General features: G+C 71.2%; 54 protein-coding genes and 2 pseudogenes (1 of these 56 running past the window's edge). 22 read left to right on the forward strand and 34 right to left on the reverse strand.

The window, feature by feature from the left end:
- Positions 1-216 precede the first annotated feature (216 nt).
- The 5 genes from tatC to QQG74_RS17885 form a co-directional block, all read right to left on the reverse strand.
- Positions 217-1149 carry a twin-arginine translocase subunit TatC gene (tatC, locus tag QQG74_RS17865; RefSeq protein ID WP_341715908.1) on the reverse strand — a complete coding sequence of 311 codons (933 nt, stop codon included), beginning with the start codon at positions 1147-1149 and terminating at the stop codon, positions 217-219.
- 18 nt (positions 1150-1167) lie between these two features.
- Positions 1168-1509, reverse strand: coding sequence for a Sec-independent protein translocase subunit TatA (gene tatA / locus QQG74_RS17870; protein WP_341715909.1), 342 nt, complete (start codon positions 1507-1509; stop codon positions 1168-1170).
- 184 nt (positions 1510-1693) lie between these two features.
- The gene (locus tag QQG74_RS17875; RefSeq protein ID WP_341715910.1) at positions 1694-1942 is read right to left on the reverse strand and encodes a hypothetical protein; all 249 of its coding nucleotides are present in this window, start codon (positions 1940-1942) and stop codon (positions 1694-1696) included.
- A 10-nt stretch (positions 1943-1952) separates the two neighbouring features.
- Positions 1953-2951 carry a YafY family protein gene (locus QQG74_RS17880; RefSeq protein ID WP_341715911.1) on the reverse strand — a complete coding sequence of 333 codons (999 nt, stop codon included), beginning with the start codon at positions 2949-2951 and terminating at the stop codon, positions 1953-1955.
- Between the two features lie 43 nt (positions 2952-2994).
- The gene (locus QQG74_RS17885) at positions 2995-3984 is read right to left on the reverse strand and encodes a WYL domain-containing protein (protein WP_341715912.1); all 990 of its coding nucleotides are present in this window, start codon (positions 3982-3984) and stop codon (positions 2995-2997) included.
- Positions 3985-4172: 188 nt separating this feature from the next.
- Between QQG74_RS17885 and QQG74_RS17890 the strand changes: the two genes are divergently transcribed.
- The gene (locus QQG74_RS17890; RefSeq protein WP_341715913.1) at positions 4173-5276 is read left to right on the forward strand and encodes a DUF3866 family protein; all 1104 of its coding nucleotides are present in this window, start codon (positions 4173-4175) and stop codon (positions 5274-5276) included.
- A 77-nt stretch (positions 5277-5353) separates the two neighbouring features.
- On the opposite strand, the gene QQG74_RS17895 is transcribed toward QQG74_RS17890, so the two are convergent.
- The 4 genes from QQG74_RS17895 to rfbA form a co-directional block, all read right to left on the reverse strand.
- Positions 5354-5551, reverse strand: coding sequence for a hypothetical protein (locus QQG74_RS17895; protein ID WP_341715914.1), 198 nt, complete (start codon positions 5549-5551; stop codon positions 5354-5356).
- Between the two features lie 50 nt (positions 5552-5601).
- The gene (gene pafA / locus QQG74_RS17900; RefSeq protein ID WP_341715915.1) at positions 5602-6960 is read right to left on the reverse strand and encodes a Pup--protein ligase; all 1359 of its coding nucleotides are present in this window, start codon (positions 6958-6960) and stop codon (positions 5602-5604) included.
- Positions 6961-7062: 102 nt separating this feature from the next.
- Positions 7063-7680, reverse strand: a complete 618-nt coding sequence (rfbC, locus tag QQG74_RS17905; RefSeq protein WP_341715916.1) for a dTDP-4-dehydrorhamnose 3,5-epimerase — start codon at positions 7678-7680, stop codon at positions 7063-7065.
- Entirely contained in the window at positions 7677-8684 is a 1008-nt protein-coding gene (gene rfbA, locus QQG74_RS17910; RefSeq protein ID WP_341715917.1) for a glucose-1-phosphate thymidylyltransferase RfbA, read from the reverse strand. The genes rfbC and rfbA overlap by 4 nt, the downstream gene beginning before the upstream one ends.
- Positions 8685-8766: 82 nt before the next feature.
- Here rfbA and rfbB point away from each other — a divergent pair, with 82 nt between their 5' ends.
- Both rfbB and rfbD read left to right on the forward strand, forming a co-directional pair.
- A complete protein-coding gene (gene rfbB / locus QQG74_RS17915) occupies positions 8767-9768 on the forward strand; it encodes a dTDP-glucose 4,6-dehydratase (RefSeq protein ID WP_341715918.1) in 1002 nt (333 codons plus the stop codon).
- Complete coding sequence (rfbD, locus tag QQG74_RS17920; protein ID WP_341715919.1) at positions 9765-10640, forward strand: dTDP-4-dehydrorhamnose reductase; 876 nt, start codon at positions 9765-9767, stop codon at positions 10638-10640. Before rfbB ends, rfbD begins: the two co-directional genes overlap by 4 nt.
- A gap of 12 nt (positions 10641-10652) precedes the next feature.
- Here the strand turns inward: rfbD and prcA are convergent, their stop codons facing one another.
- From prcA to dop, 5 genes are all read right to left on the reverse strand, one after another.
- Positions 10653-11525, reverse strand: coding sequence for a proteasome subunit alpha (prcA, locus tag QQG74_RS17925; protein ID WP_341715920.1), 873 nt, complete (start codon positions 11523-11525; stop codon positions 10653-10655).
- A gap of 62 nt (positions 11526-11587) precedes the next feature.
- A complete protein-coding gene (prcB, locus tag QQG74_RS17930; protein ID WP_341715921.1) occupies positions 11588-12427 on the reverse strand; it encodes a proteasome subunit beta in 840 nt (279 codons plus the stop codon).
- On the reverse strand, positions 12346-12825 hold the full coding sequence (locus QQG74_RS17935) for an endonuclease VII domain-containing protein (RefSeq protein WP_341715922.1): 480 nt from the start codon (positions 12823-12825) through the stop codon (positions 12346-12348). Before QQG74_RS17935 ends, prcB begins: the two co-directional genes overlap by 82 nt.
- A 197-nt stretch (positions 12826-13022) precedes the next feature.
- Positions 13023-13238, reverse strand: coding sequence for a ubiquitin-like protein Pup (locus tag QQG74_RS17940; RefSeq protein ID WP_092380345.1), 216 nt, complete (start codon positions 13236-13238; stop codon positions 13023-13025).
- A gap of 114 nt (positions 13239-13352) precedes the next feature.
- Positions 13353-14870, reverse strand: coding sequence for a depupylase/deamidase Dop (gene dop / locus QQG74_RS17945; protein WP_341715923.1), 1518 nt, complete (start codon positions 14868-14870; stop codon positions 13353-13355).
- Positions 14871-14907: 37 nt separating this feature from the next.
- Between dop and QQG74_RS17950 the strand changes: the two genes are divergently transcribed.
- Positions 14908-15045, forward strand: a complete 138-nt coding sequence (locus QQG74_RS17950; RefSeq protein ID WP_341715924.1) for a hypothetical protein — start codon at positions 14908-14910, stop codon at positions 15043-15045.
- 33 nt (positions 15046-15078) lie between these two features.
- On the opposite strand, the gene arc is transcribed toward QQG74_RS17950, so the two are convergent.
- The gene (gene arc / locus QQG74_RS17955; RefSeq protein WP_341715925.1) at positions 15079-16860 is read right to left on the reverse strand and encodes a proteasome ATPase; all 1782 of its coding nucleotides are present in this window, start codon (positions 16858-16860) and stop codon (positions 15079-15081) included.
- A gap of 178 nt (positions 16861-17038) precedes the next feature.
- Here arc and QQG74_RS17960 point away from each other — a divergent pair, with 178 nt between their 5' ends.
- Positions 17039-17332, forward strand: a complete 294-nt coding sequence (locus QQG74_RS17960) for a ferredoxin (protein ID WP_341721270.1) — start codon at positions 17039-17041, stop codon at positions 17330-17332.
- A 121-nt stretch (positions 17333-17453) separates the two neighbouring features.
- Here QQG74_RS17960 and QQG74_RS17965 read toward each other — a convergent pair whose 3' ends face one another.
- The 3 genes from QQG74_RS17965 to QQG74_RS17975 all read right to left on the reverse strand — a co-directional run bounded on the left by QQG74_RS17965 (position 17454) and on the right by QQG74_RS17975 (position 20266).
- Positions 17454-18026 (reverse strand): hypothetical protein, encoded by a 573-nt coding sequence (locus QQG74_RS17965; protein WP_341715926.1) that lies wholly within the window; start codon positions 18024-18026, stop codon positions 17454-17456.
- A gap of 78 nt (positions 18027-18104) precedes the next feature.
- A complete protein-coding gene (locus QQG74_RS17970; RefSeq protein ID WP_341721271.1) occupies positions 18105-19070 on the reverse strand; it encodes a tRNA (adenine-N1)-methyltransferase in 966 nt (321 codons plus the stop codon).
- Between the two features lie 38 nt (positions 19071-19108).
- Positions 19109-20266 carry a M50 family metallopeptidase gene (locus QQG74_RS17975; RefSeq protein ID WP_341715927.1) on the reverse strand — a complete coding sequence of 386 codons (1158 nt, stop codon included), beginning with the start codon at positions 20264-20266 and terminating at the stop codon, positions 19109-19111.
- Positions 20267-20348: 82 nt separating this feature from the next.
- Between QQG74_RS17975 and QQG74_RS17980 the strand changes: the two genes are divergently transcribed.
- The 5 genes from QQG74_RS17980 (at position 20349) to QQG74_RS18000 (ending at position 26847) form a co-directional block, all read left to right on the forward strand.
- Complete coding sequence (locus tag QQG74_RS17980) at positions 20349-21254, forward strand: RecB family exonuclease (protein ID WP_341715928.1); 906 nt, start codon at positions 20349-20351, stop codon at positions 21252-21254.
- Positions 21255-21330: 76 nt separating this feature from the next.
- A complete protein-coding gene (locus QQG74_RS17985) occupies positions 21331-22536 on the forward strand; it encodes a sensor histidine kinase (protein WP_341715929.1) in 1206 nt (401 codons plus the stop codon).
- Positions 22537-23223 (forward strand): response regulator transcription factor, encoded by a 687-nt coding sequence (locus QQG74_RS17990; protein ID WP_341715930.1) that lies wholly within the window; start codon positions 22537-22539, stop codon positions 23221-23223.
- A gap of 301 nt (positions 23224-23524) precedes the next feature.
- Entirely contained in the window at positions 23525-24292 is a 768-nt protein-coding gene (locus QQG74_RS17995; protein ID WP_341715931.1) for an ABC transporter ATP-binding protein, read from the forward strand.
- Entirely contained in the window at positions 24292-26847 is a 2556-nt protein-coding gene (locus QQG74_RS18000) for an FtsX-like permease family protein (protein WP_341715932.1), read from the forward strand. The genes QQG74_RS17995 and QQG74_RS18000 overlap by 1 nt, the downstream gene beginning before the upstream one ends.
- Positions 26848-26930: 83 nt before the next feature.
- Here the strand turns inward: QQG74_RS18000 and QQG74_RS18005 are convergent, their stop codons facing one another.
- From QQG74_RS18005 to QQG74_RS18020, 4 genes are all read right to left on the reverse strand, one after another.
- Positions 26931-27578 carry an HAD family phosphatase gene (locus tag QQG74_RS18005; protein WP_341721272.1) on the reverse strand — a complete coding sequence of 216 codons (648 nt, stop codon included), beginning with the start codon at positions 27576-27578 and terminating at the stop codon, positions 26931-26933.
- 143 nt (positions 27579-27721) lie between these two features.
- Entirely contained in the window at positions 27722-28483 is a 762-nt protein-coding gene (locus tag QQG74_RS18010; protein ID WP_341721273.1) for a neutral zinc metallopeptidase, read from the reverse strand.
- A 346-nt stretch (positions 28484-28829) separates the two neighbouring features.
- On the reverse strand, positions 28830-29927 hold the full coding sequence (locus QQG74_RS18015; protein WP_341721274.1) for an ionic transporter y4hA: 1098 nt from the start codon (positions 29925-29927) through the stop codon (positions 28830-28832).
- Between the two features lie 136 nt (positions 29928-30063).
- Positions 30064-30648 (reverse strand): hypothetical protein, encoded by a 585-nt coding sequence (locus tag QQG74_RS18020; RefSeq protein ID WP_341715933.1) that lies wholly within the window; start codon positions 30646-30648, stop codon positions 30064-30066.
- Between the two features lie 129 nt (positions 30649-30777).
- On the opposite strand from QQG74_RS18020, the gene QQG74_RS18025 reads away from it, so the two are divergent.
- Entirely contained in the window at positions 30778-31518 is a 741-nt protein-coding gene (locus QQG74_RS18025) for a methyltransferase domain-containing protein (RefSeq protein ID WP_341715934.1), read from the forward strand.
- A 159-nt stretch (positions 31519-31677) separates the two neighbouring features.
- Here QQG74_RS18025 and metH read toward each other — a convergent pair whose 3' ends face one another.
- Positions 31678-35193 (reverse strand): methionine synthase, encoded by a 3516-nt coding sequence (gene metH, locus QQG74_RS18030; protein WP_341715935.1) that lies wholly within the window; start codon positions 35191-35193, stop codon positions 31678-31680.
- A gap of 304 nt (positions 35194-35497) precedes the next feature.
- Here metH and QQG74_RS18035 point away from each other — a divergent pair, with 304 nt between their 5' ends.
- Positions 35498-36367, forward strand: a complete 870-nt coding sequence (locus QQG74_RS18035) for a PAC2 family protein (RefSeq protein ID WP_341715936.1) — start codon at positions 35498-35500, stop codon at positions 36365-36367.
- 237 nt (positions 36368-36604) lie between these two features.
- Positions 36605-37396, forward strand: a complete 792-nt coding sequence (locus QQG74_RS18040; protein ID WP_341715937.1) for a GntR family transcriptional regulator — start codon at positions 36605-36607, stop codon at positions 37394-37396.
- A 112-nt stretch (positions 37397-37508) separates the two neighbouring features.
- Here QQG74_RS18040 and mshC read toward each other — a convergent pair whose 3' ends face one another.
- The 6 genes from mshC to QQG74_RS18070 all read right to left on the reverse strand — a co-directional run bounded on the left by mshC (position 37509) and on the right by QQG74_RS18070 (position 43736).
- Positions 37509-38756: a cysteine--1-D-myo-inosityl 2-amino-2-deoxy-alpha-D-glucopyranoside ligase gene (mshC, locus tag QQG74_RS18045; RefSeq protein WP_341715938.1), complete on the reverse strand. Its 1248-nt coding sequence runs from the start codon at positions 38754-38756 to the stop codon at positions 37509-37511.
- A gap of 70 nt (positions 38757-38826) precedes the next feature.
- Positions 38827-39645 (reverse strand): SCO1664 family protein, encoded by an 819-nt coding sequence (locus QQG74_RS18050; protein ID WP_341715939.1) that lies wholly within the window; start codon positions 39643-39645, stop codon positions 38827-38829.
- Complete coding sequence (locus QQG74_RS18055; protein WP_341715940.1) at positions 39642-40217, reverse strand: DUF3090 domain-containing protein; 576 nt, start codon at positions 40215-40217, stop codon at positions 39642-39644. Before QQG74_RS18055 ends, QQG74_RS18050 begins: the two co-directional genes overlap by 4 nt.
- Positions 40218-40328: 111 nt before the next feature.
- Positions 40329-41042 (reverse strand): histidine phosphatase family protein, encoded by a 714-nt coding sequence (locus QQG74_RS18060; protein WP_341715941.1) that lies wholly within the window; start codon positions 41040-41042, stop codon positions 40329-40331.
- A gap of 808 nt (positions 41043-41850) precedes the next feature.
- Positions 41851-42687: an undecaprenyl-diphosphate phosphatase gene (locus QQG74_RS18065; protein ID WP_341715942.1), complete on the reverse strand. Its 837-nt coding sequence runs from the start codon at positions 42685-42687 to the stop codon at positions 41851-41853.
- Positions 42684-43736 carry an LLM class F420-dependent oxidoreductase gene (locus QQG74_RS18070; RefSeq protein ID WP_341715943.1) on the reverse strand — a complete coding sequence of 351 codons (1053 nt, stop codon included), beginning with the start codon at positions 43734-43736 and terminating at the stop codon, positions 42684-42686. Before QQG74_RS18070 ends, QQG74_RS18065 begins: the two co-directional genes overlap by 4 nt.
- A 138-nt stretch (positions 43737-43874) precedes the next feature.
- On the opposite strand from QQG74_RS18070, the gene QQG74_RS18075 reads away from it, so the two are divergent.
- The 3 genes and pseudogenes from QQG74_RS18075 to QQG74_RS18085 all read left to right on the forward strand — a co-directional run bounded on the left by QQG74_RS18075 (position 43875) and on the right by QQG74_RS18085 (position 46536).
- Positions 43875-44846 carry an aldo/keto reductase gene (locus tag QQG74_RS18075; RefSeq protein WP_341715944.1) on the forward strand — a complete coding sequence of 324 codons (972 nt, stop codon included), beginning with the start codon at positions 43875-43877 and terminating at the stop codon, positions 44844-44846.
- Between the two features lie 78 nt (positions 44847-44924).
- Positions 44925-45116, forward strand: coding sequence for a DUF5703 family protein (locus QQG74_RS18080; protein ID WP_091265978.1), 192 nt, complete (start codon positions 44925-44927; stop codon positions 45114-45116).
- Between the two features lie 147 nt (positions 45117-45263).
- Positions 45264-46536 (forward strand): annotated as a pseudogene (locus tag QQG74_RS18085) (IS701 family transposase).
- A gap of 175 nt (positions 46537-46711) precedes the next feature.
- On the opposite strand, the gene QQG74_RS18090 reads toward QQG74_RS18085, so the two are convergent.
- A complete protein-coding gene (locus QQG74_RS18090) occupies positions 46712-47437 on the reverse strand; it encodes a YoaK family protein (RefSeq protein WP_341715945.1) in 726 nt (241 codons plus the stop codon).
- 302 nt (positions 47438-47739) lie between these two features.
- Between QQG74_RS18090 and QQG74_RS18095 the strand changes: the two genes are divergently transcribed.
- Positions 47740-49758, forward strand: coding sequence for a helix-turn-helix transcriptional regulator (locus tag QQG74_RS18095; RefSeq protein WP_341715946.1), 2019 nt, complete (start codon positions 47740-47742; stop codon positions 49756-49758).
- Between the two features lie 219 nt (positions 49759-49977).
- Here QQG74_RS18095 and QQG74_RS18100 read toward each other — a convergent pair whose 3' ends face one another.
- Positions 49978-51126, reverse strand: a complete 1149-nt coding sequence (locus tag QQG74_RS18100; RefSeq protein WP_341715947.1) for a cupin domain-containing protein — start codon at positions 51124-51126, stop codon at positions 49978-49980.
- Positions 51110-51355, reverse strand: a complete 246-nt coding sequence (locus tag QQG74_RS18105; protein ID WP_341715948.1) for a hypothetical protein — start codon at positions 51353-51355, stop codon at positions 51110-51112. The genes QQG74_RS18100 and QQG74_RS18105 overlap by 17 nt, the downstream gene beginning before the upstream one ends.
- 277 nt (positions 51356-51632) lie before the next feature.
- Here QQG74_RS18105 and QQG74_RS18110 point away from each other — a divergent pair.
- Both QQG74_RS18110 and QQG74_RS18115 read left to right on the forward strand, forming a co-directional pair.
- A pseudogene (locus tag QQG74_RS18110) lies at positions 51633-51932 on the forward strand (DUF1275 family protein); the annotation flags it as partial.
- Positions 51933-52018: 86 nt separating this feature from the next.
- Positions 52019-52285 (forward strand): hypothetical protein, encoded by a 267-nt coding sequence (locus QQG74_RS18115; protein WP_341721481.1) that lies wholly within the window; start codon positions 52019-52021, stop codon positions 52283-52285.
- A gap of 116 nt (positions 52286-52401) precedes the next feature.
- Here QQG74_RS18115 and QQG74_RS18120 read toward each other — a convergent pair whose 3' ends face one another.
- Positions 52402-53055: a hypothetical protein gene (locus QQG74_RS18120; RefSeq protein WP_341715949.1), complete on the reverse strand. Its 654-nt coding sequence runs from the start codon at positions 53053-53055 to the stop codon at positions 52402-52404.
- 52 nt (positions 53056-53107) lie between these two features.
- Positions 53108-54436 carry a M20/M25/M40 family metallo-hydrolase gene (locus QQG74_RS18125; protein ID WP_341715950.1) on the reverse strand — a complete coding sequence of 443 codons (1329 nt, stop codon included), beginning with the start codon at positions 54434-54436 and terminating at the stop codon, positions 53108-53110.
- Positions 54437-54594: 158 nt separating this feature from the next.
- Here QQG74_RS18125 and QQG74_RS18130 point away from each other — a divergent pair, with 158 nt between their 5' ends.
- The 3 genes from QQG74_RS18130 to QQG74_RS18140 form a co-directional block, all read left to right on the forward strand.
- Positions 54595-55203 carry a hemerythrin domain-containing protein gene (locus QQG74_RS18130; protein WP_341715951.1) on the forward strand — a complete coding sequence of 203 codons (609 nt, stop codon included), beginning with the start codon at positions 54595-54597 and terminating at the stop codon, positions 55201-55203.
- Between the two features lie 75 nt (positions 55204-55278).
- Complete coding sequence (locus tag QQG74_RS18135) at positions 55279-56277, forward strand: LysR family transcriptional regulator (RefSeq protein WP_341715952.1); 999 nt, start codon at positions 55279-55281, stop codon at positions 56275-56277.
- 19 nt (positions 56278-56296) lie between these two features.
- Positions 56297-56420 carry the 5' portion of a hypothetical protein gene (locus tag QQG74_RS18140; protein ID WP_341715953.1) on the forward strand. The gene runs 113 nt beyond the window's last position, so 124 of the gene's 237 nt are visible here — the first part of the coding sequence; the start codon lies at positions 56297-56299; the stop codon falls past the right edge of the window.

A 56420-nucleotide genomic window follows, 5' to 3' on the forward strand; every position in this document is an offset into this window, starting at 1 on the left:
AGCCCGATGACGGATTACCGACTGCACCGCTGACAGTGGGTGGGCTGTGCGCTAACAGGCCAGCACGTACGACGCCGACACGACGGTGCGGCGATGCATCGCGCATCGCCGCACCGTCAACTGCCCGAACCAGGCGACCAGACCCTGGACCGGGTGCCGGGTGCCGGGTGCCGGGTGCCGGGTGCCGGGTGCCGGGTGCCGGGTGCCGGGTGCCGGTCAGGTTATGTCGTCGTAGCGGCGCTCGATCGGGGCGGGCGCCGCGACCGGCTCCGGGGCCTCGACCGGGGTCGGCGCGTCGACCGACGCCGCGGCCCCGACCGGCTCGTTGTCGAACTCCAGCGGAGACACCTCGTCGTCGTCGATACCGGCGTAGATCTCCTTGCCGCGGCCCCGACGCTTGTCGTTGAGGAACGCCACCCCCACCGCAGCGAAGTAGAGCGCGCACAGGCAGAGCGCCAGGGCCGTCATGCCGAACGGGTCCGGCGTGGGGGTGACCACCGCGGAGAAGGCGAAGAAGATGAAGACCGCCACCCGCCACCAGCTGAGCAGCCGCTTCGCACTGGCGATGCCGACGAAGTTGAGCATCAGCACGACCAGCGGGAACTCGAACGCCACCCCGAAGATCAAGATCATGTTGGTCACGAAGGAGATGTACCGGGTGACCTCCAGGGAGGTGTCGATCCCGGTCACGCCCGCTTCCAACAGGAACGTCAGACCCTTGTCCACGACGAAGTACGCAAGCGCCGCGCCGGCCATGAACAGTGGCGCGGCAATCGCCACGAAGATGTAGGCGTACTTGCGCTCGTGCCGGTGCAGACCCGGCGCGATGAACGCCCAGAGCTGGTAGAACCACACCGGTGAGGCGGCGATCAGCCCGATCCAGAGCGCGAGCTTGAGCTTCAACAGAAAGGCGTCGGCCGGCCCGAGCTGGATGAACCGCTGGTCCGGAAGCAGCCGGTAGTACGGGCCAGCGAGCAGGTCGAAGACCAGGTCCGCCAGAGCGAAACCGACGAAGAAGCCGATGACGATCGCCAGCGAGGCACGGAACAGCCGGTTACGCAGCTCGCGGAAGTGCTCGACGAGGGTCATCGAGCCGTCGGCGGCCCGTTCGAAGTTGCTCGGACCGCGCTTGCGGAGTCCGAAGGCCACGGTGATCGGCCCCCGTGATCAGTTGTCGCGGACGCGCTGCACCGGGTCGACCACCGGCGGCTGGACCGTGCCCTGGTACGGCTGCTGCCCCGCCGTGCCCGGGTACGCCTGCTGCTGCGGCGCCCCGCCCGGGTACGCCTGCTGGGTGGGCTGCTGCGGCGGGTACGGCTGGTAGCCGGCCTGCGCATCGGCCTTGCTGGCCAGGTCGCGGTCGTCGTCGGAGAGGCTCTTGGTCTCGGCCTTGATGATGCGCAGCGAGCGGCCCAGGGAACGGGCCGCGTCGGGGAGGCGCTTCGCGCCGAAGAGCAAGATCAGCACGACCACGAGTACGGCGATGTGCCAGGGCTTGAGGGCATGCATGGAAGGCTCCAGTCGCACTGTGTTGATGAGAGTGTGCCGCAGCCCATCGTACGTGCGTCCAGGGCTGCTGCCACCCACCGGGACGGTGGTGGTTGGCCCCGGTGGGTGAAGTTTCGACCACCTACGAGTGTCCCGTCAACCACCAATTGATCATCAACTGCGCGAGCGGGACAGGTCGGTACGCTCAGTCGCCGCGTCGGGAGCGGATCAGGGTGAGCCGCTGCTCGGTGGTGGCCAGCCGGCCCTGCAACCCTTCGGCCCGCTGCTGGAGGCTCTCCGCCGCCTCCCGCAGCGCCATTGCCTCATCGGCGCGGCGTTGCAGCTTGAGCACGGCCCGGCGCAGCTGGGGCAGCCGCGCGAGCACGGGTCGGATCGCCAGCACGAGCACGACCAACGGCACCAGCACCAGCGCGAGCACGATCCACTTCAGCACGGCCGCCAGCCTACTGCCTGACCGCGGTCGCCGCCGGGTCCGCACCGGCCGGCACCGGCGTCGCGTACGCGTCCAGCGCCGCCACCGCCGCGTGCCGGATCTGGTCGGCCAGCTCGGGTGGGGCGACGACGGTCACGTCCGGGCCGAGGCCGAGCACGAACCGGCGAGCCCAGCTGAGATCCGTGACGCGCAGCGAGACCACCCACCGCTCACCGTCGGACTCCACCCGCTCGCACGGGTAGTACTCGGTGATCCAGCGCTCCCCCCGGCCGATCCGCAGCGTGATCAGCGGCAGGTCCGGCGACGGCCGGAACACCCCCTCGCTCAGGTCCTGCGGACGGGCCTGCGGCGGCACCACGGCCGGTTCGGCAAGCTCGGCGACGGCGTCGATCCGGTCGGCGCGGAACAACCGCACCGCCTCGGCCCGCCGGCACCACGCCTCCACGTACGTCCGGCCGCCGACCATCAGCACCCGCAGCGGATCGATCACGCGCTCGGTGGTCTCGTCCCGGGCCACCGTGTAGTAGGTGATCCGCAGCGCCCGGCCGCTCTCCACCGCCGCGCGCAGCTCCGCCGCCCGCCGGGTGTCGCCGGGCAGCCGTACCTCCACCGGAGCGGCCACCAGGTCGCCGCCCGCGTCCTCGATCTTGGCCAGGGCCCGCTCGACGGCGTCCCGGTTGGCCACGCCGGGCGTCTCGGCAAGCATCCGCAGCGCCACCACCAGGGCCAGTGCCTCGTCCGGCGTGAGCCGCAGCGGCCGGTCGATGCCGGCGTCGTAGGTGATGGTCACCCGGTCGCCGTCGAAGGCCATGTCGATCAGGTCACCCGGGCCATAACCGGGCAGCCCGCACACCCACAGCAGCTCCAGATCCTCCCGCAGCTGCCGCTCGGTGACGCCCAGATCGCCGGCCGCCTCGGCGATCTCGATCCCGGGCCGGGCGAGCAGGTAAGGCACCAAATTGAGCAGCCGGGCCAGCCGGTCGGCGGAGGTACGCGAACCAGCCTTCACCGAACCTCCCTCCCGGGACGGACCACTGCCTTCGCAAACGCGCTCACCGGACCGCCGCCAGCGACTCGTGGCGGGCGGCGATCTCCTTGAGTCGTTGGATGACCGCCTCGCGCAGCTCGGGCGGGTCGAGCACCCGCACGTCCGGGCCGTAGCCGACGAGCTGGCCGGCGAGGACGTCCACGTCGGCGTACGGCAGCAGAAGCCGGTCCGCCGCCGCCCCGGCGGTGACCTCCACCGCCCACCGGCGCAACCCGGCGGCGCGGCCGGGGGTGACCAGCACGGTCGCCCGGCCGGCGTGCTCGGCCGGACCGGACCAGCGGGCCACGTGGCTGATCAGATCGACCCCGGACGGCGGTTGGTAGGCGCCCGCGTCGCCGGTGGCCCGGACCGGGCCGACCACCCGAGACAACCGGAAGCAGCGGGTGGCGTCGCGGTCCAGGTCGTGACCGACCACATACCAGCGGCCACGCCAGCAGACCACGCCCCACGGTTGCAGCCGACGCCGGTCGGGCGCGTCCCGGTCCGGCACCCGGTAGTCGAAGCGCACCTCGCGCCGATCCCGGGCGGCGGCGGTGAGCGGCGCGAACGCCGGGTCGACCGTGACCATCGGTTCCAGACCGAGGGTGGCCTGCGGGTCCACGTCCACCCCGGCGGCACGCAGCTTCGCCAGCCCGGACGACGCGGCAGCGGCGAGCCCGGCGTGCTGCCACAACCGCGCGGCGATCCCCACGGCGGCGGCCTCGTCCGGCTTGAGCGGAATATCGGGTAGCGCGTACTCCCGGCGGGCGATCCGGTAACCGGGCTCGGCGTCGAAGGCGCTGGCCGTTCCGGTCTCCAGCGGCACGCCCAGTTCCCGCAGCTCGGCCTTGTCCCGTTCGAACTTACGCTGGAACGCCTCATGCTCGCGGGCATCGTCCGGGTCGTGCTCGTAACCGGGCACGGTCGCGGCGATCTGCGCGGCGGTCAGGAACCGCCGCGTGGAGAGCAGGCAGATCACCAGGTTGACCAGGCGTTCGGTGCGGCTGCGCGACACCCCGTAGACGCTAGCAGCCCACCCACCCCACGCACGCACCCACACGGTCGTAAGGAAGGGCCCCTTATTAACGCCTGGTGTATAGGAAGGGCCCCTTCTTAACATCACGCCTTCGGCGTACATGATCGACATCGCCGCGCGCACCCCGCCGCGCCCGGCGCGGTGGCGGGGAAGCTAGCGTGCGGGGCATGGTGCGATGGCGGGCGGGTACGGTGGCGACGCTGCGGCGGCAATGGACCGGAGCGATCGAGCTCGACGTCGAACTCGCCGACGGTGGCACGATGCGCGCCCTGGCGTACCCGTCGCTGGTCGGCATGCCCGAGCCCGGCGACCGGGTGCTGCTCAACGCCGGTGCGCTGCTGATGGGGCTGGGCACCGGCGGGTACGCCCTGGTGGTCGCGCTGCCGGACCGGCTGCCGCCGGACCCGCCGCAGGCCCTCGACTCGCGTGACGCCGGCCACCTGGTCAAGGCCCGTTACACCCCGCTGCAACCGATCCTGCTCGGCGTCGACGAACCGGCCTCACCACACCACGAGGTGCTAGCCGCCGCCGAGGATCTCGCCGGCCTGCCGGTGGTCACCGCCGACCTGCACTCGGCGTTGCCGGCGATCCTGGCCGGGATCCGCGCCGACGCCCCGCAGCGGCGGGTGGCGTACCTGCTCACCGACGGTGGGGCGTTGCCCGCCTGGTTCTCCCGGACCCTCGCCGGACTGCGCGACGAGTTGGTCGGCACGATCAGCGTCGGGCAGGCGTTCGGCGGCGATCTGGAAGCGTCGACGCTGCACAGCGGCCTGCTCGCGGCCCGGCACGTACTGCGGGCCGAGGTCGCAGTGGTGGCGCAGGGCCCGGGCAATCTCGGCACCGGCACCCGTTGGGGCTTCTCCGGGGTGGCGGTCGGCGAGGCGGTCAACGCCGTCGCCGCGCTGGGTGGGCGGCCGGTCGGCTCGCTGCGGATCTCCGCCGCCGACCCGCGCCCGCGACACCGTGGGGTTTCCCACCACAGCATCACCGCGTACGGCCGGGTGGCGCTGGCCCGCGCGGAGCTGGTGGTGCCCGATGGCCTGGATTCGGCGCTGGACGCCGAGGTCGCCGCGGCGGTGGCGCCGCTCGCAGAGCGGCACGACGTGCTGCGGGTGGACACCGCCGGCCTGGACGCGGCGCTGCGCCACAGCCCGGTGCCGCTGTCGACGATGGGCCGTGGGCTGGATGCCGACCACGCCTATTTCCTGGCCGCCGCGGCGGCCGGCCGGCACGCCGCCCGACTGGCCGCCACCGGTACGCCGCACGCCTGAACGCGACCCGCGAAAGCGGTGTTAAGAAGGGGCCCTTCCTCTACACCAGGCGTTAAAAAGGGGCCCTTCCTTACACCTCAGGCGAAGATGATTAAGGCGATCCAGGCGCCGACCATCAATGCCAGCGCCAACGCCAACACCCAGGTGGGGACGGTGTACTCGCCGCGCCGGTTGCGCTCGATCTCGGCGCGGACCTTCTCGCGGCGGCGGTCGAGCCAGGTCTGTGGCTCGGTGTTGTGGCCGGGACGGCGCGGAGGCTGCTCGGGAGGAATCATGACGCGGCCAGCCTACCCGGCCCGCCCGCTCCGGACGGGCCGGGTCACGCTCACATGCTGGCGATCAACCGCTCCACCCGCTCGTCGTACGCCCGGAACGGGTCCTTGCACAGCACGGTGCGCTGCGCCTGGTCGTTGAGCTTCAGGTGCACCCAGTCGACGGTGAAGTCGCGCCGCTTCTCCTGGGCGTGCCGGATGAACTCGCCGCGCAGCCGGGCCCGGGTGGTCTGCGGCGGCGTCTCCTTGGCCTCGAAGATCTCCGGGTCGGTGGCCACCCGGTCCACGTCGCCACGCCGCTCCAGCAGCGCGTACAGCCCGCGCCCCCGGCGCAGGTCGTGGTACGCGAGGTCCATCTGCGCCACCCGGGGATGCGACAGCGGCAGGTCGTGCTTGCGCTGGTAACGCTCGATCAACCGGAGCTTCGTCACCCAGTCGATCTCCCGCGAGACCGGTTCCAGGTCGCCGGTCTCCACCGCCCGCAGCACCCGCCCCCAGAGCTCGACCACCCGCTTGGCGGTCTGGTCGCCGCCCCGACGCTCCACGAACTCGGATGCCTTGGCGAGGTACTCCTGCTGGATCTCCAGCGCGCTGACCTCCTTACCGGAGGCCAACCGCACCTTGCGCCGACCGGTGATGTCGTGGGACACCTCCCGGATGGCCCGGATCGGGTTCTCCAGGGTGAGGTCGCGCATCACCACCCCGGCCTCGATCATCCGCAACACGATGTCGGCCGTGCCCACCTTCAACAGGGTGGTGACCTCGTTCATGTTGGAGTCGCCGACGATGACGTGCAGCCGGCGGTACCGTTCGGCGTCGGCGTGCGGCTCGTCCCGGGTGTTGATGATCGGCCGGCTGCGGGTGGTCGCCGAGGAGACGCCCTCCCAGATGTGCTCGGCCCGCTGGGAGAGGCAGTACACCGCCCCGCGCGGCGTCTGCAACACCTTGCCCGCGCCACAGATCAGCTGGCGGGTGACCAGGAACGGGATCAGCACGTCGGCCAGTCGGCCGAACTCGCCGTGCCGGGAGACCAGGTAGTTCTCGTGGCAGCCGTACGAGTTGCCGGCCGAGTCGGTGTTGTTCTTGAACAGGTAGATCTCCCCGGCGATCCCCTCGTCGTGCAGCCGCTTCTCCGCGTCGACAAGCAGCCCTTCCAGGATGCGTTCACCGGCCCGGTCGTGGGCGACCAGGTCGACCACCGAGTCGCATTCCGGCGTGGCGTACTCCGGGTGCGAGCCGACATCCAGGTAGAGCCGCGCGCCGTTACGCAGGAAGACGTTGCTCGACCGGCCCCAGGACACCACTCGGCGGAAGAGGTACCGGGCGACCTCGTCAGGGGACAGCCGCCGCTGCCCACGGTAGGTACAGGTGACGCCGTACTCGGTCTCCAGACCGAAGATTCGCCGTTCCATGATGAGACATTAGCCGTATCGAGGCCCTGTTCGTCACTGTCGCGGCAGCTGTACGGATCAAAGCGGCCAAGCGGTCCGGGTCGGAGCCGGGCAGCGTCCGGGTCAGACCAGGCCCGGATGTGCTCCGGCGTCCAGGCTCACCGCGTAGTCGCGGCAGATGGCGTACTGCGGAAGCACACCGGCGCTACGCGCCTGCGCCAGCGACGGCGCGGCGGCGTCCCGGGCGGAAAGCAGCGGCGCTCGGGACGGCCACTCGATGCCCAACTCCTCGTCCAGCGGATGCACCGTGTGCTCACCTGAGGGGTTGTACGTGGTGGAGCAGAAGTAGGCGATGGTGGCGTCGTCGGTCAACGCGCAGAAGCCGTGGCCGAGCCCTTCGGCCAGGTAGACCGCCCGCCGGTCGGTGTCGTCCAGGCGGACGCCCTCCCAGCGCAAGAAGGTCGGTGAACCGAGCCGCAGGTCGACCACCACGTCGAGCACCGCCCCCCGCACACACGTGATGTATTTCGCCTGCCCCGGCGGCACGTCGGCGAAGTGGACGCCCCGCACCACGTCCCGAGCCGAGACGGAGATGTTTGCCTGCGCCAGCCGCAGCGGATGGCCCACCGCCTCGGCGAGCCGGTCGAAGCGGTACCACTCCAGGAACAGCCCACGCGGATCGGTGAACTGCTGCGGGCTGATCTCCCAGGCTCCCTCGATGCCCATCGGCCGGATCTTCACGGCATCTCCTTCCGCGGCCCGACCACCGAGCCGACGAGCTTCCCGGTCGCCTCGTCACGGCCGGCGACCAGCACCGACTCGTCCCGACCGCTGGCCAGCACCGACTTGCCATGACCGGTGGCCAGCACCGATTCGTCGCGACCGGTGGCCAACAGCTCGAGCAGGTACTCGCCGTAGCCGCTCCTGGTCAACGGCTCGGCCAGCGCCCGCAGCTGGTCGTCGTCGATCAGCCCGGCCCGCCAGGCCACCTCCTCGATACAGCCGATCTTCATGCCCTGCCGTTCCTCGATCACCCGGACGAACTCGGCGGCCTGCACCAGCGAGGTGAAGGTCCCGGTGTCCAGCCAGGCGGTGCCCCGGTCCAGTACGGTCACCGACAACTCCCCCGCCTGCCGGTACGCCTCGTTCACCGCGGTGATCTCAAGTTCCCCACGAGCGCTCGGCACCAACCCCCGGGCGATCTCCACCACCCGGTTGTCGTAGAAGTACAACCCCGGCACCGCGTACCGGGACGCGGGCCGCTGCGGCTTCTCCTCGATCGACAGCACCCGCCCATCGTGGTCGAAGTGCACCACCCCGTACGCCTGCGGGTTCGCCACCGGATAGGCGAAGATGCGCCCGCCCACCGGGTCGCCCGCGGCGGCCAACTGCCGGCCCAGCCCCACCCCGTGGAAGATGTTGTCGCCGAGGATCAGCGCCACCGCCTCGGCGCCGAGGAAGTCCGCGCCGAGCACGAATCCCTGGGCGATGCCCTCGGGCCGGGCCTGGCTGGCGTACTCCAGTCGCAGCCCGAACTGGCTGCCGTCACCGAGCAGGCGCCGGAACTGGCCCTGCTCCTCCGGCGTGGTGATCAGCAGGATCTCCCGCACTCCGGCCATCACCAGAGTGGAGAGCGGATAGTAGATCATCGGCTTGTCGAAGACCGGCATCAGCTGCTTCGACACCGCCCGGGTGATCGGCCACAGCCGCGATCCGGTGCCACCGGCGAGCAGGATTCCACGCACTCGGGGAGCGTACCGGGAGGCAGCACACCCGGTCACGTGTCGCTTACGCTACGCGGAAGGTGTCCCGTAGACTCCACGTCCTGTGAGGATCCTGGTCACCGGCGGCGCCGGCTTCATCGGTTCGGCGTACGTGCGGTTGTTACTGTCGGCATCCGGACGCGACGCGAAGGAGTTCGCGCCCCTGGCCCCAACCCAGGTGACGGTGCTCGACGCGGTCACCTACTCCGGCAATCTCGCCAACCTGGACCCGGTGCGTGACGACCCGAGGCTGCGCGTCGTACCCGGCGACATCCGGCACGCCGAACTGGTCGACGACGTCGTCGCCGGGCACGACGTGATCGTGCACTTCGCCGCCGAGTCGCACGTCGACCGCTCGATCGCCGGAGCGATGCCGTTCGTCACCACGAACGTGCTCGGCACCCAGACGCTGCTCGACGCCGCGCTGCGCCACGACGTAGGCCGGTTCGTGCACATCTCCACCGACGAGGTCTACGGCTCCATCGCCGAGGGCTCCTGGACCGAGCAGTGGCCGCTGGCGCCCAACTCGCCGTACTCCGCCTCGAAGGCCGGCTCCGACCTGCTCGCCCTGGCCTATCACCGTACCCACGGCCTGGACGTGGTGGTGACCCGCTGCTCCAACAACTACGGGCCGTACCAGTACCCGGAGAAGGTCATCCCGCTGTTCGTCACCAACCTGCTCGACGGGCGCACCGTGCCGCTCTACGGCGACGGCGGCAACGTACGGGACTGGCTGCACGTGCACGACCACTGCCGGGGCATCGCCCTGGTGCAGCAGCGGGGTCGTGCCGGCGAGATCTACCACATCGGCGGCGGCACCGAGCTGACGAACAAGGAGCTGACCGCACGACTGCTCGACGCGTGCGGCGCCAGCTGGGACCGGGTCGTCGCGGTCCCCGACCGCAAGGGTCACGACCGCCGCTACTCGCTCGACATCACCAAGATCGAAACCGAGCTGGGGTACGCCCCGCACATCCCTCTCGACACCGGCCTGGCCGACACGGTCCGCTGGTACCGCGACAATCGCTCCTGGTGGGAGCCGCTGCGGACGGCGGCGGCCCGATGAGGGTGCTGGTGACCGGCGCCGCCGGAATGCTCGGGCGGGACCTGGTCGACCTGCTCGACCGGCATCCGGAACACGTGGTGACCGCCGCCACCCGGGCGCAACTCGACATCACCGACCCCGTCGCCGCGCACTCCGCCGTGGCCGGCCACCACGTGGTGATCAACGCCGCCGCGTGGACCGACGTCGACGGCGCCGAGCAGCACGAGGCGGCGGCCACCACCGTCAACGGCACGGCAGTGGCCCACCTCGCCACGGCCTGCGCCGCGCACGGTGCCCGACTGCTCCAGATCTCCACCGACTACGTCTTCGCCGGTGACGCGGACAGCCCCTATCCGGAGGACGCGCCGACCGCGCCGATGAACGCGTACGGTCGCAGCAAGCTCGTCGGCGAAGAGGCGGTGGCCCGGCTGCTGCCCGACGCCGGATACGTGGTGCGGACCGCCTGGCTCTACGGCACCCACGGCCGCAACTTCGTCACCACCATGCTCGGCCTGGCCGAGCGACGCGAGTTCCTCGATGTCGTCGACGACCAGCGCGGCCAACCCACCTGGTCGTACGCGCTGGCCCGGCAACTGGTCGCGCTCGCCGAGGCTGCCCTGGCCGGACGGGCCGCGCCCGGCACCTACCACGGCACCTGCTCCGGCGAGACCACCTGGTACGGGCTGGCCCGCGCGGTCTTCGCCGGGCACGGCCTCGACCCCGAGCGGATCCGACCCACCAGCAGCGCCCGCTTCCCGCGTCCCGCCGCCAGACCGGCCTACAGCGTGCTGGGCCACGACCGGTGGACCGAGGCGGGGCTGCCGACGCTGCCGGACTGGCACGCCACACTGCTCGACGCGGCAGCCACCGGCACGTCGGCAGCCCCAGCCTGACCGTTCGGCGGCCTACTTCCCGCCCGGCTTCTCCCCGGACTTCCCGCCCGGCTTCTCCTCGGACTTGTCGCCCGGCTTGTCCTCCAGGTCCGCGGAGCCCGCCGAGGTGGTCGGCTTGTGCGCCTCCTCGGTCGGCGTGGTCGGCGTCTTCTCCCGGTTGCCCTCGGGCCCGGCATCCTCCGCCGCACCGCCGTCCAGCAGCGCGGTAAGCGCCGCCCCGGTGATCCGTCGGAACGTACGCCCCACCCGGCTGCGGTCCAGCACCGCCACCTCGAGCTGGTTGGCGGCGATCGTCCTGGCCGCGCCGCCCTCACCGCCGACGCTGCCCAGCGCCTGCACCGCCACCTTCACCGCGTCACCAAGCGACATGTCCGGCCGGTGATTCGACTTCAGTGCTCCGGCGATCGCCTCGGACTGTCCACCCATCGCCATCCGGCCCGGCTCGTCGTTGACCGAACCGTCGTAGGTGAGGCGGTACAGCGAGTCCTCGTCCGGCGTGGCACCCACCTCCGCCACGCAGATCTCCACCTCGAACGGCTTCGACTGCTCGGTGAAGATGGTGCCGAGGATCTGCGCGAACGTGTTGGCCAACGCCAGCCCTCGCACGTCCCGCCGGTCGTAGCTCAGGCCGTTCAGGTCGGCCATCCGCACCCCGGCCCGGCGCAGGTTCTCGAACTCGTTGTACCGACCGACGGCTGCGAAGCCGATCCGGTCGTAGATCTCGCCGACCTTGTGCAGGGTGCTGGAAAGGTTCTCCGCGACGAAGAGGACCCCACCGGCATAGCTCAGGACCACCGCGCTACGCCCCCGGGCGATGCCCTTGCGGGCCAACTCGGAACGGTCGCGCATGATCTGTTCGGGCGAGGCGTAGAACTGCATGGCCACGGCGGCGGCTCTCCTTCAGGCGCTGTGCTGGGAACTGCGGGGTCAGTACGGGGCGGGACGGCTCAGCCGCCCGGGTTCTCCATCCGGCCGGCGACCACGCTCTCGCCGAGCGCCGCCGTCTCCGCGTCGGTGAGCCGGTAGGTCCCCTCCGCCGTCGCGGTCATCACCACCGGGAAGATCCGCCGGCTCAGGTCAGGTCCACCGGTCGCCGTGTCGTCGTCGGCCGCGTCGTAGAGCGCCTCCACGGCCAGCCGTACCGCATCGTCCACCGAGAGCCCGGCCCGGTACCGCTTCTTCAGCGCCGACTTGGCGAACAGCGAACCGGAGCCGATCGCGTCGTAGCCGGTCTCCTCGTACGGGCCGCCGGTGACGTCGAAGCTGAAGATCCGCCCAGCCCGAGCCGGGTCCTTCGCGGCCAGGTCGAAGCCGGCGAACAGCGGGATCACGGCCAACCCCTGCATGGCCGCGCCGAGGTTGCCCCGGATCATCGAGGCGAGCCGGTTGGCCTTGCCATCGAGCGAGAGCATCGCGCCCTCGATCTTCTCGTAGTGCTCCAGCTCCACCTGGAACAGTCGCATCAGCTCGATGCCGACGCCCGCGGTACCAGCGATGCCCACCAACGAGTACGCGTCGGCCGGATGCACCTTCTCGATGTCCCGCTGCGCGATCAGGTTGCCCATGGTGGCCCGCCGGTCACCGGCCAGCACCACGCCACCGGCGGCGGAGATGGCCACGATGGTGGTGGCGTGCGGGGCCAACTCGGCCGCCATCCCCGGGGGCAGCGGCCGGCGGCCGGGCAGCATCTCGGGGGCGACCTTGCTCAGAAACGTGGTGAAGGAGGACGTCCCCGCGTTGGTGAACACATCTGGTAGACGCCCGGATGGATCAAAACCCGCTGCCACGTGGTTCCTCTCAGGTACGTGACGGCCCTGGCCAGCCTCGTCGGACTGTCACGGAACTGGCCAAGACCACCGTTGCAGTTGAAGCAGAGTATCCCGCGTACCCATCCGGTGCGATGATCGTGGTCCACATGTTCCGGATCGGGGTCACCGCAGACCGCGCAGACACCACCCTGCTCGGCCAACAGCTCGTCGACCTCTTTCTGCCCGATCCCGTACCGCCGCCGCAGGTGGTACTCGCGGGTGCCGCCGTAGAGCCGCTGGGCGGTCTCCTTGCCCCGCGCATTGTGGCAGGGTTTGCAGTAGGTGTGCCGGCCGCTGGGCCTCCGGGTCGTGGTGGGGAACTCCTCCAGCGGCTTGATCTGCTCGCAGTCCGGACACCACTTCAGACCCTGCCCCACCGGAGTCGCCGATTTCCGGGCCGGGGCGATGCCACGCTTGCGGCGGCTGGCCTCCGATCGGGCGGTTGCACACGCCTTGCAGTAGTAGGCGAGGCCATCCACACGCCGGCGGTTTCGGTGGAACTCGCTCACCGGCAGCGAGCGCTGGCACTGCGGGCATGTCTTGTTCGCCCCATCGGACGAAACGGACATATGCCCTATTCACCCCCTTTTTGGACATACCCCCTCACGAACTCTTCGGCGTTCTCCTCGAGGACGGAGTCGATCTCGTCGAGCAGGTCGTCGACGTCCTCGGTGATCTCGGCGTGCCGCTCGGCGACCTCCGGGTTCGCCTCGACGGTGACGTCCTCGACCTCTTCGCCCTGCCGGGACTTGCCCGACTGCGACTGACCGCCGCTGTCACGAGTGGCCATCGTTGCCTCCTCCACGATCTCCCTGCGATGAACTTACCTCGCGGGAGCGACGAAACGCTCACCGCGCGCCGGTTGAGACCCCAGGCGCAAAGAGCGTTCCGATCGGCCCACCGGTCAGCCGCCGGTAAGCGTCTCCAGCAGGTCCTTGGCGCTGGCGCAGCGGTCGAAGAGGGCGCCGACGTGCCGCCTGGTGCCACGCTCCGGCTCCATCATCGGCACCCGCACCAGCGACTCCCGCCCCACGTCGAAGATGACCGAGTCCCAGCTGGCAGCGACCACCTCGGAGGCGTACTGCGCCAGACAGCGGCCCCGGAAGTAGGCCCGGGTGTCCTCCGGCGGGTCGGTCATCGCCGTGCGGCTTTCCTCGTCGGTAAGCAGCGTCTTCATCGAGCCACGGGAGACCAACCGGTGGTAGAGCCCCTTCTCCGGCCGCACGTCGGAGTACTGGAGGTCGACCAGCTGGAGCTTGTGCGAGCCCCAGCCGAGCTTCTCCCGCTCCCGGTAGCCCTCCAGCAGGCGCAGCTTGGCCACCCAGTCCAGCTCGTCGGCGCAGAGCATCGGGTCACGGCCGAGCCGGTCCAGCACCGACTCCCACCGGTCCAGCACGTCTGCGGTCTGCTCGTCGACGTCGTCGCCGTAGCGGTCGGCCACGAACTCGCGCACCCGCTCCAGGTACGCCCACTGCACGTCCAGCGCGGTGAGCCGACGCCCGTCGCGCAGCCGCATCAGGTGCGCCAGGGACGGATCGTGGCTGACCGCGCGCAGCTCGCTCACGGGATCGGCGATGCCGAGGTCGGGGCCGAGCGCCTTCTCCTCGATCATGGTGAGGATCAGCGCGGTGGTGCCCACCTTCAGGTAGGTGGAGATCTCCGAGAGGTTGGCGTCGCCGATGATGACGTGCAGCCGGCGGTACTTGTCCGCGTCGGCGTGTGGCTCGTCGCGGGTGTTGATGATCGGCCGCTTGAGAGTGGTTTCGAGGCCGACCTCGACCTCGAAGAAGTCGGCGCGCTGGGAGATCTGGAAACCGCTCTGGCCGCCGTCCTGGCCGATGCCGACCCGCCCGGCACCGCAGACGATCTGTCGGGTGACGAAGAACGGCGTCAGGTACGCGACGATGTCGGCGAAGGGCGTCTGCCGGCGCATCAGGTAGTTCTCGTGCGCGCCGTAGCTGGCGCCCTTGTTGTCGGTGTTGTTCTTGTAGAGGTGGATCGGTGCGGTACCGGGGATGGTGGCGGCCCGGCGGGCCGCCTCGGCCATCACCCGCTCCCCTGCCTTGTCCCAACGGACCAGGTCACGCGGGTTGGTCACCTCTGGTGTGGAGTATTCCGGGTGGGCGTGGTCGACGTAGAGCCGCGCCCCGTTGGTGAGGATGACGTTTGCCAACCCGAGGTCGTCGTCGGCAAGCGCCTCCGCCGGGTCGTAGGCGGCACCGGAGTAGGTGAAGCCCCGGGCGTCGCGCAGCGGCGACTCCTCCTCGTAGTCCCAGCGGGCCCGGCCACCCCGGTTGAGTTCCGGGCGGGCACCATAGGCGTTCACCACCTGGGACGAGGTGACCATCGGGTTGGCACCGGCCTGACCGGGCACGGAGATGCCGTACTCGACCTCGGTACCCATGATCCGTCTTACGCTCATCGACCTACCCGCTTCGTTCGCCCGACCGTCCCCCGTCATGTCGAGCGTAGTCGCCACTGCGGCGTACGGGGGCGTGGCGGGGCGGCGCGGGTTGCGCCGATCGGTCCAGCAACGGCCCGATCCGGTACGCGCCACGCCGATCGAGCGGTGCTGCGGGTACGCGCAGGGCCCGTGACGCCTGGCGTCACGGGCCCTGGTGGCGCGCCGGTCAGAGGTACTGGCCGGTGTTGCTGGCGGTCTCGATGGAACGGCCGGCTTCGGTGCCCTTGCCGCCGGAGACGAGCGTGCGGATGTAGACGATCCGCTCGCCCTTCTTGCCGGAGATGCGGGCCCAGTCGTCCGGGTTGGTGGTGTTGGGCAGGTCCTCGTTCTCGCGGAACTCGTCGACGCAGGCGTCCAGCAGGTGCTGTAGCCGCAGCCCCTTGCGGCCGGAGGTGAGGAACTCCTTGATGGCCATCTTCTTGCCCCGGTCGACGATGTTCTGGATCATCGCGCCGGAGTTGAAGTCCTTGAAGTAGAGCACTTCCTTGTCACCGTTGGCGTAGGTGACTTCCAGGAAGCGGTTCTCCTCGGTCTCCGAGTACATCCGCAGCACCACCGCGTCGATCATGGCGGCGACCGTGGCCTGGGCGTCACCGCCGTGCTCGGCCAGGTCGTCGGCGTGCAGCGGCAGCCCGGAGAGGATGTACTTGGAGAAGATGTCCTTGGCCGCCTCGGCGTCCGGCCGCTCGATCTTGATTTTCACGTCGAGCCGGCCGGGGCGCAGGATCGCCGGGTCGATCATGTCTTCCCGGTTGGAGGCGCCGATGACGATGACGTTCTCCAGCCCCTCCACCCCGTCGATCTCGCTGAGCAGCTGCGGGACGATTGTGTTCTCCACGTCGGAGGAGACGCCGGAGCCACGGGTGCGGAAGACCGAGTCCATCTCGTCGAAGAAGACGATGACGGGCGTGCCCTCGCCGGCCTTCTCCCGGGCCCGCTGGAAGATCAGCCGGATGTGCCGCTCGGTCTCACCGACGTACTTGTTGAGCAGCTCCGGGCCTTTGATGTTGAGGAAGAAGCTGGTGTGCTTCTCCTCGCCGCGCCGCTCGGCGATCTTCTTGGCCAGCGAGTTGGCGACCGCCTTGGCGATGAGCGTCTTGCCGCAGCCCGGCGGCCCGTAGAGCAGGATGCCTTTCGGCGGGCGCAGCTGGTGCTCCCGGAACAGGTCGGCGTGCAGGAACGGCAGTTCCACCGCGTCCCGGATCTGCTCGATCTGGGAGTGCAGGCCACCGATGTCGGTGTAGTCGACATCCGGCACCTCCTCCAGAACCAGCTCCTCGACCTCGCTCTTCGGGATCCGCTCGTACGCGTACGCCGATCTGGGCTCGATCATGAGTGAGTCGCCGGCCCGGATCGCGCTGCCGATCAGGGTCTCGGCCAGGTGCACGATCCGCTCTTCGTCGGAGTGCGAGACCACCAGCGCCCGGTCCCCCGGCGCGCCGTCGGGACCCGCGAGGATCTCCTTGAGCATGACCACCTCGCCGACCCGCTCGTAGCCGAACGCGTCGACGATGTTGAGTGCGTCGTTGAGCAGGACCTCCTGGCCACGCCGCAGCTCACCCACGTCGAGCGAGGGCGAGACGGCCACGCGCAGTTTGCGCCCGCCGGTGAAGACATCGACCGTGCCGTCGTCGTGGCGGGCCAGGAAGACGCCGTAGCCACTTGGCGGCTGGGCGAGACGGTCGATCTCCTCTTTGAGCGTCACGATCTGCGCGCGAGCCTCTTTGAGGGTGCTCACGAGCCGTTCGTTGTTCTCGGTCAGCCGCGCCAACTGCGCCTGGGTGGCGGCCAGCCGCTCTTCGAGCTGCCGGACGTGTCGGGGGCTTTCGGTCAACTTGCGCCGCACCAGAGCGAGTTCCTCTTGAAGGAACGCGACCTGCGTGGAGAGATCGTGGGCCTCCTTCTCCCACCGTGCGGCGCGCGAGTCCGCGTCGTCGCTGCGTGCCACGTCCCACCTCCCCGGGGGGCTTGAACGTTCTGACCTAACACTAGCCGCTATGAGCCCGATTCGGTCCTCCGCAACGCGCCCGTCACCGAAGCTTGATCGCCAAGGGTGGGTTGGCGGGCGGGTACCGGCATTCGGGTACCGTCGGGGGGTGGGACGGGAGAACATGGGGGGTGCACCGGTGGCCGAGGTCGCGACCGACCAGCTCGAGGTCTGGGTGGACCAGGATCTCTGCACGGGCGACGGGCTCTGTGTGCAGTACGCACCGGAGGTCTTCGAGTTCGACGTCGATGGACTGGCGTACGTCAAGGGCCCCGACGGTGAGCTGCGGCAGGCACCCGGGCAGCGGGTGGCGGTTCCGGAGCACCTGCGCCTTGAGGTGATCGACTCGGCGAAGGAGTGCCCGGGCGAGTGCATCCACGTGGTCCGGGGCAGCGACGGCGTCGAGGTGGCCGGACCGGACGCCGAGGACTGACCGCGCCGCGCACCTGCGCCCGCCACCTGAGCGCGCCGACGACCTGCGCTCGTCCGCGACCTGACCGCGTCGCCGCGACCTGAGCTCGCTGGCGACCGAGGTGCGCGGGCGCGACCGCCAGCTACAGCAGTGGGCGACCGACCACCGAGGCGACCAGCCGGGCGAACTCCTCCAACCGGGCGATCTGACCGGCGCCGCCGTCGTCGAGGGTCTTGCCGAAACGCAACGCGTCGTGCCGGGGCGCGCCGGCCGCCTCCTCGCTGGGTGGGGTTTCGTCAAGCGAGGTCAGCAGCAGGTAGACGTCGATGCTGTCGACCCGGATCTCGCCGTTGTCATGCCGGAACAGCCGGCGACGGCAGCCGACCTCGGTGACCGAGGAGACCGGCACCACACGCAGCGACGAGGTCATCGAGCCGGGCGGCCCCTCCCCCGCCGGCACGTCCTCGCCGTGCCAGAGCACCAGCCGGCTGCCGTCGCAGACGACAACCTCCTGCCACACCCCGTTCACCTCGTTGACGAAGCGTTCCAGGGTGAACCCGAGCACGGACGCCCCGCGCAGCACGCCGCCGAGCGCCTCCAGCGCGACGTCCGGATCACGCAGGTAGGCCCGGGCCGCCGATTCGAGATCGGTGTAGGGCGACCAGTCGGGAAAAACGGCGGGCAGGTCACCTCCGCCGAATCCAGGACGGCTCATGCCGTCACCTCGCTCCGCTCGGCACCGACCTGGGCCTGGAGGATCAGCCCGTTCACGCCCAGCCGCCCCAATCCGCCGTCACGGCCTGTCCGCCTCCTGCGTCGCCTCGGGTTGCGTCACGTCGCTCGTCGCCTGCCGGGCCGCCTCCGCCTCGCGCAGCGCCTGCCGCCGTTGCGCGTACGCCTCGGTGCCCTTGCTGGGTTTGCGCCGACGCGGCGGGGCGGTGACCCCCGGTGCGAGCTTACGCGCGGAGACGAGGAAGGCGGTGTGGGCGATCATCCGGTGGTCGGGGCGCACCGCCAGCCCTTCGGCGTGCCAGTCGCGCACCAGCGACTCCCAGGCCCGCGGCTCGGTCCAGCCGCCCCGCTCGCGCAGCGCCTCGACCAGCTCGGAGAGCTGCGGCGTAGTGGCCACGTAGCCGATGAACACCCCGCCGGGCAGCAGGGCACGCTCGACCATGTCGAGGTTCTCCCACGGGGTCAGCATGTCCAGGATGATCCGGTCGAAACCGGTCTCCGGGCACCCGGCCACGTCGCCCACGTGCAGCCGCCAGGCCGGGTGCGGCCCGTTGAAGAACGCCTCGACGTTGCGCCGGGCGATCTGGGCGAAGTCGTCGCGCAGCTCGTAGGAGTGCAGTTCGCCCTCGGTGCCGACCGCGCGCAGCAGCGAGCAGCTCAGCGCGCCGGAGCCGGCGCCGGCCTCGAGCACCCTGGCGCCGGGGAAGATGTCGCCCATGGCGACGATCTGCGCCGCGTCCTTGGGATAGATGACCTGGGCGCCGCGGGGCATGGAGAGCACGTAGTCGGAGAGCAGGGGGCGCAACGCCAGGAACGCGGTGCCGCCGCCGGAGGTGGTGACCACGCTGCCGTCGGGCAGGCCGATCAGCGCGTCGTGTTCGAGGATGCCCCGGTGGGTGTGGAACGCCTTGCCCGGTTCCAGGGTGACCGTGTGCATCCGACCCTTGGGGTCGGTCAGCTGCACCCGGTCACCGGGACGGAACGGCCCACGGCGTACGGCGGGCAATTCCGGTGTCTCGGCGGGCACGTCGGTGCCCGGGGCGGCCGGGGTCGAGTGGGTCACGGTCACGTGTTCATCTTCCGGTGAGGTTCGAGCAGTTGAGCCAGATCCGCGATGTGCAGAATGCCGACGACATCTTCGCCTGCCGTCACGAGGTACTGCGCGCCCGGGTGGGCCTGTACGGTCTCCAGCACCTGTTCCCCGCTTGTCGCCACCGGCATCCTCGGCAGCTCGCCGACGGAGCGGGCGACCATGTCGACGGCGAGCCAGGGGCGCCGTTCCGGCGGTACGGCCGCCGCGGCGGCCGGGTCGACCACGGCCACCGGCCGGCCGGCGGAATCGGCCACCAGCAGCGCGACGGGATGACTCGTCGTCGCCTCCGCCTCGGTGCCCCGGCGCTGCGCCTCGGCCAACGGGGTGCCGGAGGGCACCACCAGGGTCGGGCGGGCCAGTCGGGCCAGGTCGACCAGGGGCAGCCGGCGGCTGATCCGGGACAGCCTGATCGACTGGCCGGCGCCGTGCCACAGCGTCAGCGCGACCAGCGCCGTCAACGGCAGCGCAAGCAGGCTGAGCACGTCGATCGCGTAGAGCAGGACGACCGCGAGGGCGGTGCCGACCGCGACGATCCGACCGGTCCAGCCGGCCACCTCGGTGGCCCGGTGCCGGTCCCGGGTCAGTGCCCAGAGCACGGCGCGCAGGGCCCGCCCGCCGTCCAGTGGCAGTCCGGGCAGAATGTTGAACAGCGCGACGATGATGTTGCTCGCGGCCAGCTGGAAGGCGAGTTGGTCGGCCACCGTACGGTCCGGCAGGGCCAGCACCGCGGCGACCGCGGCCACGCCGAGCACCGCGGAGACCGCCGGGCCGGCCAGCGAGACCAGCAGGTCCACCCGGGGCGAGGGCGCGTCCCGGTCCATCTCGGTGTACCCGCCGAGCAGTTCCAGCGTGATCCCCCGCACACCGATGCCGAAATGCCGGGCGGTGAGGGCGTGGCCGAGTTCGTGGGCCAGTACGGAGCCGAGCAGCGTGACGACGAAGCCGGCACCGACCAGATAGCCGCCGGCCGGGGAGAGCTGCAACCGCTGACCGGCCAGTTCGCCGTAGAGCACGATGATCAGCAGGGCGAGCAGCAGGATCGAGGCGTTCAGGTAGAGCGGCACCCCGAAGACCCGACCCACCTGGAAGCCGGGACGCCGGGCCGGCCGCGATCGGCTGCTGCGCTCCATCGGGCTGATGCTACGCGGCGGGAGATCACGTACCGGTGCGGCGCTGGCCGTCCTGTCACACCGGTGCCCTACTCTTCCGGGCATGACGGCGGATCCGGTGATCAGTACGCAGACTCCGACTCCGACGCAGTTGTCGGCCACGGTGCGGGCCTCGCTGTCCCCGTCGCGGGCCGCCGATTTCAAGACCTGCCCGCTGCTCTACCGCTTCCGCAGCATCGACCGGTTGCCCGAGCGACCCACCGTCGAGCAGGCCCGAGGCACGCTTGTGCACGCCGTGCTGGAGCGACTGTTCGACCTGCCGGCGGCGGGGCGCACCCCGGAGGCCGCCGGTGACCTGGTCGCCCCGCAGTGGGACCGGCTCGTCACCGAGCAGCCGGAGCTGGCCGGGCTGTTCGCCGACACCGATCCGGCGGAGTTCCTGCGCTCGGCGGCGGCGCTGCTGGACGGGTACTTCACGGTGGAGGATCCGCGCCGGCTGGAGCCCGCCGAGCGGGAGGCCCTGATCTCCGCCGTGGTCGACGACGAGTTGCTGATCCGGGGCTACCTGGATCGGCTCGACGTGGCACCGGACGGCGCGCTGCGGGTGGTGGATTACAAGACCGGCGGGGCACCGCGCGAGGCGTTCGAGGCCCGCGCGTTGTTCCAGCTGAAGTTCTACGCGCTGGTGCTGTGGCGCACCCGGGGCGTGGTCCCCCGGGTGCTGCGCCTGCTCTACCTCAAGGACGCCGAGGTGTGCGACTACACCCCGGACGCCGAGGAGTTGGTGCGTTTCGAGCGCACGGTGGTGGCGCTGTGGCGGGCGATCGAGCAGGCGACCGCCACGCGGGACTTCCGGCCCAGGCCGAGCCGGCTCTGCGACTGGTGCAGCCACCAGGAACACTGTCCCAGCTACGGCGGCACCCCGCCGCCCTTCCCGGAGCAGGTGCCGGCGGCGGACCCGCTGCGCGACGCCCGGTCCCGGCCGGCACAGCCCGGCGCCGACGAGTGAGTCTCATCCCCAGGGATGAGATCGGACTCACCGCGCAAGACGATCTTTCGGCGACGGCGGCGGCTAGCGTCGGTGCGTGGGTACGGAGCTGAGGGAGTGGCTGCGCCACCGTCCGCTGGCCGGTGACGCGCTGCTGGCCGTCGGGCTGCTCCTGGGCGAGGTGGTGTTCACCCTGCTCACCCCACGGGAGTTCTGGCCCCGGTCGCTGCCGACGGCGCTGGGGTGGAGCCTGGTCTGCGCCGCACCGGTGCTGCTGCGCCGGGTGGCGCCGTGGGTCGCCGTGCTGGCCGCGTTGGCGACCCTGGCCCTGCCGGTCGCGCTGGAGGTGGCGCCGGCCGCGCAGAGCTTCACCTTCGTCGTGCTCACCTACACGCTTGCCGCATACCATCCGGTGCGCCCGGCGCTGCTGACCGCGGTGCTGCTCTGGGTGCCGGTGGCGGTGGCCAACACGCTTGTGTCGCCCGAGATCCTGCCGCAGATCAGCGCGGCCTACCTGGTGGCGAACAACCTGTTGGTGGGGATCGTGTCGTTCTCGGTGGGGCGCACGGTGCACGCCCGGCGGTCCTCCACCGAGGCGCTGCGGGAGCGGGCCCGGATCGCCGAGGCCAACCAGCGTGCCCTGGCCGACCAGGCGGTCGCCGACGAGCGGCGGCGCATCGCCCGGGAGTTGCACGATGTGGTGGCGCACCACGTCAGCGTGATGGGGGTGCTGGCCACCGGGGTCCGGCGGGTGCTGCGCCGCGATCCGGACGCCGCCGACGAGGCGATCGGCACCATCGAGGAGACCAGCCGGGCCACTCTGCGGGAGCTGCGCCGGCTGCTCGACGTGCTGCGTACCGAGGCGGAGCCAGCGGCCGACCTGGCACCGCAACCGGGCATCGCCGGCATCGAGGCGCTGACCGAGCAGGTCCGCGACGCCGGGTTGCCGGTGACGTTGACGGTGCAGGGCACGCCGGGGCCGCTGGAGGAGGGCGAGGCGTTGACCGTGTACCGGATCGTGCAGGAGGCGCTGACCAATGCGCTCAAGCACGCCGGCACGGCCACCGCGCAGGTTCGGGTGAGTTTCGCCGACAACGCCCTCGAGGTCGAGGTCACCGACACCGGTCGGGGGCCGTCGCCGCAACGCCCCCAGCAACTCGGACACGGCCTGGTCGGGATGCGGGAGCGGGTCGCCCTCTACGGTGGTGTCCTACGCACCGGAGCGCGGCCCGGCGGTGGCTACCGGGTGTACGCGCGGATCCCGGTGGAGCCGCTGGCCGACAGCGTCACCTGGGAGGACTGAATGCTCGACCCGTCCGCGCCGGCTCGACCGGTGCGCATCCTGCTCGCCGACGACCAGCCGCTGCTGCGCACCGGGTTCCGGATGGTGTTGGGCGCCGAGCCGGACCTGGACATCGTGGCCGAGGCGGGCGACGGGGTGGAGGCGGTCGAGTTGTCCCGCCGGCTGCTGCCCGACGTCGTGCTGATGGACATCCGGATGCCTCGGATGGACGGGGTGACCGCCACCCGGGCCATCGTCGACGCCCGGTTGCCGGTGCGGGTGCTCATCCTGACCACCTTCGACCTGGACGAGTACGTGGTGGGCGCGCTGCGGGCCGGGGCGAGTGGCTTCCTGGCCAAGGACGTGCCGGCCGAGGACCTGGTCACCGCGATCCACACGGTGGCCGGTGGTGACGCGGTGGTGGCCCCGCGGATCCTGCGCCGGCTGCTGGACCGCTTCGCCGACGTGCTGCCCGATCCGGCGGCATCGCCGCCGAAGGCGCTCAGCACACTCACCGAGCGCGAACGGGAGGTGCTGGTGCAGGTCGCCCGGGGCCTGTCCAACGCCGAGATCGCCCGGGCGCTGTCGGTGAGCGAAACCACGATCAAGACCCATGTCGGGCATGTGCTGACCAAGCTCGGCTTGCGGGACCGGGTGCAGGCGGTGGTGCTGGCGTACGAGACAGGGCTGGTCCGGCCCGGGGCGTAACGCGCCCGTTGCATCCCTCACGTACCGTGACGATCAGGTGCGTAAGACGGTTGACCTCCTCGTGGTGAGAAGCGATTGACTCTCTCGCGGGGAGAGGGTCGATGATCGTTTGACGTCGGCCGTGACGCGGTCGGCGTGTGGTCGGGGACAACCCTGACTCCGGGTGGGGGGTACCCGCAGCCGGAATTCCGCCCCGGCTCCACCCGGAGTCGGACGGATCCTTGCTGAACAGCACCGATGATGGACTCGCGCCGGACCAGCGGGGGCGGTGCGATTCGACAGCGACGGAGAGGTACGTGACGTGACCGCTACGACAGGTCAGCCGGCATCGGCGGCAGCTCGGGCGAACGAGGTGTGGAAGGTGTACGGCAGCGGCGAGGCTCAGGTCATCGCGCTGCGGGGGGTAAGCGCCGAGTTCGAACGTGGCCGGTTCACGGCGATCATGGGTCCGTCCGGGTCCGGCAAGTCGACGCTCATGCACTGCCTGGCCGGGCTGGACACGGTGACCCGGGGGACGGTGCAGGTCGGCGAGACCACCGTCACCGGTCTGGGCGACGCTGGCCTGACGAAGCTGCGCCGGGACAAGGTCGGCTTCATCTTCCAGCAGTTCAACCTGCTGCCCACGCTTACCGCCAAGGAGAACATCCTGCTGCCGCTGTCGATCGCCGGTCGTAAGCCGGATCCGGCCTGGTACGACACCGTGATCGACACGGTCGGGCTGCGGGACCGGCTGGACCACCGGCCGGCGCAGCTCTCCGGCGGCCAGCAGCAGCGGGTGGCGTGCGCGCGGGCGTTGGTGGCCCGCCCTGAGGTGATCTTCGCCGACGAGCCGACCGGGAACCTGGACTCGCGTGCCGGCGCCGAGGTGCTCAACTTCCTGCGCAACTCGGTGCGGGAGCACGGCCAGACCATCGTCATGGTCACCCACGACCCGACGGCGGCCGCGTACGCCGACCGGGTGGTCTTCCTCGCCGACGGGCAGATCGTCTCGGAGCTGATCGAGCCGACCGCCGACACGGTGCTGGACACGATGAAGAAGCTGGACGCTCCCGCCGAGGTGGCCGGCTGATGTTCCGGGCGACTTTGAAGAGCCTGCTGGCCCGCAAGGTCCGGCTGGTGCTGTCCGGCATGGCGGTGGTGCTCGGCGTCATGTTCGTCGCCGGCGCCTTCGTGCTCACCGACACCCTCGGCCGCACCTTCGACCAGATCTTCGCCGAGGCGTACGAGGAAGTCGACGTCAACGTGGCCGCGAAGCCGAAGCTCACGGTCAACGAGATGGAGGGCGAGCAACTCGGCACGCCCTTCCCGGCGACCATGGTGGAGAACATCCAGGCGGTGCCCGGGGTGGCCGAGGCCACCGGCGTGGTGGCCGCCGACGGTGCCCGGATGATCGGCAGCAACGGCAAGGTGGTCGGCTCGTTCGGGCCGCCGCAGCTGGGCGGCAACTGGCTCGGCGAGAGCGACCTGGTGCAGCTGCGCGAGGGCCGCGAGCCCCGGGCCGACGACGAAATCGTGATCAACAAGGGGCTGGCGGACGCGGGCAAGGTGGCCGTCGGTGACCGGGTGGGCGTACTCACCCTGGGGCCGCGCGAGGACTTCACAATCGTCGGAGTCTTCGGCTACAGCGGTGACCGGGACTCCATGGGCGGCGCCAACGAGGTGATGTTCACGACGCCGGCCGCCCAGCGGTTGATGCTCGGCGAGCCGGACGTCTTCAACAGCGTCGTGGTGACCGCGGCGTCGGGCGTCTCCAACGAGTCGCTGCGCGACGCGGTGGCCGCCGCGATCGGCGACGACTACGTGGTCAAGACCGGTGAGCAGCTCTCTGCCGACGCCGCCGCCGGGCTGAAGGAGGCACTTACCTTCTTCAACCGGATTCTGCTCGGCTTCGCCGCGGTGGCGCTGCTGGTCGGCACGTTCCTGATCCTGAACACCTTCTCGATCATCGTGGCGCAGCGCACCCGGGAGCTGGCGCTGCTGCGGGCGGTCGGGGCCAGCGGCCGGCAGATCATCGGCTCGGTGGTGCTGGAGGCGGTCGCGGTCGGCCTGATCGCCTCGGTGCTCGGCCTGGCCGCCGGCATCGGGGTCGGCGCCCTGCTGGCGTACCTGTTCAGCACGATCTCGGGTGGGTTGACCCTGGCCGGGGTGGGCGTACCCGCGGTGGCGGTGATCGCCGCGTTCGCGGTCGGCCTGGTGATCACGGTGCTGGCGGCGCTGCTGCCGGCGCTGCGCGCCGCGCGGATCCCTCCGATCGCGGCGATGCAGGACGTGGCCACCCTGGACCGGCCGCTCACCAAGATCACGGTCGCCGGGGCGCTGGTGACCGCGGTCGGCACGGTCCTGCTCTTCCTCGGCCTGGGTGGTCACGCGGGTGGCAACACCCTGGCCACCATCCTCGGTGGCGTGCTCTTCTCGTTCATCGGGGTGGCCCTGCTGACGCCGCTGATCAGCAAGCCGGTGGTGGCGGCGCTCGGCGCGATCTTCTCCGGTTGGGTGCCGGGCCGGCTGGGCCGGCTCAACTCGGGTCGCAACCCGCGCCGGACGGCGATCACCGCCGCCGCACTGATGGTCGGCATCGCCCTGGTCACCGGGATCACGGTGATCCTGGACTCGGCCAAGAGCAGCATCAGCGGCCTGGCCAGGGAGACCGTCAAGGCCGAACTGGTGATCGCCGGGACGCAGACCGGTCCCCGTCCGCCGACGTTCGACCCGGCGGTGCTGGACGAGGCGAAGGCGATCCCCGGGGTACGTGTCGCCGACGGGCTCTACGGCGACATGGCCCTGGTCGACGACGAGCGCACCTACGTCGGAGCCGTGACGGAACCGTCGGCGCTGCGCCAGCTCTACAGTCTGACCGCGACGGCCGGTGACATCGACCGGCTGGCACCGGGTCAGCTGCTGGTAAGCGTGGACACCGCGCAGGACCGTGGCCTGTCGGTCGGTTCGACCACCTCGATGCAGTTGGCCCGGGGTGGCGTGAACACCTACACGGTGACCGGCATCTTCGAGGATTCCCCGCTGTTCACCGGCGTACAGATGGTGGTGCCGGCCGAGGCCGCCCGCGACTTCACCATTCCGCAGCCCATCCAGGGCTTCATCCAGTTGGCGCCGGGCGCCACGGTCGCCGAGGTGCAGCCGCAGGTCGAGGCGCTGCTGGCGGACAGCCCGGAGGTGTCGGTGGTCGACCTCAACGCCTTCATCGAGCAGCAGAGCGGGCAGCTCGACGGACTGCTCACGATGATCCAGATCCTGCTGGCGCTGGCCATCGTGATCGCCGTGCTCGGCATCATCAACACCCTGGCCCTGTCGGTGCTGGAACGCACCCGTGAGCTGGGTCTGCTGCGTGCCATCGGCCTGCGCCGGTCGCAGACCATGGGCATGATCACCGTGGAGGCGGTAGTCATCTCGGTGTTCGGTGCGCTGCTCGGGGTGGTCGTCGGCAGCGGTCTGGGTGCGGCGGTGGTCGAGGCGCTGAAGGACGAGGGGATCACCGAGTTGGTGCTGCCCTGGGGTCAGATGGGGCTCTTCCTCGGCCTTGCCGCGCTGATCGGCGTGGTCGCCGCGGTGCTGCCGGCGATCCGCGCCGCCCGGATCAACGTGCTGGGCGCCATCGCCCACGACTGAGGTGCCGGCGAGGGCACCTGGTCAACGCCGCGTGCATCGGAAGGGCCCCTGGTCGACGCCAGGGGCCCTTCCAGTGGCCGCGTTCAAACAGAGCTGCGGTGCAGCAGCCCGGCCAGCAGTTCCAGGTCCACCGCGAGCAGGCTCTCCAACTGGTGGACGCCGTCGCGGGGCGCCAGCGGCACCTCGGCCGGTACCGCCAGCACCGCCGCCCCGGCCGCGACCGCGCTGGCCACTCCGGTCGGCGAGTCCTCGATCGCCACGCAGCGCTCGATCGGGACGCCGAGCAGCCGGGCGGCGGTGAGGTACGGCTCCGGGTGCGGCTTGGTCGAGTCGACCTCGTCGCCGCAGACCACCACGTCGAAGCTCTGCCGTCCCAGGGTGTCCAGCGCGATCTCGACCACTGCCCGGCCGCTGGAGGTCACCAGCGCGGTCGGAATCCCCGCCTGGCGCACCGCGCCGAGCAGCGCCAGCGCCCCCGGGCGCCACTGCAACCCGGTCCGGAACAGTTCCAGGATCCGGGCGTTCACCCATTCCGCGCTGACCTCGGGATCGCGGTGCGGCTGGCCCAGGTCGTCGTGCAGGATGCGCATCGACTCGGCCATCGCGGTGCCGACGATCGCGCGGCGCGCGGCGTCGGAGAGGGTCCCGCCGTACGTCTGGGCGAGTTCGGCCAACGCGACGTCCCAGAGTCGTTCGCTGTCGACCAGAGTGCCGTCCATGTCGAAGAGCACGGCGGCGGGATGGCGGTTGGTCACGATCCTCCTCGGCTGGCGGTGGCGACCTTCCTGACCGGCCGGGCACCTACGGCTACCCGGCCGATCCTGTCAGCCGGGCCGCGACCGGCACCGGGCGGTGCCGCCCGCAGTGACCTGCGTCAACTCAGGCCGCAGGCGGACAGCGACCGCTCGTAGCCCCGGAAGAACGCCTCGGCGCGCTGCTCCGGGGTGCCGTGCGAGCCTTCGGCGAACCACGGCTGGCCGGGGTCGTCGCCGACGGCCAGCAGCCCCTCGTTGAACTCCTCCAGGTCGCCGTCGTCGAGCGTGAGCCGTCCGGCGCGGACCGAGTCACCGAGGTACGCCCCGGCCATGCAGTCGGCCTGCAACTCCTGCTGGATGGTGAAGTTGTAGCGGATGCCGAGGCGAGTCTGCACGCCGTGGGCGTACTCGTGACCGAGCAGGTAGAACACGAACGCGTCGCCGATCTGCCGGAACGCGCCGAAGGACCAGTTGATGTCGTACGCGATGAAGTCGCTCACCGTGCAGTAGACCGCGTTGTTGCGCGGCACCTCCTGCCCGCCGCAGGAGATCTCCCCGTCGCGCTGGTACGGGATGACCCGTCGGATCGGACGGAAGGAGGAGCCCTCGAACTGCTCCGCCCAATACTGCTCGGCGAGCCGCTGGGCATCGGCCATGTCCTGCTGGAACTCCTCGACGGTGTCGGTGCCGTCGGCCCGGGTCACCTCGCCGCTCGGCGACGCCGGCTGTCGCGGTTCGGTCGGGGCCGCGGGGCCGTCGACCGGCTCCACCATGCAGGCGGCGGCCGCCACCAGCGCCACCACAAGGCCGGCCAGCCTCCCCTGACGTCGCCCTCGCCCAGCTACCGCCACCGCATCCTCCCGCCCTCGGCGCTGCCGGATCCAGTACCCCGACGGTACGGCCGTCACGCCCTTCGCCGTCTGCTACGGGCTACCGGGCCAACCGGTTCAGACCGAGGCGGACAGGTCGGCCGGTAGGGTCGCCATCGGGTGCGGCCGGTCGGGGTCCGGTCCGGCCGGGCGGCTCCGACGTCTCTGGTGACCGGCACCGTGCGGCGCCGGAGGCGAAGGAGACACCCGAGGTTCTCGCCGGCTACCCGGTGGACCTGCTGCGGGGCACGGCGCCGCAGCGCTGGTGCGGCGCTACGGCCACTTCGACGCCGCCGAGGACGCCACCCAGGGTCAGGGGCCGGCGGCGGGTCAGGGCGGGCCTGCGGCATGCGGCGGGTCAGGGACTGGCGGCGAGGAAGACGAAGGCGGCGAGCAGCACCAGGTGCACGCCGCCCTGGAGCAGGGTGGCGCGACCGGGGACGACGGTGAGCACACCGGTGACGACGGTCAGCGCGAGCAGGGTGACCTGGGTGCCGCCGAGACCGAGCAGAAGCGGACCCTCCAGCCAGATGGAGACGATCGCGATGGCGGGAATGGTCAGCCCGATGCTGGCCATCGCGGAGCCGAGGGCGAGGTTGAGGCTGATCTGGACGCGGTCGCGACGCGCGGCACGGGCCGCAGCGAGGGTCTCCGGCAGCAGGACGAGCAGGGCGATGATGACGCCGACGAAGGCCGGCGGCAGGTTCACGGCGGCGACACCGATCTCGATGGCCGGCGAGACGGACTTGGCGTCCCCGACGACGGCGACCAGGGCGACCAGCAGCAGTCCGAGGCTGACCAGGGCGCGTCGGGTGGACGGCGGGTCGGCGTGCATCTCCTCCGGCAGAACCTCGCCGTCGCGGCCGACGGGAAGGAAGTAGTCGCGGTGCCGTCCGGTCTGGACGATCACGAACAGGGCGTAGAGGGCGAGCGAGACGACCGCGGCGAAGGTGAGCTGGGCGGGGCTGAACTCGGGCCCGGACCGGCCGATGGTGAAGGTCGGCACGACCAGGCTGAGCGTAGCGAGGGTGGCCACGGTGGCCAGCGCGCCGCCGGTGCCTTCCGGATTGAACACCGCCAGCCGGCGGCGTAGCGCGCCGATGAGCAGGGAGAGACCGAGAATACCGTTACAGGTGATCATCACTGCGGCGAAGACGGTGTCGCGGGCCAGCGACTGGGTCTTCTCCCCACCGCTGATCATCAGGGTGACGATCAGCGCCACCTCGATCACGGTGACCGCGACCGCGAGGACCAGGGAGCCGTACGGTTCGCCGACCTTGTGCGCGACGACCTCGGCGTGGTGCACGGCGGCCAGCACCGCGCCGGCCAGGAACACCCCGACCACGATCACCATGACCCCGCTGAGCTTCTGGTTCCAGGTCAGGAGCAGCACCACCAGGGCGGCCAGCGGCACGAACACGGTCCAGGTGGCCATGGCGCGGCGCAACGCGAACATGATCCTCATCCTGCCAGCCGTGATGATCATCAGTGGCTGAAGCGGGTCAGCGTCCCCCGATCAACCACCCGCGTCGGTGCCGACCGGGCGCTGAGTCACCGCTGCCCGGTCGGCAGCGCCGGCGCCGCCCACGGCGTCAGTCGCGCGACCTCGACGTCCGCGCGTGCCGGCGGCGGCGAACTGCCACCACGCCAGCCAGGACGACACCGGTGAGCACGCCTACCGTCGAGACGCCAACGGCCGTCAGGGTGGCGAGGGTGGCGGACCGGGGGCCGGAGAACCGAGGCGGGTCACCGATCGCGAGGGCCGGTGGCGGGTCGATCCCGGGCACCGTGCAGGTCACCTCGTACCGCCCGGCCGGATCGGCGGAAAGCCCCACCCGGCCGCGCCACCGCTCGCCGTCGACCGTCAGCTCGAACCGCCCGCCCTCCAGGTAGCTGTCTGCGTACCCGGTGATCGTCAGGCCGTCCAGCGGCGACGCGGCACAGCTGAGCTGCCCACCCGGCTCCCGGACCCACACCAGCTTCTCGTCGGCCGAGAGCGTCACGGTGACCGGCTCTCCCGCGACGACACGCTGGCCCAACTCCCCCTCGGAGCGGAGCACGATCAACATCAGCACCGCTGAGGCCAGCACACCGCCGACGGCGACCAGCGCCGCGACGACGAACCAGACCCGATGCGGCCGCAACTCGGCGGGAGCGGCAGTCGACGATGGAGACACCAAGGAATGATCCATGCCGAATCGGCGGGGCACCAGTGGCAGGGCGCCGGTGGCATCATGACAAACGCAGGGATTGACGTCCGTCGGCTTGATTGACGACGGACAAATCCGCGTACGGGGGAGAAAATCATGGATGTCTTCGGGCAGGTGGCTGACCTGTACGAGACGACCCGACCGGGCTATCCGGCAGAGATCGCCGACGCGATCGTGGCGTACCACGGTGGCCAGCCGGCGTCGGTCGTCGAGATCGGCGCGGGCACGGGCAAGGGCACCGAGGTGCTCGCCCGCATCGGCGCGCCGCTGACCTGCGTCGAGCCGGATCCGGGAATGGCGGCCAAGCTGGCCACCCGCTTCCCCGCCGCCCGCGTCGAGGCCGTCACCTTCGAGCAGTGGTCACCGCCGGCCGGCGGGGTCGGGCTACTGGCCGCCGCGATGGCCTGGCACTGGCTGGACCCGGCCACCCGCAACACCCGCGCCCGGCAGGCCCTGGCACCGGGTGGCACCCTGGCAATATTCGGACACCGCTACGACTACGCCGACGCCGACCAGCGCGCCGCGATCCAGGCCGCGCTGCACGCCGTCGACCCGACCATCGAGGAACGGCCCGCGGACTGGTTCCACCAGGACGTCCTCACCCATGGCGAGTTCACCGACGTACGCAAGACGGTGTTCCGGCAAGCCCTGCCGCTGGACAAGCAGCGTTACCTCGCCCTGATCCGCACCTTCGGCCCGTACCTCACCCGGCCACCGGAGCAGCAACAACGTGGCCTGGCCGCGCTGAGCCGGCTGGTCGACGACTTCGGCGGCACCGTCGTGCTCGACCTCCGTACCACGCTGGTGCTGGGGCGAAGGAAGGACAATGCTCGGTGACCGCTGGGGCGTGAGGCGAGAGCGAGATCCGGCGCGACTACCCCTGCGACAACTTCTCGTCCCGCCCACCCCGCAAGCCTGGCGAGGCGCGACGCTCACCAACGCCCTGCTCCGGTTCCGACCCGGAGCAGGGCAGCCGCACCCGCTGACCGGTGGCCGTTACTTGGCGTTGAAGTAGCTGGCCTCGGGGTGGTGCACGACGATCGCGTCGGTGGCCTGCTCGGGCATGAGCTGGAACTCTTCGGAGAGCTGCACGCCGATCCGCTCGGCGCCCAGCAGGTCCACGATCTTCGCCCGGTCCTCCAGGTCGGGGCAGGCCGGGTAGCCGAACGCGTACCGGCAGCCCCGGTAGTCGGTGCGCAGCAGGCCGGCCAGGTCCGCCGGGTCGTCGTCGGCGACGGTACGACCGTCGGGCAGGGTCAGCTCGGCGCGGACCCGCTTGTGCCAGTATTCGGCGAGGGCCTCGGTGAGCTGCACGGAAAGCCCGTGCACCTCCAGGTAGTCGCGGTACTCGTTGGCGGCGAAGAGCTTCGCCGCGTACTCGCTTACCGGCTGGCCGACGGTGACCAACTGCAACGCGACCACGTCCGGTTCCTCGCCCCGGGGACGGAAGAAGTCGGCCAGGCAGAGCCGCCGCTCCTGCCGCTGCCGGGGGAAGGTGAACCGGGCCCGCTCGGCGTGCCCGTTCTCGTCCAGGACCACCAGGTCGTTGCCCTCGGAGTAGGCCGGGAAGTAGCCGTACACCACGGCCGCCTCCAGCACCTGGTCGGAGATCAGGCGGTCCAGCCAGTAACGCAGCCGGGGACGGCCCTCGGTCTCCACCAGTTCCTCATAGGATGGGCCCTTGCCGCCGCGCGCACCGCGCAGCCCCCATTGGCCCATGAAGGTGGCCCGCTCGTCGAGCAGCGCCGCGTAGTCGGCCAGCGGCACGCCCTTGATCACTCGGGTGCCGTAGAACGGTGCGGCCGGCACCGGCACGTCGATCGCCACGTCGGAGCGGACCGAGGCGTCGTCGAGGTCCGGCAGCGACTCGGCGACCACGGCGCGTTGCCGTTCCCGACGGGCCCGCCGGGCCGCGAGGGCCGCCTCCCGCTCGGCGTCGATCACCGGCGCCCCACCACGCTTGGCGGTCATCACCCGGTCCATCAGGGACAGTCCCTCGAAAGCGTCCCGCGCATAGTGCACCTGGCCCGGGAACATCGACCGCAGGTCGTCCTCGACGTACGCCCGGGTCAGCGCCGCCCCGCCGAGCAGGACCGGCCAGCGCTCCGCGACCCCGCGCGAAGCCATCTCGGCCAGGTTCTCCTTCATGATGACCGTGCTCTTGACCAGCAGGCCGGACATGCCGATGGCATCGGCCCGGTGCTGCTCGGCGGCGTCGAGGATGGCGGCGATCGGCTGCTTGATGCCGATGTTCACCACCTCGTAGCCGTTGTTGGAGAGGATGATGTCGACCAGGTTCTTGCCGATGTCGTGCACGTCGCCCTTGACAGTGGCGAGCACGATGCGACCCTTGCCGCCGTCGTCGGCCTTCTCCATGTGCGGTTCGAGGTACGCCACCGCGGTCTTCATCACCTCGGCGGACTGGAGCACGAACGGCAGCTGCATCTGGCCGGAGCCGAACAGCTCGCCGACCACCTTCATGCCATCGAGCAGGATGTCGTTGATGATGAGCAGCGGCGCGGTGCCGGCGGCCATCGCCGCGTCCAGGTCGGCCTCCAGGCCGTTGCGCTCGCCGTCGATGATCCGCCGCTTGAGACGCTCGTTCAGCGGCAGGGCGGCCAGTTCCTCCGCCCGGGTGGCCCGGGCCGAGGCGGCGTCCACTCCCTCGAAGATCTCGATGAACCGCTGGACCGGGTCGTAGCCCTCCCGGCGGCGGTCGTAGACCAGGTCGAGGGCCACCTCGCGCTGCTGGTCGGGGATCTTCGACATCGGCAGAATCTTGCTGGCGTGCACGATCGCCGAGGTGAGCCCCGCCTGCACGCACTCGTGCAGGAAGACCGAGTTGAGCACCTGCCGGGCCGCCGGGTTCAGCCCGAAGGAGACGTTCGAGATGCCGAGGGTGAAGTTCACCCCGGGCCAGCGGCGGGCGATCTCCCGGATCGCCTCGATGGTCTCGATGCCGTCGCGGCGGGTCTCCTCCTGACCGGTGGCGATCGGGAAGGTCAACGCGTCGATGAGAATGTCGGAACGGCGCAGTCCCCATCGCTCGGTGAGGTCACCGATCAGCCGCCCGGCGACGCGTACCTTCCACTCGGCCGTGCGGGCCTGGCCCTCCTCGTCGATGAGCAGCGCGACCACCGCGGCGCCGTGCTCGGCGACCACCGGCATCACCCGCGCGTAGCGGGATTCCGGGCCGTCGCCGTCCTCGAAGTTGACCGAGTTGACCACGCACCGGCCACCGAGCATCTCCAGCCCGGCCTCGATCACCGCCGGCTCGGTCGAGTCCAACATGATCGGCAAGGTGGACGCGGTGGCGAACCGACCCGCCAGCTCGCGCATGTCGGTGGTGCCGTCCCGGCCGACGTAGTCGACGCAGAGGTCCAGCAGGTGCGAGCCGTCGCGGGCCTGGCTGCGGGCGATCTCCACGCAGGACTGCCAGTCGGCGGCGAGCATCGCCTCGCGGAACGCCTTGGAGCCGTTGGCGTTGGTCCGCTCCCCCACCATCAGCACGCTGGCGTCCTGGGCGAACGGCACGTGGTGGTAGATCGAGGAGACACCCGCATCGGTACGCGGCTCGCGCGGGCCCGGCCGGGAACCACTGAGCCGTTCGGCGAGCAGCCGGATGTGCTCCGGAGTCGTGCCGCAACAGCCGCCGACCAGGGAGACGCCGTACTCGGTGACGAACCGTTCCAGGGCGTCGGCCAACTCCACCGGGGTCAACGGGTAGACCGCGCCGTCGGCGGTGAGCTGCGGCAGGCCGGCGTTCGGCATCACCGACAGCGGGACGCTGGCGTGCTGGGAGAGGTAGCGCAGGTGCTCGCTCATCTCGGTCGGCCCGGTGGCGCAGTTCAGCCCGATCAGGTCGACGCCGAGCGGCTCGATCGCGGTCAACGCGGCACCGATCTCGCTGCCCAGCAGCATGGTGCCGGTGGTCTCCACGGTGACGTGGCAGATCAGCGGGACCCGCTGGCCCAGCTCCGCCATGGCTCGGCGCGAGCCGACCACCGCGGCCTTGACCTGGAGCAGGTCCTGGCAGGTCTCCACGATCAGGGCGTCCGCGCCGCCCTCGATCAGACCGGCGGCGTTCTCCTGGTAGGCGTCGCGCAGCGTGGCGTAGGCGGCGTGGCCGAGGGTGGGCAGCTTCGTGCCGGGGCCGATCGAGCCGAGGACGAATCGGGGTCGCTCGGGCGTGGCGTACGCGTCGGCCGCCTCCCGGGCGATCCGGGCACCGGCCGCCGACAACTCCCGGATCCGGTGCTGGATGTCGTACTCGCCGAGATTGGCCAGGTTGGCGCCGAAGGTGTTCGTCTCCACACAGTCCGCGCCGGCGACGAGGTACGCCTCGTGCACCCCGCGTACGACGTCGGGGCGGGTGACGTTGAGGATCTCGTTGCACCCCTCAAGGCCATCGAAGTCGTCCAGGGTCAGCTCCGCGGCCTGGAGCATCGTCCCCATCGCCCCGTCGGTGACGAGGATCCGGTCTGCCAGCGCGTCGAGCAACGAAGTCCGCACATTGACAGGTTAGTCCGCAGAACCGGGCCACTGAGTCCCCGCGCGGGCCCGTCCCACATCGTGTCACTGGATCACGCTGTCCCATTCTGCGGCGCTATGCCAGCAAATCGGAAAGGATCTAGGTCCCCTTGCCGAGGAAGGCCGGACCGGGCCCGGCCACGATCCGGCGCGGCCGACGGGCCACCTTCCCGCGCGGCACGTAGGCTGACTGATGTGAGGGACTACAGCGACACCACCATGCACGGCGGGCAGACGACCGGGGCCGGTCCCGGCGTCGCCGGTGACGAGTGGGTGAGGTGACGGCGTGACCGAATTCGACGGACTGCCGGTGCTGCGGTCTCCGGTGGCGATCGCCGCGTTCGAGGGATGGAACGACGCCGCCGATGCCTCGACCGCCGCGGTCGAGCACCTGGAGCAGGTGTGGCAGGCCCGGCCGATCACCGAGTTGGACCCGGAGGACTTCTACGACTTCCAGGTCAGCCGGCCCACCATCGCGATGTCGGAGGGTGCCACCCGCCGGGTGGAGTGGCCGACGACCCGGTTCACCGTGGCCAGCCCGTCCGGCACGGACCGGGACGTGGTGCTGATCCGGGGCATCGAGCCGAGCATGCGCTGGCGCACCTTCTGCGAGCAGGTGCTGGAGATCTGCCACAGCCTGGAGGTGGAGCGGGTGGTGCTGCTCGGCGCGCTGCTGGCCGACGTGCCCTACACCCGACCGCTACCGATCAGCGGCAGCGCCTCCGACGCCGACGCCGCCAAGCGCTACCAGCTCACCCCGACCCGCTACGACGGGCCGACCGGCATCGTCGGCGTGCTACACGACGCCTGCACTCGCGCCGAGGTCGACGCGGTCTCGTTCTGGGTGCACGTGCCGCACTACGCCAACAACCCGCCCTGCCCGAAGGCGACCCTCGCCCTGCTGCACCGGGTCGAGGAAGTGGTAGACCTACCGGTGCCGATGGCCGACCTGGCCGAGGAGGCCGCCGAGTGGGAACAGCGGGTACGCAGCGCCGCCGAGCAGGACGCCGAGCTCGGCGAGTACGTGCGTGAGCTTGAGGAACGCGTCGGCGACGCGGGCATCACCCCGTTGACCGGGGACGAGATCGCCCAGGAGTTCGAGAAGTACCTGCGCCGTCGGGGCGGTTCCGCCGGTCCTACGGCCGGCTCCTGGTAACCCCTTCCCCAGTTCCACTCTGCGGGGCCCGGGCGTGCTGCCCGGGCCCCGTTCCGGGTGCCCGTGACGGGGACGCGCGTGACCGGTGACGTCGCCATGTCGACCTCACCGGTCACCGCCACCCGGAGGTGGTCGCCGGGGACGCATTGCGGAGCGATGTGTCGGAACACGCGCGTGATGAGTGGCGGGGACACGCCGCGTAGGGCATCCTAGGAACCTAGTTGTCAGGAGGCGAACATGCAGATCAATCCGGGCGCGGCAGAGTTCCCGCACCGGCAGATCGCCGCGCAGCTCAAGGCCCAGATCCGGCGCGGCGACTGGGGGCCGGGTGAGCGCCTGCCATCGATCCCGGCGATCGCGGAGATGTTCGGCGTGGCGAAGCAGACCGTGCAGCGCGCCGTCGACCAGTTGCGGGTCGAGGGCATCCTGATCACCAAGCCCGGCTCCGGTACGTACGTGCGGGGCACCCGGCGGCGACTCAACCGCCTCTCCCGGGGCCGCTACGGCGGCTTCCGCGGCTACCACACCGATCTGGCCGCCCGGTACCGGCAGCAACTGGTCTCGGTGGGCCGCTCCCCCGCCCCGCCCGAGGTCGCCGACGCCTTCGGCGTACCGGACGGCACCGAGTTGCTCTGCCGACGCCACCTGGTCCGCACCGAAGACTCACCGGTCGAGGTCGGCGCCTCCTGGTTTCTGCCCGCCGACACCGCCGGCACCTCGCTGGAACGGGCCGAGGCGTTCGGCCGTCCGCTCTACCAGGAGGCCGAGGAGGCCACCGGCCGGCAGTACGCGACAGCCACCGACACCATCACGGCACGCCAGCCCAGCCGGGAGGAGGCGGAAACCCTCCAGATCCGGCCGGACACTCCCGTCCTGCACCTGCTGCACGTGGCGTACGACGCACGGCACAAGCCGATCGAGGTGGCCCAGGCGACCTGGCCCGGCCCGGTCACCACGCTGACCGAGGAGTACCGGATCCCCGCCCCGGCCGCCTCTGACGACCCCGACCCGGGCCTCGTCCTCGGCTGACCGATCCCCCGCCGTCCCACGATCGGGCGCCTTCGTCGCCGGATCAGCCGCATGGGCCGCAGCACCGCGACCAGAAGGCACGATCGCGGGCACTCGGCGGGGCGGAGGGTGGTCAGAGGCGGATGCCCAGGAGGGTGTCCAGGGTGGCGGCGAAGAGGGCGGGAGCAGCGGGGTCGGCGGGAGCGCCGGCAGGCAGCCGCTCGATCTGCTCGGCCCACTCGTCAGCCAGCCGCAGGGCACCTGGCGAGTCGAGGTCGTCGCTCAGGCGGTCGCGTACGCCCGCCAGGAACGCCTCCCCGGACGGCCCGGCGGGTGCGGCGGCGGCTCGGCGCCAGCGGCCCAGCCGTTCCTCGGCGGCGGCCAGCAGGTCGTCGGTCCACGACCGGTCGGCGCGGTAGTGGCCGGCGAGCAACGCCAGCCGCACCGCCATCGGGTCGACCTTGTCGGCGCGCAGCCGGGAGACGAACACCAGGTTGCCGCGCGACTTGGACATCTTCTCGCCGTCCAGGCCGATCATTCCGGCGTGCACGTAGTGCCGGGAAAAGGGTGCCTGGCCGGTCAGCCGCTCGGCGTGCGCGGCGGAACACTCGTGGTGCGGGTAGAGCAGATCGTTGCCGCCGCCCTGCACGTCGATGGTGGAGCCGAGCAGGCCCAGGGCGATCACCGCGCACTCGATGTGCCAGCCCGGCCGGCCCGGCCCGAGGTCGCCGCCGGGCCAGGAGGGTTCCCCCTCGCGAGCACCGCGCCACAGCAGCGGATCGAGCGGATCGCGCTTGCCGGGCCGGTCCGGGTCACCACCGCGCTCGGGGAAGATCTTCAGCATCTCGTCGCGGGACAGGTTCGACTCGTAGCCGAAGCGCGGCGCGACCGAGAGGTCGAAGTAGATGTCGCCGGTGCCGTCGTCCAGGCGGTACGCGGCGCCCTCCTTGAGCAGCAGCAGCACCTTCTCGGCGATGTCCGGAATCGACTCGACGGCGCCGACGTAGTGCTCCGGCGGGATGATCCGCAACGCCTCCATGTCCTCGCGGAACAACGCCGTCTCCCGCATCGCCAGGACCTTCCAGTCCTCGCCGTCTCGCGCGGCCCGCTCCAGCAGCGGATCGTCGATGTCGGTGACGTTCTGCACGTACCGCACCTGGTGGCCCGCGTCGCGCCACATCCGCTGCACCAGGTCAAAGGTGATCATGGTGGCGGCGTGCCCCAGATGGGTGGCGTCGTACGGGGTGATGCCGCAGACGTACATCGTCGCGACGCCATCGGGTTCGGTCGGGTGCACACCCTGGCGTGCCGAGTCGTACAACCTCAGCGGCCCACTCCTGCCCGGCAACCGTGGCACCTCGTGCCCCACCCAAGACTCCATGTCCGCCAGCCTAACCAGCGGCCGGGCACCCGTACGCGGGGCCGCCAGTGATCAACGCCTCAGGCCACCGCTACACAGGTGGCCATGGCACGGCCGGCCAGTCCGGGGACGGCTGCGGGAACCGGCCGGCGGTACGCAACCGGTCGATCCGGGCCGCCAGTTCGGCGATCTCGCCGATGGTGAGGTGCTCGGCCAGCTCGTCGCCGAGCGGACCGGCGACCTGGTGGGCGAGCCGGTCGAGCGTCTCGACCGCGTCATCGGGCAGCGGCCGGCCGGCCCAGCCCCAGAGCACCGTGCGTAGCTTCTCCTCGATGTGGAAGCTCACCCCGTGGTCGACACCGTAGATGCGGTCGTTCGGGCCGACCAGGACGTGCCCACCCTTGCGGTCCGCGTTGTTGATCACTGCGTCGAAGAGCGCGAGCCGGGCCAGCCGCGGATCGTCCGCGTGCGCCAGGGCGTACGGGTTGCCGTCGTCGTCGCGGGCCGCCGCGATCGGGAACCAGCGGGGCGGCAGCTCGTCGGCCGGTACGAAGGCGACAAGCGGTTCGGCGTCCGCCGGCTCGTCGATCCAGAGCTGACAGGAACCCGGGCCGAAGGGGCCCGGCCGCAGCACCGTCGGTGGCACCAGGTCCCAACCGGTGGCCGCAGAGACCAGGTACGCGGCCACCTCGCGGCCGGCCAGCGTACCGTCCGGGAAGTCCCACAGCGGTCGCTCGCCGCGTACCGGCTTGTAGACGCACCGGGCGGTCGCACCCGGCAGGGTCAGCACGCCGCGCAGGGTGGTGTTCGACGCGTCGACCAGACGCCCCTCGATCGACAGCTCGCCGTCGCGCAGCAGGCGCAGCGCGGCGGCACCATCGCGCCGGGGTGCCAGGCCGGACGAGGTCACCGGTGGTAGCCGTTGTTCCGGGGGCAGAGGTGACCGGCCGGATCGAGCGGCTGGCCGCAGAGCGGGCAGGGGGGACGACCGGCGTTCACCACCCGGCGGGCCCGTTCGATGAACTCGCGGGTCGCCGCCGGGGTCAACCGCACCCGGAGCCGGTCGAGGTCCTCGTCGGGCTCCACGTCGTCGGCCTCGTCCTCCTCCGACTCGCCCAGCTCGATCTCGGCCTCCGCCTCGCCGACCGCGATCGCCTCGATCACCACGGTCGCGGTGTCCGCGTCGAAGGCCAGGCCCAGCGTGCCGACCCGGAACTCCTCGTCGACCGGCGTCTCCAGCGGGTCGTTGTCGCCGAGCGAGACCGGCGCTTCGGGCAACTCGACCCCGAACCGTCGCTGCGCCTCGGTGAGCAGTTCCTCCAGCTTCTCGGCGAGCAGGGAGACCTGGACCTTCTCCAGCGCGACGCTGACCAGCCGGCCGCCGCCGCGCGCCTGGAGGAAGAACGTGCGCTCCCCCGGCGGCCCGACGGTCCCGGCGACGAACCGCTCCGGCGGCTCGAAGGCGTGCACCTGGTGGGTCATACCAAAGACCCTATCCGGCGCTTCCGCGTACCGCGCACCCCACCGACCCGAATCGCGGCCCGCTGACCCGGCGCGGCCTGGCCCACCCGGCCGCTGCCGGCCCGGGTCGACTCACCGGGGTGCTCCCGCACCGCCGCCGACCGCGGCATCCGAGTCCGCCGGGCGGCCGGAGCGCCGACGCCGCTTGCGCGGCGGCGGGACCAGGCCGCTCAGGTCACCCCCGATGTCGTTGAGCCGGACCAGGAAGGGACGCAGCGGGGTGTAGCGGATCGCCGTCACCGAAGCCGGGTCCACCACGATCCGCTGAAAGAGATCCAGGTGTACGCCGAGCGCGTCGGCGACAATGGCCTTGATCACATCGCCGTGGCTGCACGCCAGCCAGACCGCCTCGGGCCCGTGCTCGGCGGTCAACCGGGCGTCCCAGGCGCGTACCGCGGCGACCGCGCGGGCCGCCATCTGCGCCATCGACTCCCCCTCGGGAAAGACCGCCGCACTCGGGTGCTGCTGTACCACCGGCCAGAGCGGCTCCTTGGCCAGCTTCTTCAGCGGCTGCCCCTCCCAGCTGCCGTACCCGCATTCGATCAGCCCCTCCTCGACCACCGGCGACGCCTGCGGCAGCGCCAGTTGGAGGGTCTGCCGACAGCGGATCAGCGGACTGGTCACCACCGCCGCCAGCGGCACCGGCCGCAGTCGTTCGCCCACCGCGCCGGCCTGGGCCCGGCCGGTCTCGTCCAACTCGACCGGCTGCCGGCCAGCCAGCCCACCATCGGCGTTGGCGGTGGTACGTCCGTGCCGCAGGAGCAAGAGGGTCGCCACACCGACCACCCTAGGCCCCCCGTACCGACCACGTACGTGTCCCGCCACCCACCGCCGACGCGATACCCGCGACGCGATACCGGGCGACGCGATACCGGGCGACCGACCGCACGATCCGGCAGCCGCGCGGCGCGGTACGCCGTAGCACGGCACGGCACGGCGCGGTACGCCGTAGCACGGCACGGCACGGCGCGCGGTACGCGGTAGCACGGCACGGCACGGCGCGCGGTACGCGGTAGCACGGCACGGCACGGCGCGCGGTACGCGGTAGCACGGCACGGCACGGCGCGCGGTACGCGGTAGCACGGCACGGCACGGCGCGCGGTACGCGGTAGCACGGCACGGCACGGCGCGCGGTACGCGGTAGCACGGCACGGCACGGCGCGCGGTACGCGGTAGCACGGCACGGCACGGCGCGGCGCGGCACGGCACGGCGCGGCACGGCACGGCGCGGCACGGCACGGCACGGCACGGCACGGCACGGCGCGGCACGGCACGGCGCGGCACGGCACGGCACGGCGCGGCACGGCACGGCACGGCGCGGCACGGCACGGCGCGGCACGGCACGGCGCGGCACGGCACGGCACGGCGCGGCACGGCACGGCACGGCGCGGCACGGCACGGCACGGCACGGCACGGCACGGCGCGGTGCGGTGCGCCGTGCGTGGTGCGGTGCGCGCCGTGCGTGGTGCGGTGCGCGGTGTCGGCGACACGCGGTGCGGCGCGGTGCGCGGTGCGTCGTGCGCGGTAGCGCGGTGGTGTTAAAAGGGGGCCCCTGCTATGCACGAGGCGTTAATAAGGGGCCCTTCCTTACACCTCAGGTGGCGCTGATGGTGCCGGTGAGCAGGAGGGCGAGGACGAGGGTGCCGACCGCGACCCGGTAGAGCACGAAGATGTACAGGGTGTGGTGCGCGACGTAGCGCAGCAGCCAGGCGATGGCGGCGTACCCGACCGCGAAGGCGATCAGGGTGGCGACCACCATCTGCGCGACGGAGGGCACCGAGGTGCCGGGGGCCGCTGGTTCGAAGACGTCGCCCAGGCTGAAGATGCCGGACATCACCACGGCCGGGATGGCCAGCAGGAACGAGTAGCGGGCCGCGGTCTCCCGGGTGAGGTTGAGGAAGAGGCCGAAGGTGAGCGTCGCGCCGGAGCGGGAGACGCCGGGGATCAGCGCCAGCGCCTGGGCGAAGCCCATCACCACGCCGTCGCGCATCCGGAAGTCGCGCAGGGTCCGGGTCTGCCGGCCCCAGTACTCGGCGAAGGCGAGCACGAAGGCGAAGACGATCAGGGTGGTGGCCACCACCCAGAGGTTGCGGGCGGTCTCCCGGATCTGGTCCTTGAACAGGAACCCGAAGGCGCCGATCGGGATGGACCCGACGATCACGTACCAGCCCATCCGGTAGTCGAGGCTGCTACGTACCGAGGAGTCCCAGATGCCGACGACCCAGGTCCGGCCGATGCGCCAGATGTCCTTGGCGAAGTAGAGCAGTACCGCCGCCTCGGTGCCCAGTTGGGTGACTGCGGTGAAGGAGGCGCCAGCGTCGCGCTCGAAGAAGATCGCCGAGGTGATCCGCAGGTGCCCCGACGAGCTGACCGGCAGGAACTCGGTCAGGCCCTGGACGATGCCCAGGACGATGGCTTCGATCCAGGTCACTCCCCGACTCCCGAGAGTTCCAGTGCCTCGGCGACGGTCCGCAGGGTCCGCACCCCGTTTTCGCGGTCGGCGGTGAAGAGGGTCACCGAGAGGGTGGTCACCCCGGCCTCGGCGAAGTGCCGCATCCGCTCGGCGATGCGCTCCTTGGGACCGAGCAGGGAGGTCCGGTCGATGAACTCCAGCGGCACCGCGGCGGCGGCGTCGCGCTGCCGCTTGGCCAGGTAGAGATCCTGCACCTCGCGGGCGGCGTCGCCGTAGCCCATCCGGGTGGCCAACTGGTTGTAGAAGTTCTGCTGCCGGCTGCCCATGCCGCCGACGTAGAGGGCCGCGTACCAGCGGACCAGTTCGGCGCAGGAGGCGACGTCCTCGCCGACCACGACCGGCACGGAGGGCACCACGTCGAAGCCGGCCAGTTCCTTGCCGACCTTGGCCCGGCCGGCGCTTACCGCCGCGAGCTGCTCGTCGGCGAACTCGGGGGCGAAGAAGACGGCCAGCCAGCCATCGGCGATCTCGCCGGCCAGCTCCAGGTTCTTCGGCCCGACCGCGGCCAGGTAGGTGGGGATGTGCTCGCGCGGCGGGTGGAATCCCAACCGCAGCGCCTTGCCGGGCCCGTCGGGCAGCGGCAGGGTGTAGAACTCGCCGTCGTAGGCGACCTCCTTGCGGGCCACCGCCAGCTTCACGATCTCCACGTACTCCCGGGTGCGCGCCAGCGGCTTGCCGAAGCGTACGCCGTGCCAGCCCTCGGAAACCTGCGGACCGGACACCCCGAGGCCGAGGCGGAACCGGCCACCGGAGATCGCGTCGATGGTCGCCGCAGTCATCGCGGTCATCGCGGGCGTACGGGCGGGGATCTGCATCACCGCGCTGCCGACGTCGATCCGCTCGGTCTGCCCGGCGATGTAGGCGAGCATGCTCGGCGAGTCAGAGCCGTACGCCTCCGCCGCCCACACCACCGAGTAGCCGAGCCGGTCCGCCTCCTGAGCCAGGGCCAGGTGGTCGGCCGGTGTGCTCCACGCTGTCTGGTATCCGAGGCTTAGCCCGAGTCGCACAGAGTCCTCCCCCATCCGCAGTCGCATCAGGTTACGCAATGCCGGCGGAGGGAAGGATCACCGGCTCACCCGGAATCGCCGGCAGACTCGACGGGAGCGAGGATATCGGTCCGGCCAGGTTCGAAATAAGGTTCACCCATGCAGCAGCGACCGCTCGGCCGAAGCGGGCTGGCGGTTTCCCGGCTCGCGCTCGGCACCATGACCTGGGGCCGGGACACCGACGCCGACGACGCGGCGGCGCAACTGAAGAGTTACCTCGACGCGGGCGGCAACCTGATCGACACGGCCGACGTGTACGGCGACGGCGACGCCGAGTCGGTGATCGGCTCGCTGCTGGGCACCCTGGTGCCGCGTGAGGATCTGCTCATCGCCACGAAGGCGGGATTGCGTCCGGGCGGGGCACGGCGTCGGGACAACTCCCGGGGGCATCTGCTGCGCACCCTGGACGCCTCGCTGCGCCGGCTGGGCACCGATCACGTCGACCTGTTCCAGGTGCACTGCTACGACCCGCAGACCCCGCTGGAGGAGACCCTGGCCGCGCTGGACCACGCGGTGGCCAGTGGCCGGGTCCGCTACATCGGGGTGTCCAACTTCTCCGGCTGGCAGACCGCCCGGGCAGCGGCCTGGCAGGCGGCCTGGCCGGGGCGGACACCTGTGGTCGCCGCCCAGGTGGAGTACTCGCTGCTGGAGCGGGGGGTGGAGCGGGAGGTGCTGCCGGCCTGCGAGGCGCTCGGGCTGGGGGTGCTGCCCTGGTCGCCGCTGGGCCGGGGGGTGCTCACCGGCAAGTACCGGCACGGGCGGCCGGCGGATTCCCGGGCGGTATCGCCGCATTTCGAGCGCTTCGTCGCCACCTACCTGGAGCCGCGCTGCTCCAGCATCGTGGAGGCGGTGGCGACCGCCGCGAGCGGACTCGGGGTGTCGCCGCTGGAGGTGGCGCTGGCCTGGATCCGGGACCGCCCGGGGGTGACCGCGCCGATCCTCGGCGCACGCACCGCCGGGCAACTGCTCGGTGCGCTCCAGGTGGAGCGGATGACCCTGCCCGAAGAGATCACCACGGCGCTGGACGACGTCTCGGCGTTGGAGGTCGGCTACCCCGAGCGCGACGGCTGAGCGGCGACCGCGCCGGCAGACCATCCGGCCCACGGTCAGGGGGTGGCGGAGGGCCGGAGGGCTGGGCAGCATAGGGGCATGGACTACGAATACGCGCCGCTACGGTTGCCCTCGAACGTCGACCGGTTGACCGCTGCGGCGCAGCTGGCGATCCAGGCGGAGTTCTCCGGCTGGGAGTTGGCCCGGGTGCGGCTGTACCGGGACGGCACGCGGCAGGTGATGCTGCGCCGTCGTCGCGTCAACCAGCCACAGCCGGGCCTGTCCTACTAGTACGGCAGCCGCCGTTTGAGATCTTGCTGCTGAGGTGGGGTGGACGCGTGGCGGCCACCGCGTGATCGTCTGTACGTTGTGGACATAACTTCAGATCGGGCGGTGGCCGCAGGCCACAGCGTAGACCGTGTCGGGTGGGAGCGGGTCGTGGCCGGGGTGCTCGGCTGCTTCGCGGGCCGGTTCGGGCGGGTGGAGCCGCGTCGTGCGGCGGCGGCGTTCGTGACCGGTCTGCTGTCTGACCTTGAGGTCAAGACGTGTTGGCAGTTGGCGGAGCAGGCCGGACACGGCCGGCCGGATGCGATGCAGCGGCTGTTGTACCGGGCGGTGTGGGATGCCGACGCCGTGCGTGATGACCTTCGGGCTCTGGTCGCGGGCCGGTTCGGTGACCCGGACGCGGTCCTGATCCCGGATGAGACCGGTGATCTGAAGAAGGGCATGCACACCGTCGGGGTGCAGCGGCAGTACACGGGCACGGCCGGCCGGATCGAGAATAGCCAGGTTGGGGTGTTCCTGGCCTACGCCAGCAGGCACGGGCACACCCTGATCGACCGGCGGGTGTATCTGCCGGTGTCGTGGACCGACGACCGTGACCGCTGCGCCGCGGCGGGGTGCCTGACGAGGTCGGGTTCGCGACTCGGTGCGAGCTGGCCGCCGACATGATCACCGCAGCCCTCGACGCCGGTGTCCCGGCCGGGTGGGTCGCTGCGGACGAGGCCTACGGCAACAGCAGCGCCTTCCGTGCCGTGCTGCGCGAACGCCGGCTCGGCTATGTCCTGGCGGTGTCCCGCAGTCATCTGGTGCCGCTCGACGGCGGCAAGACCCGCGTCCGGGCCGACCGGGTGGCCGCCGACCTGCCCGCCACGGCGTGGCAACGCCGATCGGCTGGTGCCGGGTCCAAGGGCCCGCGCTTCTACGACTGGGCCTGGCTCGACGACGCGTGCACCGATGCCGACCCCGACGACGACGGCCGACACAGCCTGCTGATCCGCCGCAACACGACCACCGGCGAGCTGGCCTTCTACCGCTGCTGGACCCCAAGCCCGCGACTCTCGTGCAGCTCGTGCGGGTCGCGGGCATCCGCTGGACCGTTGAGGAGAGCTTCCAGGCCGCCAAGGGCCAGGTCGGCCTGGACCAGCACCAGGTTCGCCGCTGGGACTCCTGGCACCGGTTCACCACCCTGGCCCTGGCCGCCCTCGCTGTCCTGGCGATCTGCGCCGCCGACGCCGCCGACAACCCGACCGACACCGGACTGATCAAGCTGACGGTCAACGAAATCCGCCGGCTGATCAATGCCTGCATCATCCGCCCGATCAGCGACCTCGCCCACCGCTTGCACTGGTCAGGCTGGCGGCGACGGCACCAAGCCCGAGCCCGACGAGCCCACTACACACACCGCCTCAACCTCGAACTTCAACCATGATCCCGAACGGCGGCTGCCGTACTAGGGCCGGTCGTACCGGCCCGGGTGGCGGCCCGGACCCGACCGCGCCTCGCCGGCCTGCCGCGCCGGACCGACCGGGCCGGCCTGCCGCGCCTCGCCGACCGATGGGCCCTGCCGGCCGGGCCGACCGATGGTCCGCGGCGCACCGGGCGGGTCACGACCGATGGCGGATCATGGGCGCCACGGTCAGCAGGGCAAACGCCGCCCAGGTCGGCACCCACAGCGGTCGCTGCTGGGCGAGCGTCCCGATCCCACCGCCCACCGCGTAGCCGGCGAGTGTCAGGACGCCGAGCAGGGAGGCCCGGCGGGCCCTGCTCCGATCCGCTCGCGGTCCGGCGAGCCAGCGCACGACGCGCTCGCCGGTCTTCGCCACCGTGCCGGACTGGTAGGTGATGGTGGTGGAGATCCCGGCGGTCCGCACGAAGAGCGTGGCCAGGGCGCCCATCGCGAACCCGCCGATGGCGGCCAGCAGCGCCCGGAGCTGCGGGCTGGACCGGCCGTACTGAAACAGCACGTTGAGCACCGCCCACAGCGCGGCAGTGGCCACGGCGGCGGTGAGCCCCCGGGAAACCGGCGACCAGCGGCTGCGGACCGCACGCAGCCGGGCGGTCAGGCCGGCCGCGAGGGCGAACGCCACAAGCGACGCCGCCGCCGTCGGCCAGGCCGGATGCCCGCCGGCCGGTCCGATGCCCAGAAACACCACGTTGCTGGACTGGTTGGCCACGAAGGCCCCGTAGCGCAGGTAGGCGAAGGCGTCCAGAAAACCGGCGACGAAGGTGGTCGTGGCCAGGACCACGAGCGGATGGCGGAACGCGCGGTACGAGTCCGCGAGGTCGGGTCCGGTCCGATTCGCCGGAGCAGGCGGGTCAGCACTCGGCATCGTCTCTCCACACCTGACGGCCTGATCGGCGGTCCCGGCGGGGGTGCGGCCTCGTTCGCGACGGGCGCCGATGACGTTCGCAACCTATCGAACGACGACTGCCGAATGGGCGGATACCGCCGATAGCCACATCACCGGGTTCGGCTCCACCCAACAGCGGACAATCAGAGTTTTCCTCGCTTGTATTTCGGATCTCGTCCGGGGTGTCCGTCGCCTGGCTAGCCTCGCCATAACGGCTCTGACCTGCCCACGCGCGTCCGAGAGCCGAATTTTCGGGAGGCACTGAGCAAAGGTGATTTCCGATGCCCGAGGCGTCCTTGCAGCGTCCCAAGATGCACACCGGCGGATCACCGACGACGAGCGACCTGGAGCGCCACGTACTGCGTGTCATCGCGATCGCCGACGCGCCGTGCAAATTCTGGTTTCTCGAACAGATGCTGGTCCGGTCGAATGTCGCGGCGGGGCTGGCCCTGGACGCGGCGGTGGAAGACCTGATCTCCCGGGGATCGCTCGTCGACACTGCGGCCGGCCTGCGACTGGCCACACCGCACCTTCGCGACGATGTGCTGGCGGAGATGTCGCCGTCGACCCATCGGGGACTGCGCGAGACCACCGCCGCGGTGCTGGCCGACGCCGACCGTCCCGCGCAGGCCGCCCGCCAGTTGCTGCGCGCGATGCCGGCGGTGAGCCGGGCCGCCCGCGCGCTGGCCGTCCGGCTGGTCACCGATCCGGGGGTGAGTCCCACCCTCGCGGCGGACCTGCTGCTTGCCAACGGTTCGGCCGGGCCGGCGGCTCGGGACCTGGACTGGCTCGTGCACACCACCGACAATCTCTTCCTCGCCGGGCGGCTGGCCGAGGCCATGCACCTGCTGCACACCGAACTCGCCGTGGACCGGTACGGTCCACGCGAGCGCGCCCTCCTGTTGGCCCGGCTGGGTGCCTATCACGCCACCCAGCGCCCCTCGCTGTCGATGACCTACCTCGACCGGGCGCTGGAACAGAACCTGAGCGTCGCCGAACTCAGCTGGACGCTTGCCATGCGGGCCTCGGTGGCGGCCCGGTTCGGTTACCCCGACACAGGTGAGCTGCTGGCCGAGGCGGAACGCGCACACCGCGCCGCCCCCACTGACGGCGGCGAGATCCGGCTCGCACTGGCGTACGCGGCCCACGCCACCGGCACCGCCGACCTGCCCCGCGCCGCGCGGCACCTGCGTGAGGTCGACGCCAGCGCGCCTGCGGCGCGTACCCAGGCGGTCTTCGTCCGCGTCGGCCGGATCGCCAACCAACTCGCCCTGGGCCAGTTCACCGACGCGCGGACCGCCCTCGACGCGGTCGGCGGCGAGATCGACATCCTCGGGGACGTGGCCCGACCACTTGTCACCGCGCTGGACTGCGTCGCCCGCATCGCGGTGGGTGAGTTCGCCGAGGCCGCGGCACGGGCCCGGCTCGCCCTCGACGAGTTGGCGGCGACCGGGCTCACCGACGAGCCCCGGGCCACCCTGCTCGCCACCATCGTGGAGGTCCTGCTGCGCCGGGGCGAGGTGTCCGAGGCCCGCGCGCTGCTGGCGACCGAGAAACCGGCGCTGGACTGGCCGGACGGCTTGCAGTGGTTTCGGCTCGGTGCCGCCGCTGCCGCCGACCCCGAACCGGGCCGGTGCGCCACCCTGATCAGGGCGATCCTGGCGATGTCGAGCCGCTCAGCGGCTCCCCTGCTGCTGGTGCCGCACCACGGTCCGCGACTGGTCCGCACCGCCCTGCTGCTGGGCGACCAGCAGCAGGCCCAGGTGCTCACCAGCTACCTCAAGCGGGTCGCCGGCAAGGTGAACAACCGGCTCTGGCAAGGCATCGCCCATCATGCCGTCGGGCTCACCACCGGCGATCCCGTCGCGTTTACCGTGGCGGTGGCCCGACTGCGTACCACCGCGGCCCGTCCGGCGCTGGCCGACGCGCTGTTCGACCTGGGGCGGTCGCCGCACGTACCGCAGGCACAGGCGATCGCCGCGCTTGACGAGTGCGCCGCCCTCTACGCGCGGCTCGGCGCCACCGGCGACCATGATCGGACGCACCAGCACCGCAGCCTGCTCGGCGACGGTACGCAGAGCCGGACCCGGGTCCGGCACGACGGCGTCGCCGCGCTGACCCCCGCCGAACGGCGGGTCGCCGAACTGCTCGCCGGTGGCGCGACGAAGCAGCAGGCCGCCGCCGCACTCTTCGTCTCCTTCCACACCGTGGACAGCCACCTGCGGGCGATCTACGCCAAGCTCGGCATCCGGACCCGGGTGCAACTGGCCCGCCGCTGGGACGCCCGCGAGCACCCCTGACCGCCGCACCACCCAGACCGGCCACCCAGACCGCCGCACCACCCAGACCGACCGCACCGCCCAGGCCGGCCAGCAGCCCAGACCGCCGCACCACCCAGACCGGCCGCACCGCCCAGGCCGGCCAGCAGCCCAGACCGGTGAGCGGCATCGCGTGCCGACCCGCAGCCGGACGCCACGATCCGGCGAACCGGTCGTGGCATCCGGACCCCACACCAGATGTCAGTGCCGTTGTACGGCGCTCTTCGCCTTCGGCAGCACCTCGATGACCTCCCGCGACATGTTGAGGGTGTCGGCGACGACCTGCGGCGGGACGTTTGCCAGCCACTGCGCCAGCGACACGTCCTCGAACTTCGCGGACCGGAACAGTTCCAGGTAGACGAACGGCTCGTCGCCGAGGTTCTCGATGTAGTGGCCGAGCGAGATCGGCACGTAGCCGACGTCGCCCCGCTGGAGGTTGAAGGTGCGGGCCGTGGAACCGCCACTGAACACCCCCATCCGCCCCTGGCCGGAGATCACGTACTGCATCTCGGCGCCGTTGGGGTGCCAGTGCAACTCGCGCATCGCGCCCGGATCGATCTCCACCATGGCGACCGTCGTGGTCGTCGCCGCCGCGAAGTTCGTCGAGTCGGCGATCCGTACGCTGCCGCCGTCGAAGCGTTCCGGTGTCTGGGCGAGGAACTGGTGCTTGAAGGTCCGCGGCACGTCGCCGGCCGGGCTGAAGACCCGCTGTTCGGCCAGCGGCAGCGGAATGTCCCCGTGGAACATGTACTTTTCGCGCTCCGGCAGGTTCTGCAACTGCTCCATGGTCCAACCGAAGTTCTTGGCGATCACCGACTTGGGTACGTGGGCGAGGAAATCGGTCAGCTGGAAGGTGGCGTCCTCGGAGTAGCAGCCGTCGTCGAAGACGAGGAGGAACTCCATGCCTTCCTCGAATGCCTGGATGTAGTGCGGGATGCCGGCCGGAAAGTACCAGAGGTCACCCTCCTTGACGTCTTCGAGAAAGTTGCGTCCTTCCTGGTCGACCGCGCCGATCCGGCCACTGCCCTTGAGGATGATCGACCATTCGGACTGAATGTGCCAGTGCAGTTCCCGGTACGCCCCGGGGTCGAGTTTCATGTCGATGATCGCCAGGTCGTGTGCGATCGGCAGGAGACGGTCGGTGATCTCCCGGGTCCAACCGCCGCTCTCCCGGCGGGTGTGGGCCAGCGAGAACGGAAACACCATGTTCGGCAGGAGACCGTCATCTGTCGACGGCGGCGTGACCAGGTCGGGGTGGGTGTCGTCGATTGCCGGGTTACGCGGCAGTGTTCCCACCAGTGACCCTTGGCCATCCGAGCTCATGCCGAACTCGTCAGCGGACTTGCGCATCGCGTAGCACCTTTCGATCAGGGGCCACCACGGTGGCGACCCGGGACGGCAGAAACAGCGCGCGGACGCAGACAGTGCCCTGGAGCGCGACTGCGATCGGAATTGCGACACAGAGGAAGACGAGTGCCGCAATGCTCCAGACGGGAGCGTCAATGGCGACGCCGACGGCGGCCAACGCGCCGAATGAGTAGAACTTGACGCGCAATCCGGTCATGGAGACCAGGTGCATGGCGGACCTCCCTGCTCGCGACTGGAGTGGCGTGGCCATAACTGATCCTGACCGGATGAGGCAGTTCTGCGGAATCACGTGATCGCGCCATTCATGCCCCGCGCCGCGACGTAGCGAACGGCATACCGGACGCCGCACCGACGTCGTTTAACGGTTCATTCGGTGGGTAGGGTGCGGAATGCCCAATAGCAAAGATAAAAGTGGACAATCGGCGAGGAGTGCGTCGGCGCGCTGGCAGCGCACCCAATTCGACTTCCGGTACCCATTGTTCGCCCTGATGCTGGCCACGGGCCTGGCCGGCGTTGTCGACGCCTTTGCGTTTCTGCGCTACAAGGTCTTTGTCGGCATCCAGACCGGAAACGTGGCATTCGTCGGTATGGGGCTGGCCGGCCACCTGCCGGCGTGGCCATCCGCGCTGGCCTCGCTCGTCGCGTTCGGCCTTGGTGGCCTGCTCGGTGCCGGGTTCCGGAAGGTGCCCCGGGTCGGCCCGTTGACCCCGCCCGGACTGGAACTGATCGCGCTGCTGGTGCTGCTCGTCGTCTGGGGCCTGGTCGACCGGTCACTCGACTCGGGTCGGGACTCGTTGACCGAACGAACGTTCCTGACCGCCCTGTGCGCCTTCCCGGTCGGCATCCTCGGCGCCTGGTCACCCGTACCTTCGGCGTGCAGACCGCGACGTCGTTCCAGACCGGCACGGTGCTGCGTACCACCCGGGGCTTCGCCGACTGGGTCTTCGAACGGGGCGACGCCGGTCCGGCTGGCAAGATCGCCGGGATCGGGTTGCTGTGTCTGGCCAGCTATGCGGTCGGTGGATACGTCGGTGCCGCGACCCAGCAGCGGCCGATCGTCACCTACCTGATCACCTGGGCGCTGGTCGTGCTGCTCTTCCTGCTCGCCCTGCTGAAGCGCCGCTCGACGCCGGCATCGTGAGGTGGGCCGTGGCGCCGACGGCCCGCGTGACCGGTCGAGCGGTCTGCGCCCACCCACCCGCCGGACCCGCCACGAAAATGGTGTGACGAGGCCCGGCGCGGCGGGCGAACGGGTGCCTAGTGCACGTGGTCGGGCTCGTCGTCGAGTTCCACGAACGGGTGCTCGTCGAGCCGACCGACCAGCCGGTCGTCGGCCGCCGGCTGGAACGGACCCACCGGATCGTCGTCGTCGAAGGACTCCAGGTCGACCGGGGTGCCGACCTCGCTGACCATCACCACGCCGTCGAGCGGCTCCAGCTCCGGCACGTCGAGCGCACCGAGCGAGCCGTCGCCGCTCTGGAGCAGCTCCAGCACCGCCTCGCCGACGCCCTCCACCGGCGGCGCCTCCTCGTCGGCCGGCAGCCCCTCCCGGCGGGCCGCGTCGGCGACCCGGATCAGCGCGGAGACGCTGGGCACCCGGTAGTCGCGCCGCTGACGCACCGAGATCACCTGCGGGTGCGGGTCGCTGGGCTCGATCCCCTCGTCGGCGCCGAACCGCCGGTCGGCCTCGTCCGGGTCGATCGACTCGACGTCCCACGGCGTGACCTCGCCGAAGGCGTCCATGAGCTGCTCGTCGTAGGCGAACGACGCGTTGTTCAACGCCACGTACGCCTGCCAGACGTCGTCGTCGTCGATCCGGCCCTGCGCGGCGCGGACCGCGGCCAGATGGTGGCGGGCCGCTTCGATCACGCGCTCGAGGGCGGCGTCCAGCTCACCGTGCTGGTCGGTCATATGAGGCGTTCCCTTCACGTTGCGAGGTGCCGCGCCCGTTCCCGGGCGCGGGTCAGCAGGTACGCAGGAACCGGTCGAGAACCCGCACGCCGAACTGTAGTCCGTCCACCGGAACCCGCTCGTCGATGCCGTGGAACAGGGCCGAGAAGTTCAGGTCGGGCGGCAGCCGCAGCGGCGCGAACCCGAAACAGCGCACGCCGAGCCGCGCGAACGCCTTGGCGTCGGTGCCGCCGGAGAGCATGTACGGCACCGGCCGTGCCCCCGGATCCTCGGCCCGCAGCGCGGCGGACATCGCCTCGACCAGGTCACCGTCGAAGGTGGTCTCCAGCGCCGGCTGGCGCTGGACGTACTCGATCGCGATGTCCGGACCGACCAGCTCACGCAGCTGCCGCTCCAGCAGCTCGGACTGGCCGGGCAGGCTGCGGCAGTCGATCGTGGCGCTGGCCCGGCCGGGAATCACGTTGTCCTTGTAGCCGGCGGCGAGCCGGGTCGGGTTCGCGGTGTTGCGGATGGTCGCGCCGATGATGTTGGCGATCGGGCCGAGCTTGGCGATCGCGGTCTCCGGGTCCTCCGGATCGAGCTCGATGCCGAGCACCTCGGAGACCTCTTCGAGAAAGGCCCGCACCGTGTCGGTGACCACCACCGGGAAGCGGTGCCGCCCGACCCGGGCCACCGCCTCGGCCAGTGCGGTGACGGCGTTGTCGTCGTGCACCATCGAGCCGTGCCCGGGCCGCCCCTTGGCGTGCAGCCGCAGCCAGTCGATGCCCTTCTGCGCGGTCTCGATCAGGTAGAGCCGCCGTGACTCGTCGACCGTGTACGAGAAGCCGCCGACCTCACCGATGCCCTCGGTGCACCCGTCGAAGAGCTCCCGGTGCCGGGTGGTCAGGAAGTGTGCGCCGTACTCGCTGCCCGCCTCCTCGTCGGCGGTGTACGCCAACACGATGTCGCGCTGCGGGCGGACGCCGGTGCGCTGCCAGTGCCGCACCACCGCGAGGACCATCGCGTCGAAGTCCTTCATGTCGATGGCGCCCCGGCCCCACAGGTAGCCGTCGCGCAGCTCACCGGAGAAGGGGTGCACCGACCACTCGTCGGGGTCGGCCGGCACCACGTCCAGGTGCCCGTGCACCAGCAGCGCACCCCGGCTCGGTTCGGTGCCGGGAATCCGGGCGACCACGTTGGCCCGCCCGGGTGCGGACTCGTGCAGCACCGGCTCGATGCCGACCTCGGCGAGCTTCTCCGCGACGTACTCCGCGGCGCGGCGTTCCCCCGCGCTGGTGGCGTTCTCGCCGGTGTTCGTGGTGTCGATACGCAGCAGGTCCCGGCAGAGCTCGACGACTTCGTCGGTCGGCGCGGGAAAGGCGGAGTGGGCGTCGCTCGTCATCGCCCCTTCATACCAGCTCACGGTTTCGAGGCGGGCACGCCAGCACACCGTTTCGGCGCGCGGCGGTGCGGGTACTGCGCGCGGCGTCCCGGTGCCATATCATCGTCGCTTTCGCCCGCGAGATCATCGTCGCTGCGCCCGTCCGCCGAGGAGGGACCATGTCCGTCCACCTGCCGCCGCTTCCCCCCACCCCCGGCGACGGCTACCAGCCCGCCGGGCGCAGCATCGCTGACACCATCGCCGAGGAGCACCGGCAGCTGCTGGGGCTGACCCGGCGGCTGGTCGAGCCCGGCCCGGACCCGGAGCACGGCCGGGAGATCCTGGTCGCCGCGCTGTCCCGGCACCTCTCCGCCGAGGAGCAGTACCTGCTACCCGCCATCCGGCAGGCCCTCACCGACGCCGACGGGCCGGTGAGTGACGTGCTGGCCGGTGACGCCGCCCTGCTCATGGCGCTGCGCGGGCTCACCGACGACCGCCTCGCCATGGTGGCCCAGCTGGTCGAGGCGCACGTGGTGGCGGTCGACGCGCTGGTGCAGCGGCTCTGCGCCAACGCCAGCGAGGAGGAGCTGATCCGGCTCGGAAACCGGTTGGAGATCGCCGAGGAGGCCGCGCCGACCCGCCCGCACCCGGGCGTGCCGCACACCCCGCCCTGGAACCGGATAGTCGAGCCGGCGGTCGCCGTGCTCGACAAGTTCCGCGACGCGATCACCGGACGACACACCCAGCTGAGCGAGCTGGACGAGCTGGACCAGCCACCGCAGCGCTGAGGGCCACGCCACGTTCCTGGGCGTTGATCCGTACGGACCCTTCCGTCAATCGATCCGTCGTCCTACCGTCACGCTATGAATCTGGAGTTGCGCCACCTGCGGGTGGTCTGCGCCATCGCGGAGACGGGGAGCGTGACCAAGGCGGCCTCGACGCTCGGCCTGGCCCAGCCGGCGCTGACCGCCCAGCTCCAGCGCATCGAACGGACCCTGGGCGGGCCGCTGTTCGAACGGGACCGCCGGGGGGCCCGTCCCACCGCCCTCGGTGAACTGGTGCTGGCCCGCGCCCGGGTGCTGCTGCCGGCGATGAAGGGTCTCCAGGACGAGGCGGCCCGGCTGGCCGGCGCGGGCGACGCACCCCGCCGCTACCGGTTCGGCGGGGTGAACAGCCCGATCCTGGGCCGGTTGGTGCACCGGCTCGCCGCCGAGCAGCCGGCGGCCCAGATCACCACGCACGCCTCCTGGTCGGTCGACGACCTGGTCCAGTTGGTCGCCACCGGCCGGCTGGACTACGCGCTGACCGGCGTCTGCGGCGACTCGACCCCCTCGGCCGACTACGGCCTGAGCTGGCGGGAGGTCGCCGTCGATCCGGTGATGGTGCTGCTGCCGGAGACGCATCCGCTGGCCGCCCGGGACGAGGTGGCCCTGACCGACCTGCGGCACGAGCAGTGGGTGGCGGCACCGGGAGACGGCTGCTTCGGCGACTGCTTCGCCGCCGCCTGCGCACGGGCCGGCTTCACCCCCCGCAAGGTGTACGAGGCCGACGTACGTGCCTGCTTCGACCTGGTGGACGCCGGTGCGGCGGTGGCGTTGTGCCAGGCCACCTTCCGGCCGGTGGCCGGCCTGGTGACCCGCCGGCTGGCCGGCACCCCGCTGCGCTGGCGGCTGATGCTGGGCTGGCACCCGGAGTCCCCCGCCGCCCGGATGGCCGACCTGGTGTTGGAGACGGCGCTGGCCGCGTACACCGACGCCCTCGCGCCGCATCCGGCGTACCTGGCCTGGCTGCTGCGCAACCCGGCGTTCGGGTTGCGGCGACCGCTGACCACCGCGATCGACCCCGGGGTGCGAACCGCGTGACGGCGGGTATGTGGCGCCCATGACCGACCTCTATCCCGCCGCCGACGACCGCGAGGTGCTGCGCGAGGCGGCCGCCCGGCACACCGCCGCCGTCCGGGAGGTGGAAGCATTCCTGCGCCGGCTGCCGGAGGTGCCCGACCCGG

Origin of the sequence: Micromonospora sp. FIMYZ51 (assembly GCF_038246755.1) — a bacterium.
Lineage (GTDB): Bacteria > Actinomycetota > Actinomycetes > Mycobacteriales > Micromonosporaceae > Micromonospora.

Coding starts and splice junctions, on each gene's coding strand:
- QQG74_RS18040 (WP_341715937.1), top strand. CDS start 36,605: ATGCAGATCAATCCGGGCGCGGCAGAGTTCCCGCACCGGCAGATCGCC.
- QQG74_RS18055 (WP_341715940.1), bottom strand. CDS start 40,217: ATGACCCACCAGGTGCACGCCTTCGAGCCGCCGGAGCGGTTCGTCGCC.
- QQG74_RS18000 (WP_341715932.1), top strand. CDS start 24,292: ATGTTCCGGGCGACTTTGAAGAGCCTGCTGGCCCGCAAGGTCCGGCTG.
- QQG74_RS17890 (WP_341715913.1), top strand. CDS start 4,173: ATGGTGCGATGGCGGGCGGGTACGGTGGCGACGCTGCGGCGGCAATGG.
- QQG74_RS17980 (WP_341715928.1), top strand. CDS start 20,349: ATGACGGCGGATCCGGTGATCAGTACGCAGACTCCGACTCCGACGCAG.
- QQG74_RS18105 (WP_341715948.1), bottom strand. CDS start 51,355: ATGCACCTGGTCTCCATGACCGGATTGCGCGTCAAGTTCTACTCATTC.
- QQG74_RS17990 (WP_341715930.1), top strand. CDS start 22,537: ATGCTCGACCCGTCCGCGCCGGCTCGACCGGTGCGCATCCTGCTCGCC.
- QQG74_RS18120 (WP_341715949.1), bottom strand. CDS start 53,055: ATGACCGACCAGCACGGTGAGCTGGACGCCGCCCTCGAGCGCGTGATC.
- QQG74_RS18015 (WP_341721274.1), bottom strand. CDS start 29,927: ATGTTCGCGTTGCGCCGCGCCATGGCCACCTGGACCGTGTTCGTGCCG.
- QQG74_RS18080 (WP_091265978.1), top strand. CDS start 44,925: ATGGACTACGAATACGCGCCGCTACGGTTGCCCTCGAACGTCGACCGG.
- QQG74_RS17975 (WP_341715927.1), bottom strand. CDS start 20,266: ATGGAGCGCAGCAGCCGATCGCGGCCGGCCCGGCGTCCCGGCTTCCAG.
- pafA (WP_341715915.1), bottom strand. CDS start 6,960: ATGGAACGGCGAATCTTCGGTCTGGAGACCGAGTACGGCGTCACCTGT.
- QQG74_RS17965 (WP_341715926.1), bottom strand. CDS start 18,026: ATGAGCCGTCCTGGATTCGGCGGAGGTGACCTGCCCGCCGTTTTTCCC.
- QQG74_RS17940 (WP_092380345.1), bottom strand. CDS start 13,238: ATGGCCACTCGTGACAGCGGCGGTCAGTCGCAGTCGGGCAAGTCCCGG.
- QQG74_RS18100 (WP_341715947.1), bottom strand. CDS start 51,126: ATGCGCAAGTCCGCTGACGAGTTCGGCATGAGCTCGGATGGCCAAGGG.
- QQG74_RS18075 (WP_341715944.1), top strand. CDS start 43,875: ATGCAGCAGCGACCGCTCGGCCGAAGCGGGCTGGCGGTTTCCCGGCTC.
- QQG74_RS18025 (WP_341715934.1), top strand. CDS start 30,778: ATGGATGTCTTCGGGCAGGTGGCTGACCTGTACGAGACGACCCGACCG.
- rfbD (WP_341715919.1), top strand. CDS start 9,765: ATGAGGGTGCTGGTGACCGGCGCCGCCGGAATGCTCGGGCGGGACCTG.
- QQG74_RS18090 (WP_341715945.1), bottom strand. CDS start 47,437: ATGCCGAGTGCTGACCCGCCTGCTCCGGCGAATCGGACCGGACCCGAC.
- QQG74_RS18095 (WP_341715946.1), top strand. CDS start 47,740: ATGCCCGAGGCGTCCTTGCAGCGTCCCAAGATGCACACCGGCGGATCA.
- QQG74_RS17950 (WP_341715924.1), top strand. CDS start 14,908: ATGTCGAGCGTAGTCGCCACTGCGGCGTACGGGGGCGTGGCGGGGCGG.
- QQG74_RS18135 (WP_341715952.1), top strand. CDS start 55,279: ATGAATCTGGAGTTGCGCCACCTGCGGGTGGTCTGCGCCATCGCGGAG.
- dop (WP_341715923.1), bottom strand. CDS start 14,870: ATGAGCGTAAGACGGATCATGGGTACCGAGGTCGAGTACGGCATCTCC.
- tatA (WP_341715909.1), bottom strand. CDS start 1,509: ATGCATGCCCTCAAGCCCTGGCACATCGCCGTACTCGTGGTCGTGCTG.
- mshC (WP_341715938.1), bottom strand. CDS start 38,756: ATGGAGTCTTGGGTGGGGCACGAGGTGCCACGGTTGCCGGGCAGGAGT.
- QQG74_RS18130 (WP_341715951.1), top strand. CDS start 54,595: ATGTCCGTCCACCTGCCGCCGCTTCCCCCCACCCCCGGCGACGGCTAC.
- QQG74_RS17895 (WP_341715914.1), bottom strand. CDS start 5,551: ATGATTCCTCCCGAGCAGCCTCCGCGCCGTCCCGGCCACAACACCGAG.
- QQG74_RS18125 (WP_341715950.1), bottom strand. CDS start 54,436: ATGACGAGCGACGCCCACTCCGCCTTTCCCGCGCCGACCGACGAAGTC.